General features: G+C 71.9%; 50 protein-coding genes and 1 pseudogene (1 of these 51 cut by a window edge). 27 read left to right on the top strand and 24 right to left on the bottom strand.

Going from position 1 to position 57113, the window contains the following annotated elements; translation table 11 throughout:
• Positions 1–803, top strand: the 3' portion of a protein-coding gene (locus tag ACPT94_RS36455) for an NCS1 family nucleobase:cation symporter-1 (RefSeq protein WP_360342012.1). 676 nt of this gene lie to the left of the window's left edge; only the last 803 of its 1479 coding nucleotides appear in the window; the start codon falls outside the window, past its left edge; the stop codon is at positions 801–803.
• A 5-nt stretch (positions 804–808) separates the two neighbouring features.
• Complete coding sequence (locus ACPT94_RS36450; protein ID WP_360342009.1) at positions 809–1528, top strand: aspartate/glutamate racemase family protein; 720 nt, start codon at positions 809–811, stop codon at positions 1526–1528.
• An 18-nt stretch (positions 1529–1546) separates the two neighbouring features.
• On the opposite strand, the gene ACPT94_RS36445 is transcribed toward ACPT94_RS36450, so the two are convergent.
• Together ACPT94_RS36445 and ACPT94_RS36440 are read right to left on the bottom strand one after the other, a co-directional pair.
• Positions 1547–2476, bottom strand: coding sequence for a GNAT family N-acetyltransferase (locus ACPT94_RS36445; RefSeq protein ID WP_360342006.1), 930 nt, complete (start codon positions 2474–2476; stop codon positions 1547–1549).
• A 66-nt stretch (positions 2477–2542) separates the two neighbouring features.
• A complete protein-coding gene (locus tag ACPT94_RS36440; RefSeq protein WP_360342003.1) occupies positions 2543–3118 on the bottom strand; it encodes a hypothetical protein in 576 nt (191 codons plus the stop codon).
• 411 nt (positions 3119–3529) lie between these two features.
• On the opposite strand from ACPT94_RS36440, the gene ACPT94_RS36435 reads away from it, so the two are divergent.
• The 4 genes from ACPT94_RS36435 to ACPT94_RS36420 all read left to right on the top strand — a co-directional run bounded on the left by ACPT94_RS36435 (position 3530) and on the right by ACPT94_RS36420 (position 8484).
• The gene (locus ACPT94_RS36435; protein WP_360342000.1) at positions 3530–4309 is read left to right on the top strand and encodes a nucleotidyltransferase domain-containing protein; all 780 of its coding nucleotides are present in this window, start codon (positions 3530–3532) and stop codon (positions 4307–4309) included.
• Between the two features lie 224 nt (positions 4310–4533).
• Positions 4534–6441: an FUSC family protein gene (locus tag ACPT94_RS36430; RefSeq protein ID WP_360341997.1), complete on the top strand. Its 1908-nt coding sequence runs from the start codon at positions 4534–4536 to the stop codon at positions 6439–6441.
• Positions 6442–6712: 271 nt separating this feature from the next.
• Positions 6713–8113 (top strand): amidohydrolase, encoded by a 1401-nt coding sequence (locus tag ACPT94_RS36425; RefSeq protein WP_360341994.1) that lies wholly within the window; start codon positions 6713–6715, stop codon positions 8111–8113.
• Between the two features lie 197 nt (positions 8114–8310).
• A complete protein-coding gene (locus tag ACPT94_RS36420) occupies positions 8311–8484 on the top strand; it encodes a DUF8839 family protein (RefSeq protein ID WP_360341991.1) in 174 nt (57 codons plus the stop codon).
• 4 nt (positions 8485–8488) lie between these two features.
• Here the strand turns inward: ACPT94_RS36420 and ACPT94_RS36415 are convergent, their stop codons facing one another.
• From ACPT94_RS36415 to ACPT94_RS36405, 3 genes and pseudogenes are all read right to left on the bottom strand, one after another.
• Entirely contained in the window at positions 8489–10390 is a 1902-nt protein-coding gene (locus tag ACPT94_RS36415) for an ABC transporter ATP-binding protein (protein ID WP_360342079.1), read from the bottom strand.
• 440 nt (positions 10391–10830) lie between these two features.
• Complete coding sequence (locus tag ACPT94_RS36410) at positions 10831–11268, bottom strand: hypothetical protein (protein WP_360341988.1); 438 nt, start codon at positions 11266–11268, stop codon at positions 10831–10833.
• A 254-nt stretch (positions 11269–11522) separates the two neighbouring features.
• A pseudogene (locus ACPT94_RS36405) lies at positions 11523–12161 on the bottom strand (ATP-binding protein); the annotation flags it as partial.
• A 268-nt stretch (positions 12162–12429) separates the two neighbouring features.
• Here ACPT94_RS36405 and ACPT94_RS36400 point away from each other — a divergent pair.
• From ACPT94_RS36400 to ACPT94_RS36390, 3 genes are all read left to right on the top strand, one after another.
• Positions 12430–13290 (top strand): Sco1979 family transcriptional regulator, encoded by an 861-nt coding sequence (locus tag ACPT94_RS36400; protein WP_360341985.1) that lies wholly within the window; start codon positions 12430–12432, stop codon positions 13288–13290.
• Positions 13291–13545, top strand: coding sequence for a DUF397 domain-containing protein (locus tag ACPT94_RS36395; protein WP_057580268.1), 255 nt, complete (start codon positions 13291–13293; stop codon positions 13543–13545). It begins immediately after the preceding gene.
• A gap of 78 nt (positions 13546–13623) precedes the next feature.
• On the top strand, positions 13624–14436 hold the full coding sequence (locus tag ACPT94_RS36390; protein WP_425247812.1) for an SAM-dependent methyltransferase: 813 nt from the start codon (positions 13624–13626) through the stop codon (positions 14434–14436).
• 229 nt (positions 14437–14665) lie between these two features.
• On the opposite strand, the gene ACPT94_RS36385 is transcribed toward ACPT94_RS36390, so the two are convergent.
• The 3 genes from ACPT94_RS36385 to ACPT94_RS36375 form a co-directional block, all read right to left on the bottom strand.
• The gene (locus ACPT94_RS36385) at positions 14666–16153 is read right to left on the bottom strand and encodes a glutamate synthase subunit beta (RefSeq protein ID WP_425247811.1); all 1488 of its coding nucleotides are present in this window, start codon (positions 16151–16153) and stop codon (positions 14666–14668) included.
• 135 nt (positions 16154–16288) lie between these two features.
• Positions 16289–16768: an anthrone oxygenase family protein gene (locus ACPT94_RS36380; protein ID WP_360341975.1), complete on the bottom strand. Its 480-nt coding sequence runs from the start codon at positions 16766–16768 to the stop codon at positions 16289–16291.
• Between the two features lie 136 nt (positions 16769–16904).
• Positions 16905–17609, bottom strand: coding sequence for a DUF2293 domain-containing protein (locus tag ACPT94_RS36375; RefSeq protein WP_360341972.1), 705 nt, complete (start codon positions 17607–17609; stop codon positions 16905–16907).
• A gap of 276 nt (positions 17610–17885) precedes the next feature.
• Between ACPT94_RS36375 and ACPT94_RS36370 the strand changes: the two genes are divergently transcribed.
• The 3 genes from ACPT94_RS36370 (at position 17886) to ACPT94_RS36360 (ending at position 19827) form a co-directional block, all read left to right on the top strand.
• The gene (locus ACPT94_RS36370; protein ID WP_425247810.1) at positions 17886–18527 is read left to right on the top strand and encodes a nucleoside/nucleotide kinase family protein; all 642 of its coding nucleotides are present in this window, start codon (positions 17886–17888) and stop codon (positions 18525–18527) included.
• Positions 18528–18829: 302 nt separating this feature from the next.
• On the top strand, positions 18830–19243 hold the full coding sequence (locus tag ACPT94_RS36365; RefSeq protein WP_360341966.1) for a PPOX class F420-dependent oxidoreductase: 414 nt from the start codon (positions 18830–18832) through the stop codon (positions 19241–19243).
• Between the two features lie 149 nt (positions 19244–19392).
• Positions 19393–19827, top strand: a complete 435-nt coding sequence (locus ACPT94_RS36360; RefSeq protein WP_360341963.1) for a CBS domain-containing protein — start codon at positions 19393–19395, stop codon at positions 19825–19827.
• 31 nt (positions 19828–19858) lie between these two features.
• Here ACPT94_RS36360 and ACPT94_RS36355 read toward each other — a convergent pair whose 3' ends face one another.
• A complete protein-coding gene (locus tag ACPT94_RS36355; RefSeq protein WP_425247809.1) occupies positions 19859–20986 on the bottom strand; it encodes a magnesium and cobalt transport protein CorA in 1128 nt (375 codons plus the stop codon).
• A 291-nt stretch (positions 20987–21277) separates the two neighbouring features.
• Between ACPT94_RS36355 and ACPT94_RS36350 the strand changes: the two genes are divergently transcribed.
• Positions 21278–22072 carry a methyltransferase gene (locus ACPT94_RS36350; protein WP_360341960.1) on the top strand — a complete coding sequence of 265 codons (795 nt, stop codon included), beginning with the start codon at positions 21278–21280 and terminating at the stop codon, positions 22070–22072.
• 481 nt (positions 22073–22553) lie between these two features.
• On the opposite strand, the gene ACPT94_RS36345 is transcribed toward ACPT94_RS36350, so the two are convergent.
• Together ACPT94_RS36345 and ACPT94_RS36340 are read right to left on the bottom strand one after the other, a co-directional pair.
• Positions 22554–23561, bottom strand: coding sequence for a carbohydrate kinase family protein (locus ACPT94_RS36345; protein ID WP_360342076.1), 1008 nt, complete (start codon positions 23559–23561; stop codon positions 22554–22556).
• An 86-nt stretch (positions 23562–23647) separates the two neighbouring features.
• Complete coding sequence (locus ACPT94_RS36340) at positions 23648–24553, bottom strand: pseudouridine-5'-phosphate glycosidase (RefSeq protein WP_425247819.1); 906 nt, start codon at positions 24551–24553, stop codon at positions 23648–23650.
• A 101-nt stretch (positions 24554–24654) separates the two neighbouring features.
• Between ACPT94_RS36340 and ACPT94_RS36335 the strand changes: the two genes are divergently transcribed.
• The gene (locus ACPT94_RS36335) at positions 24655–25083 is read left to right on the top strand and encodes a VOC family protein (protein WP_360341957.1); all 429 of its coding nucleotides are present in this window, start codon (positions 24655–24657) and stop codon (positions 25081–25083) included.
• 37 nt (positions 25084–25120) lie between these two features.
• Here ACPT94_RS36335 and ACPT94_RS36330 read toward each other — a convergent pair whose 3' ends face one another.
• From ACPT94_RS36330 to ACPT94_RS36320, 3 genes are all read right to left on the bottom strand, one after another.
• Positions 25121–26407 carry an MFS transporter gene (locus tag ACPT94_RS36330; RefSeq protein WP_360341954.1) on the bottom strand — a complete coding sequence of 429 codons (1287 nt, stop codon included), beginning with the start codon at positions 26405–26407 and terminating at the stop codon, positions 25121–25123.
• A gap of 159 nt (positions 26408–26566) precedes the next feature.
• The gene (locus ACPT94_RS36325) at positions 26567–27121 is read right to left on the bottom strand and encodes a methylated-DNA--[protein]-cysteine S-methyltransferase (protein WP_360341951.1); all 555 of its coding nucleotides are present in this window, start codon (positions 27119–27121) and stop codon (positions 26567–26569) included.
• Between the two features lie 72 nt (positions 27122–27193).
• On the bottom strand, positions 27194–28066 hold the full coding sequence (locus ACPT94_RS36320; protein WP_360341948.1) for a glycerophosphodiester phosphodiesterase: 873 nt from the start codon (positions 28064–28066) through the stop codon (positions 27194–27196).
• Between the two features lie 273 nt (positions 28067–28339).
• On the opposite strand from ACPT94_RS36320, the gene ACPT94_RS36315 reads away from it, so the two are divergent.
• The 6 genes from ACPT94_RS36315 (at position 28340) to ACPT94_RS36290 (ending at position 36749) form a co-directional block, all read left to right on the top strand.
• The gene (locus ACPT94_RS36315) at positions 28340–29203 is read left to right on the top strand and encodes an MHYT domain-containing protein (protein ID WP_360341945.1); all 864 of its coding nucleotides are present in this window, start codon (positions 28340–28342) and stop codon (positions 29201–29203) included.
• Between the two features lie 40 nt (positions 29204–29243).
• A complete protein-coding gene (uvrB, locus tag ACPT94_RS36310) occupies positions 29244–31400 on the top strand; it encodes an excinuclease ABC subunit UvrB (protein ID WP_360341942.1) in 2157 nt (718 codons plus the stop codon).
• A gap of 153 nt (positions 31401–31553) precedes the next feature.
• Positions 31554–32132, top strand: coding sequence for a TerD family protein (locus tag ACPT94_RS36305; RefSeq protein ID WP_306953298.1), 579 nt, complete (start codon positions 31554–31556; stop codon positions 32130–32132).
• Positions 32133–32194: 62 nt separating this feature from the next.
• Positions 32195–34234 (top strand): TerD family protein, encoded by a 2040-nt coding sequence (locus ACPT94_RS36300; RefSeq protein WP_360341938.1) that lies wholly within the window; start codon positions 32195–32197, stop codon positions 34232–34234.
• A 289-nt stretch (positions 34235–34523) separates the two neighbouring features.
• On the top strand, positions 34524–35525 hold the full coding sequence (locus tag ACPT94_RS36295; RefSeq protein ID WP_425247808.1) for a TerC family protein: 1002 nt from the start codon (positions 34524–34526) through the stop codon (positions 35523–35525).
• Between the two features lie 123 nt (positions 35526–35648).
• Positions 35649–36749, top strand: a complete 1101-nt coding sequence (locus ACPT94_RS36290) for a calcium:cation antiporter (RefSeq protein ID WP_360341932.1) — start codon at positions 35649–35651, stop codon at positions 36747–36749.
• A gap of 38 nt (positions 36750–36787) precedes the next feature.
• On the opposite strand, the gene ACPT94_RS36285 is transcribed toward ACPT94_RS36290, so the two are convergent.
• A complete protein-coding gene (locus ACPT94_RS36285) occupies positions 36788–38092 on the bottom strand; it encodes an MFS transporter (protein WP_360341929.1) in 1305 nt (434 codons plus the stop codon).
• A 60-nt stretch (positions 38093–38152) separates the two neighbouring features.
• The gene (locus ACPT94_RS36280; protein ID WP_425247807.1) at positions 38153–39199 is read right to left on the bottom strand and encodes a S66 family peptidase; all 1047 of its coding nucleotides are present in this window, start codon (positions 39197–39199) and stop codon (positions 38153–38155) included.
• A gap of 104 nt (positions 39200–39303) precedes the next feature.
• On the opposite strand from ACPT94_RS36280, the gene aroQ reads away from it, so the two are divergent.
• Entirely contained in the window at positions 39304–39777 is a 474-nt protein-coding gene (aroQ, locus tag ACPT94_RS36275; RefSeq protein WP_360341923.1) for a type II 3-dehydroquinate dehydratase, read from the top strand.
• Positions 39778–39837: 60 nt separating this feature from the next.
• Here the strand turns inward: aroQ and ACPT94_RS36270 are convergent, their stop codons facing one another.
• The 5 genes from ACPT94_RS36270 to ACPT94_RS36250 form a co-directional block, all read right to left on the bottom strand.
• The gene (locus ACPT94_RS36270) at positions 39838–40590 is read right to left on the bottom strand and encodes an amino acid ABC transporter ATP-binding protein (RefSeq protein ID WP_360341920.1); all 753 of its coding nucleotides are present in this window, start codon (positions 40588–40590) and stop codon (positions 39838–39840) included.
• Positions 40587–41519 (bottom strand): amino acid ABC transporter permease, encoded by a 933-nt coding sequence (locus ACPT94_RS36265; protein ID WP_360341917.1) that lies wholly within the window; start codon positions 41517–41519, stop codon positions 40587–40589. Before ACPT94_RS36265 ends, ACPT94_RS36270 begins: the two co-directional genes overlap by 4 nt.
• A complete protein-coding gene (locus tag ACPT94_RS36260; protein ID WP_360341914.1) occupies positions 41516–42400 on the bottom strand; it encodes an ABC transporter substrate-binding protein in 885 nt (294 codons plus the stop codon). The genes ACPT94_RS36265 and ACPT94_RS36260 overlap by 4 nt, the downstream gene beginning before the upstream one ends.
• A gap of 336 nt (positions 42401–42736) precedes the next feature.
• On the bottom strand, positions 42737–43393 hold the full coding sequence (locus ACPT94_RS36255; RefSeq protein ID WP_360341911.1) for an MBL fold metallo-hydrolase: 657 nt from the start codon (positions 43391–43393) through the stop codon (positions 42737–42739).
• A 10-nt stretch (positions 43394–43403) separates the two neighbouring features.
• Positions 43404–44090 carry a maleylpyruvate isomerase family mycothiol-dependent enzyme gene (locus ACPT94_RS36250; RefSeq protein WP_425247806.1) on the bottom strand — a complete coding sequence of 229 codons (687 nt, stop codon included), beginning with the start codon at positions 44088–44090 and terminating at the stop codon, positions 43404–43406.
• 223 nt (positions 44091–44313) lie between these two features.
• Between ACPT94_RS36250 and uvrA the strand changes: the two genes are divergently transcribed.
• On the top strand, positions 44314–47343 hold the full coding sequence (gene uvrA / locus ACPT94_RS36245) for an excinuclease ABC subunit UvrA (protein WP_425247805.1): 3030 nt from the start codon (positions 44314–44316) through the stop codon (positions 47341–47343).
• 94 nt (positions 47344–47437) lie between these two features.
• Here the strand turns inward: uvrA and ACPT94_RS36240 are convergent, their stop codons facing one another.
• From ACPT94_RS36240 to ACPT94_RS36230, 3 genes are all read right to left on the bottom strand, one after another.
• Positions 47438–48349, bottom strand: coding sequence for a carbohydrate kinase family protein (locus tag ACPT94_RS36240; RefSeq protein ID WP_360341902.1), 912 nt, complete (start codon positions 48347–48349; stop codon positions 47438–47440).
• Positions 48346–49455, bottom strand: a complete 1110-nt coding sequence (locus ACPT94_RS36235; RefSeq protein ID WP_425247804.1) for a LacI family DNA-binding transcriptional regulator — start codon at positions 49453–49455, stop codon at positions 48346–48348. Before ACPT94_RS36235 ends, ACPT94_RS36240 begins: the two co-directional genes overlap by 4 nt.
• A gap of 351 nt (positions 49456–49806) precedes the next feature.
• Positions 49807–50766: a hypothetical protein gene (locus ACPT94_RS36230; protein ID WP_360341896.1), complete on the bottom strand. Its 960-nt coding sequence runs from the start codon at positions 50764–50766 to the stop codon at positions 49807–49809.
• A gap of 268 nt (positions 50767–51034) precedes the next feature.
• Between ACPT94_RS36230 and ACPT94_RS36225 the strand changes: the two genes are divergently transcribed.
• From ACPT94_RS36225 to whiA, 5 genes are all read left to right on the top strand, one after another.
• Complete coding sequence (locus ACPT94_RS36225; protein ID WP_425247803.1) at positions 51035–51409, top strand: hypothetical protein; 375 nt, start codon at positions 51035–51037, stop codon at positions 51407–51409.
• A 375-nt stretch (positions 51410–51784) separates the two neighbouring features.
• Entirely contained in the window at positions 51785–53905 is a 2121-nt protein-coding gene (gene uvrC / locus ACPT94_RS36220; RefSeq protein WP_425247802.1) for an excinuclease ABC subunit UvrC, read from the top strand.
• Positions 53902–54984 (top strand): RNase adapter RapZ, encoded by a 1083-nt coding sequence (gene rapZ, locus ACPT94_RS36215; RefSeq protein WP_360341887.1) that lies wholly within the window; start codon positions 53902–53904, stop codon positions 54982–54984. The genes uvrC and rapZ overlap by 4 nt, the downstream gene beginning before the upstream one ends.
• Entirely contained in the window at positions 54981–56048 is a 1068-nt protein-coding gene (locus ACPT94_RS36210) for a gluconeogenesis factor YvcK family protein (RefSeq protein ID WP_360341884.1), read from the top strand. Before rapZ ends, ACPT94_RS36210 begins: the two co-directional genes overlap by 4 nt.
• The gene (gene whiA / locus ACPT94_RS36205; protein ID WP_360341881.1) at positions 56039–57028 is read left to right on the top strand and encodes a DNA-binding protein WhiA; all 990 of its coding nucleotides are present in this window, start codon (positions 56039–56041) and stop codon (positions 57026–57028) included. The genes ACPT94_RS36210 and whiA overlap by 10 nt, the downstream gene beginning before the upstream one ends.
• Positions 57029–57113: the final 85 nt, after the last annotated feature.

Raw genomic sequence — 57113 nt, 5'->3', positions numbered from 1 at the left:
TGGGCGAGCAGTGGCGGCAGTGGTTCGGCGCGATCGGCCTGATCCTCGCCACCTACGGCACGCTGATGCTGAACTTCTGCGACTTCTCCCGCTTCGCGCCGGACTACCGGACGGTCCGGCGCGGCAACTTCTGGGGTCTGCCCATCAACTCGACCGCCTTCGTGGTCGTCTCGGTCATCGTCACGGCCGGCTCGCTGGAGGTGTTCGGCGAGGCCATCACCGACCCGGCGGAGCTCGTCGCCAAGGTCGGCAACACCTGGGTGCTCGTCCTGGCCGCGCTGACCTTCGCCATCGCCACCATGGGCGTCAACATCGTCGCCAACTTCGTCTCCCCGGCGTACGACCTCGCCAACGTCTGGCCGCAGAAGATCACCTTCAAGGTCGGCGGCCTGATCAGCACGGTGGCGGCGCTGGTCGTCACCCCCTGGAACCTCTTCTCCAACCCCACCGTCGTCAACTACTTCCTCGGCGGCCTCGGCGCCTTCCTCGGCCCGCTGTTCGGCGTGATCATGGTCGACTACTACTGGGTCAAGCGCGGCCGCGTCGACGTCGACGAGCTGTTCGACGCCCGCCCCGGCACCCGCTACTACTACCGCAAGGGCGTCAACCCCAAGGCGCTGTGGGCGTTCCTCCCCTCGGCGGCGGTCGCGGCGGTGCTCGCGCTGGTGAAGACCTTCAGCGATGTCGCCCCGTACTCCTGGTTCATCGGCACGGCGCTGGCAGCCGGTCTGTACCTACTTCTGTGCCGCAGCGAGCGGGCCGCCGGGTCCGCCGTGGTCCCCGAGAAGACCGTGGAGGTCTGAGAAGCGTGCGCATCGTCGTCACCAACTGCAACACCACGCAGGAGATGACCGCGGAGATCGTACGAGGTGCCCGGGCCGCCGCAGGCCCGGGCACCACCGTGACCGGGCTGACCCCCGCGTGGGGCCCCGAGTCCGCCGAGGGCTGGCTCGACAGCTACCTCTCGGCGGCCGCCGTCCTCGACACCCTGCGCACGTACGACGGACCGCCCTACGACGCCGTCGTCATGGCCGGCTTCGGCGAGCACGGGCGCGAGGGCGTACGGGAACTGGTCGACGTGCCCGTCGTCGACATCACGGAGGCGGCCGCACACCTGGCCTGTCTGCTGGGGCGGCGGTACGGGGTCGTGACGACGCTCGAACGGTCGTGCGGCCAGATCGAGGACAGCCTGGAACTCGCAGGCGTGGGCCGCAACTGCGCCGCCGTCGTCGGCACCGGTCTGGGCGTCCTCGACCTCGGCGACCCCCACCGCACGCAGGCGGCCTTCCTCGCCGCGGCGGAACGCGCCCGGGAGGCGGGCGCCGAGGTCCTCGTCCTGGGCTGCGCCGGGATGACCGGGCTGCAGCGGACGGTGAGCGAGAAGCTGGGCGTTCCGGTGGTCGACGGCGTGGGAGCGGCGGTGAAGCTCGCGGAGGCACTGGTGGGGATGGGGCTGCGGACGAGCCGGGCGGGGAGTTTCGCCAAGCCGGTGCCGAAGCGGCGGGACTGGCGGCCACCGGCGCGGTGATCCCGACCAGGTCCGCGATCACCCGCTCGACCGGACGTGCCGGACGTACGGAGTGTCCACCCTCCAGCCGTTCTTCTGAGCCACCTCCTCGAAAACGCCGATCTTGTAGGCGAGCCCCTCCGGCTCGCCGATGTCGCACCATCTGCCGGCCTCGGCCCACTCTTCCTCCCCTCGTACCAACGGCCGCCCCCGCAGAGCGAGATGGAGCGCCAGTGTCGATCGCGCGTAGAGACGTACGGCGTCACGCCTGTCCGGAAGGTCGTGGTACTGCTCGGTCTCCCGCAGTCGTAGCCGTCCGTCCGCGGTGCCGGCCACGAGCAGCGGAACGGCGTCCCCTCGGGGACCGGTCACCATGAACGTCAACTCGTCCTCGTCTCCCCGCACTTCGTAGCGCGGCAGGTACGACAGCCGGGCCAGTCCCAGAGAGTGCTTCCAGGACGTGACCCACATGCCGCGCCGGAGGTAGTAGCGGACGGTCTCCTGCCAGGTCCAGTACGTGTCCAGGCGGAACCCGTGCAGCCCTTCGGCGCGGCAGGCCTCGTACACCGTGTCCAGCACGGTCGAGGCGAGGCCCTGCCGCCGGGCCACGGGATGGACGTAGAGCGAGGAGACGTGCAGCGCGCCCGCTCCCCTGGGCCAGGTGTCGAGGGCGATGGTCCCCAAGGGCCCGCGCTGCCCGCACCGGTCTTCCGGCGCACAGATCCAGTACCTCCTGCGGAACTCGTCGTCGTGCCGGTGCTCCCGCCCTGCCGCACCCAGTCCGAGACGCCAGCGCTTCTCGCTCGACACCGTGAGCGAGTCGGGGTCGAGGCACTCGCCGAGGGCGCCCTCGGCGAGTGAGGCGAGATCCCAGAGCCCGAAGCGGCGGCCCTCGCCGAAGACGACGGGACGCAACTCGGGGCGGGCCGCGAGGCGTTCGTGCACGCGGGTGGCTTGATCGTCGTTCATGCGCCCGGAGCGTAGGGACGCCGCCTGCCCGCCGGCCCGGCGTCCTCGCAGCTCCACCCGGCCATGTCATCCCGGCGGTGGACCGCACTCCCGTTCACTCAGCCGGCGTTCGCACTCCTGTGCAAGTTCGGGGTACGCCTCGGCGATGGCCGCGTAGACCCTGCGCCGCAGCAACTCCTCGGCCGCCGCGCGCCCGGTGCCGGCGTGCAGACCGTCCAACAGCTCGTCGTAGCGGGTCAGCCGATGACGCAGATAGGTCACTTTCCAGCGGACGAGCGCGTCGGAGTCGGCACTCTCGACCGTGGCGGGCGGACCGGGCACCTGGCTCCATCGCTCGCCCACCCGTTCCCCGTCCCGGCGGTTGCGGTGCTCGACCGCGGCCGCCGCCAGCCGGTCCGCAGCCAGCCGCGGCACCTCCAGAGGTTCCGCCGCGATCCGCGCCAGCACTTCTCGCCGCCTGCGGAGGGCGGCGGCCCGCGCCGCGGCGGACCGCCGTGCGGCAGCGGCCGCCACGGCCCGGAACTCGTCGCTCCACTCGGCCGCCTCGACCCGCTCCACGAGGTAGAGGCGGGTCTGCGGAGCCGTGGGGAACAGCGGGTTGGCCCGCAACAAATCCGGCTCACCGAGCAGTTGGCGCACCATGCCCGACGTCCACCCACGCGCCCGCAGCCCGGCCGCCGACAGATGAGTGCGCGCCGACGGCGCGTCCGGACCGCTTTCTGGCCGCGGACTGCCTTCCGGCGGCGGACTGCCTTGCGGCGGCGGACTGCCTTGCGGCGGCGGACTGCCTTGCGGCGGCGGACTGCCTTCCGGCTTCCGGTCACCTTCCGGCCTCGGGTCACCTTCCGGCTCGCGCCCGTTTCCCTCCGGCTGCTTGCGATTCCTTCCGCGCGTCATCATCATCTCCCCCGTCGTTACGCTGAGTGACGACTTCATTGATAACGCGTACCACTGACAATCACCCTCGCGGCCGCAGTCGCCGCAGGCCGACCCGTGTCCAACCGCCGGAGAAATCGCGTGGAGACACACCCCACGGCTCCGTACGCTGCGCTCATGGCCACTCTCGACGACTCCGCCTTCCTCGACGCCACCGCCGACCGCCTGGCCTCCCTCCCCACCGTCCGGGCCGTCGCCCTCGGCGGCTCCCGCGCCCAGGGCACCCCCACCCCCGACAGCGACTGGGACCTGGCGATCTACTACCGCGGCCCCTTCGACCCAGCCGATCTGCGCGCCCTCGGCTGGGAGGGCGAGGTCTGCGAGGTCGGCGGCTGGGGTGGCGGGGTGTTCAACGGGGGTGCCTGGCTGACGGTCGACGGGCGGCGCGTCGACGTCCACTACCGCGACCTCGACGTGGTGGAGCACGAGTCGGCGGAGGCGGAGGAGGGGCGGTTCCGGGTGGAGCCGTTGATGTTCCATCTCGCGGGGATTCCGAGCTACCTGGTCGTCGCGGAGCTGGCGATCAACCGGGTGCTGCGCGGTGAACTCCCGCGGCCGGCCGCGTATCCGCAGAAGCTGCGCCGGACGGCGTGCGAACGCTGGTACGGCACCGCGCGCGCCACCCTCGCCTACGCCGCGGCCGCCCACGCCCCCCACGGCCGACGGACGGAGACAGCCGGTGCGCTGGCCGTGGCCGCCACGCAGACCGGGCACGCCGTGCTGGCCGCGCGCGGGGAGTGGGTGACGAACGAGAAGCGGTTGCTGGAGCGGGCCGGGCTCAGGGAGGTCGACGACCTCGTGGCCGAGGTGGGCCGAGGGAGCGTCCCGGAGGCGCTCGAACGGGCCGGGGTGCTCTTCGCGGAGAGGGTGGAGGCGGCGACGGCGTCGCGCGCGTGAGGAGCCGCCTGTTCGACGCCCCCAAGGGGTTGCGTTCATAAAGAACGCGGGATCCGGGCGAAGTGTCACCTCGGCGAAACGTAACCGTGCGACCTCCACCAAGATCGCGCCGTACCGTGGAGACACAGCCCGCACACCGCCGCACACGCACCACAGCGCACACTCCACAGCCCCGGCCGCCGTCGCCCGAAGGCACACCCCGCCCTCGTCCCGACAGGAGCTTCGTGTCCCCGCGTTCCGCCGTTGCCGTTCGCACACTCGGCGCTCTGCCGCCCTGGCTCGCCCACGCCCTGCGCGCTCAGCGCGGCCCTGTGCCCTGGAGCGCGGTCGTGCGCGCCGCGCTGGCCGCAGGGCCGCTGCTCCTCGTCGCTGTGCTCGCCGGCCGTACGTCACTCGGGGTCGTCGCCGCGATCGCCGCCATGCTCGCCGGGATCAACGACCGGCCCGGCAGCCGACGCGTCTCGGTGAAGCGGCTCGGCGCGCCCGCGCTGGCGGGAGCCGCGGGACTCCTCTTGGGGACGTACGCCGGGGAGCGCGCCGGGCCCGTGGTGCTGACCGTGCTGCTCACTCTCGTCGGGCTGGTCGCCGGGAGTGTCAGCGCCGTGGGGCCTGTCGCCTCCGGTGCCGGGACCCAGTTGCTCGTCGCCTCCGCCATCGGGGCGGGGATGCCGTTGCCCGAGTCCGGGTGGCAGCGGGCGCTCGCCTTCCTCGTGGGGGCCGGGTGGCTCATCGCGCTGCGGCTGGTCCTCCCGACCCCCGGCGCCCTCGCCGGAGACTTCCGGTTCGACGGGGAGCGGGAGGCCGTCGCGGCCGTCTACGACGCCGTGGCGGAGCTTCTCGATGCCACGGGCTCGCCGGAGGCCACCGCCCGGCGCGCCGCACTCACCGCCGCCCTCGATCACGCGCAGGACGCTCTCGCCGGGCCCCGGCTGCGGCGCTACGCCACTTCCGCGGCCGAGCGGCGGCTGCACGCGCAGTACGCCGCCGCGTTGCCGCTCGCCGAGGCCGCGACCGCGCTGGCCTGGGCGGGGGACCCCGTCGCCGGGCGGACGTCCGAAGGGCCCCGGCGGCTGGCCGCCGCCGTGCGCGAGAACACGCACACCGGGCCGTTGCCCGCCCCCAGCCGTTCGGCGCCCGGGCTGCGTGCACTCGACGACGCCCTGCTGCGGGCCGCCGAAGCCTTCGACCGGGGCAAGGGGAGCGACCTGCACACCCGTCGGCGCGGTGTCGGCGAACTGCTCCGGGCCGCTTTCGGGGCCGGTGGACGGGAGTACGGGCTGCGGGTCGCCCTCTGCTTCGGGGCCGGCGTTGCCGTCGCCCAGGTTCTGCATCACGCCCGCTGGTACGGGCAGCACGAACACTGGTACTGGCTGCCCGCCACCACCGTCTTCCTGGTCAAGCCCGACCTCGGTCCGCTCGCCTCACGTGTGCTGTGCCGTGCGGCCGGGACCGTCCTCGGGGCCCTCGTCTTCGCCGGGTTCGCCGCCGTGCTGCCCCGGCCGGAGGGGCTGATCGCGCTCGTCGCCCTCAGCGGAGCGCTCATTCCCGTCGCCACGCGGCACTTCGCCGCGCAGACCGCCGTCGTCACCGTCCTCGTCCTCGCCCTGGTGATGGTCGGCGGCGAGCCGCAGGCCTCCGCCGGCCGGATCGGTGAAACGCTGCTGGCCTGCGCGATCGTGCTGATCGTGGGACATCTGCCGATGCCGGGACAGCGGGCCGGCGGGGTGCGTGCGCGGCTCGCCGCGGCCGTGAGCGCCGCGCACGCCTACCTCGCCCATGTGCTGCGCGAGTCCGACGCCCCCGCACTGCGCGCGGACACCGGCCCCGACCGCCGCGCCGTCCGCTGGACCCTGCGCCGCGAGGCCTACCGCACCCTCGCCGAGGCCCGCGGCGCCATCTCCCGTGCCGCCGCCGAACTCCCCGCGCTCGCCCGGCACTCCGAAGGCGCGGAAGAGATCGCCGACACCCTCGAACGGCTCGTCGACACCACCACCGCCTGCGCCGTACACCTCGACGACACGGGGCGCCTCACCCCCGAGCACGCCGCCCACCTGGCCGAACTCCTGGACGAACTGGCAGAGGAACGCGAGCGGGCCGGACTCCGGATACCGGCTCTGCCCGTCGCGGTGTAGCGCCGGCGCGGCGGCATACCGCTGGGGCCGGGCAGGCCACTGTCCGTGCGCCGCTGTGGGGCTGGGACCGGGCGGTCCACTGCCCGTGGCCCGTGTGGAGCCGCGGCGGCCACTGTCCGTGCCCCGCGTGGGGCCAGGGCGGGCCGAGCACCCGTACGACCCCAAGGGTGTTCCCCAAGTCACCCGCGCCGCCCCCGGCCCGGCGGCAGGTTCGGGACACAGTGCGCGCCACGGCTCACGCGACCCGCCGACGGCGTCGTACGTTGACGCAATGACGTCATCTCGCGCCGCCGACCTCGTCATCGCCCACTGCGCCGTCCTCGTGCACGAGGGGCAGGAAGGGCCCGGCGTGCCCGGTGGAGACGCGGTTCGCGGCGAGGAGGAGCGTGTCACGTTCCTCGAGGATGCCGCCGTCGTCGTACGGGACGGCCTCGTCGTCGCCGTCGTCACCGCCGCCGAAGCGGCCGAAGTCCCCGCCGTCGAGCGGCTCGACGCCCGGGGCCAGGTCGCGATGCCCGGGCTGGTCAACTGCCATACGCACGCGCCGATGGTCGCCCTGCGCGGTCTCGCCGAGGACCTGCCCACGCAGGAGTGGTTCAACGACGTCGTCTGGCCGGTCGAGTCCAACCTCACCGAGCAGGACGTCGAACTGGGCGCGCGGCTCGCCTGCGCCGAGATGATCCGCGGCGGTGTCACCTGCTTCGCCGACCACTACTTCGCCATGGACGCGGTCGCGGCCGTCGTGGCGGAGTGCGGGATCCGGGCCCACCTGGGCCAGGCGTACTTCTCCTCGCAGGGCGAGCGAGGCCGGGAGGAGTCCCTGGAGTTCGCGCTCCGTCACCGCGGCGGCGCCGACGGCCGGATCACCACCGCCCTCGCCCCGCACGCCCCCTACACCGTGACCGACGCCGACCTCTCCGCCACCGCCGAACTCGCCCGCGCCCACGGCCTCCCCGTCCACTTGCACGCCTCCGAGAACCGCGACCAGGCCGACACCAGTCTCGCCCGGCACGGCCTCACCCCCGTCGAGGTCCTGGAACGCACCGGCATCCTCGACACCGACGTCCTCATCGCCCACGGCACCGGCATCCTCGAACGCGACCTGCCCGTCCTCGCACGCGCGCGTGGCCGTACGGCCGTGGCGACCGCGCCGCGCGGCTACCTCAAGTTCGCCTGGCCCACGACCACCCCGATCCGGGCCCTGCGCGAGATCGGTGTCCCCGTCGGACTCGCCACGGACGGCGCCGCCTCCAACAACTCCCTGGACGTCTGGGAGTCGATGGCGCTCACCTCACTGATCCAGAAGTCGACCGAGGGCGACCCCCGCTGGCTGACCTCCCGCCAGGCGCTGCACCACGCCACGCTGCAGAGCGCGCGAGCCGTCGGACTGGGGGACCGGATCGGCAGCATCGCCCCCGGGCGGCGCGCCGACCTCGTCCTCGTCGACCTCACCGGCCCGCACACCCAGCCCGTGCACGACCTCGCCGCGACCCTCGTCCACAGCGCCCGCTCCTCCGACGTACGCACCACGATCGTCGACGGCCGGATCCTCATGCGCGACCGCGAGCTGCTCACTCTCGACGTCCCGGCGGTCGTACGCGAGCTGGGGGAGCGCATGCCCGCGCTCCTGGACCGCAGCCACGGCAGACGGATCCAGGAGTACGACACCTGAGAGAGCCTCGGGCGGTGCCGTCACGACCGGTGCGACTTCTGACGCGCAGTGTGATGGTTGTGTTCCGCGGGTGACCGGATTTTCACACTCCGCGCTGAACTCGTGTCAACTACGTCTCAGTACCGTCACCGGGCGAGGCGTTCCGCACCCCGGGAGCGTTAACTCCTACAAGTACAACGCTTGTCTGGAGGTGCGAGATGGTGAACGGGCGAACAGTGCTCGAACGCTTTCCCGCAGGCGGGCCGCGCGGGTCGTGGCCGGCGGAGGAGTTCGCGCACGCGCGACGTATGGAGGGACTGGCCGCCGAGGTGGTCATGGACCTCGCGACGGACACGTTCCTGGTGATCGTCCGGGGCGAGGCCGCGGACTGACGGTTCAGCCCGCCTTCGAGGAGGCGGGCACCTGTGGGGATGCCTCCGCGGACAGCTGCGGGGGCACCTGGGTGGCGAACTGCTCCGCCTGGAGCGCGTACAGCTCCGCGTAGACGCCGCCTTTCGCCAGCAGTTCGTCCGGGGTGCCGGACTCCACGAGCCGGCCCTGGTCCAGGACGTGCACCAGGTCCGCGTGGCGGACCGACGCCAGCCGGTGTGTGATCAGGACGACCGTCTGGCCGCCGTCGGCCAGCGCGCGGATCTTCTCGAAGACCTCCAGCTCGGCCCGGGCGTCCAGGGCCGCCGTCGGCTCGTCCACGATCAGGATGCGGCCGCGCCGGTACGCCGCCCGCGCGATGCCCAGCCGCTGCCACTGTCCGCCGGACAACTCGTGCCCGCCGCTGAAGTTACGGGCCAGCAAGGTGTCCAGTCCCCGTGGCAGGTCCGCGACCACGTCCTCGGCGCCCGCCTCGCCGATCGCGGTGGACAGCCGGTCCTCGGTGAGGGGCGCGGAGGACCGGCCGACGGCGACGTTGACCCGGGCCGTGAACGGCCAGCGCTTGAAGTCCTGCGCCACCATCGCGATGCGTTCGGCCAGTTGGTGCCGGTCCGCCTCCGCCGCGTCCACGTCGTCCCACAGGATCCGGCCCTGGTCCGGCTTGTACAGCCCCGCCAGCAGCTTCACCAGGGTCGTCTTGCCCGAGCCGTTCTCGCCGACGAGCGCGATGATCCGGCCGAGGGGGAGGGTGAGGGTGACGTCGTCGAGGGCGGGACGGGCCGACTCGCCCGGATAGCCGAAGCTGACGTTCTCGAAGCGGATCTCCCGCGGATCCTCCGGCAGGGCCGTGCCGCCCACCGGGATCGCCCGCTCGGCCGCCTCCCCGTACAGGCGTTGCAGATCGCCCACGAACAGGGCTTCCTCGTGGAGCTGGTTGATCTCCAGGACGAGGGTGTTCAGGCTCGCGGAGCCGCTGCGGATCGCGATCACGGCCGTTCCCGCCACCGCCAGCGCCATCGTCCCGGTGATCAGCAGCCCGCCGAGCGTGGCGTACGTCGCCGCCGTCGCCAGGCCCGTCCAGGCCGCCGCGAACAGGCCGGTGCGGGCCGCGAGCCGGGCCAGCCGGGCCTGCTCCGCCTCCGCCGTCTCCGACATCGAGCGGAAGTGGCGCAGCAGGAAGGGGCCGACCCCGTGGACGCGGATCTCCGGCGCGGCCGCCGGTTCGGTGAGCAGGCTCGCGAGGAGATGCCCCGCGCGCGCGTGCTGCACCCAGGTGTGGAAGGACTCGTACCGGCGCCGGGCGTTCGTCAGGGCGCTCCAGGCGCTGGGCAGTGTCATCGTCACCAGCAGCGGCAGCAGAAGCGGATGCAGGACGGTCAGGACGCCGGCCGCCGCGGCCAGCGAGATGATCGCGTTGATCACCCGCGTGCCGTACATGATCATCCGGCCCGCCGACCGGGCGCCGTACTGGGCGGTGTCCAGCAGCTTGTGGAAGGCGTGGTCCTCGATCGCGGCCAGCTCCACGGCGGCCGCCCGTTCCAGGTACAGCTCGGTCGCAACCCGCTCCACCTTGGGCTCCAGCCGCCCGGTGGCGTACGTCGACGCCGCCCGCAGCACCGCCCCGACGAGCAGGGCCGCGGCCATCGCCGCCAGCGCGGGAGCGGCGCCGCGCAGCCGGTCCTCGATCGAGCCCTCGCCGACCAGCCGGCCCAGGATGGTGTTCATGGCCAGGAGGCTCACCGCCTGTACCGCGCCTCGGCCCGCCTCCGCGGCCAGTACGACCCATGCGGCCCGTGGGTCGGCCTGCCGGGCCAGGCGGAGGCTGGCGGCGAGCAGGGCGGGCAGCCGGGCCAGCATGGCGCGGAAGTTCAGCTCCAGGAAGGCGTCCCGGTGCTGGTTCCAGCCCATGTCGTAACGGAGCGGACCCCCGAAGAGCAGCCGCTCCGACTCGGACACCTCGCGCTCGTCGGGTCGCTGCCGTTTCCGGCTCTTCGGACGCTTCAGTTTCGGCACCTTCCGCACCGTTGGCCTCCCCCGATCGTGGACAAGTGGCCACTATCGCGGGCGCGACCGCGGGAGGGCAGGGCGCAGGACGGGGGCAGGCGATGCGCGCGGGCGTGCGCCCGGCCCCGCGCGCGAGGTGGGGGGCGTCGTCGGGGGTGATCGGTGCGGAACGGGTGGCGCGGTGCGCCGGTGCGGCGCTGTACGCGCCGAGCGGACCTTGTGCGGACCTTGTACGGAGGGCTTACGCGCGGTAAGAAGCGCGTACGTGGTGCAGGGAGGGGCGTACGCGCAGGAGGCAGGGGCGTACCCGGATCACGGCGGGGACGGCTTCCCGCGGAGGCGGCCTACGCGCTGATCGGCCGCGACCAGGTGGGTGGTGTGTCCGTGAGGCGGCACAGGGTCAGGTAGAGGGGGATCGGCGGTGTGTACGGAAGCGTGCCGTCCGGTCGGTGGATGAGGGCGGGATCCTGCGGGGAGTCCGGAACGATCGCGCCTATGGCGTAGTGCGCGGGGGCGGGCCATTCCAGGGCCTGGTCGGAGTCCGAGGGGACGAGCCACCACCAGTTCGCCTCGTCGGCGTACACGCAGCCCACGCGTTGCAGCCGGGTCATGACCAGGTACCCGAGGCGGGCCGGTACGGCGACGGCGTCGCAGCCCAGCGGGGCCGTCATGCCGTCGGGCACGATCAGGCGGCGGGGGGCCGCCGGGGCGCCCAGGCGACGCCGGAGTCGTACGAGGGTGTCCAGGCTGAGCGCCGGGGCCCGGCCGGGCGCGGCACTCACGCGGGGTCCCGGTCGCGGTCCCGCTCGGTCCCGGGGTGGGGGCGCCAGGAGGGCGCCTCGCCGTGGGTGTCGAGGGCGTGGTCGGCCGGCCGTACGGAACCGGCCGTGGGGCCGCCGGCCGCCGGGCCGTGCTGCCGCTGCCGCGCCACGCGCGCGAGGGGGCCGTCGGCCAGGAAGGCGCGGTGCGCCCGCCCGAAGCCGGGGCCGGATGTCCGGTCCTCCGCGTCGAGGCCGCGGTGCCCCTGCTCGCCGTGGCCGGCGGTGTCGTCCTCGCCGCCGGAGCCGTCGGCCGGCCCCGGCTTCGGGCGGGCGCCCCAGCCGAGGTCGCCCCGGGGAGCGGGGAGGTCGTCGCAGGAGACGGGCTCGGTGACGTCGTCACGCTGTCCGGCGTGATCGTGGGAGCCCTCGCCGCCGCGGGGCAGGTCGGCCCAGACCAACAGGCCCGGTCCGTCCTCCTGGGCGCCCCACGCGTGACAGAGGGCGTCGACGAGGAACAGTCCCCTCCCGTGCTCCTCCTCGGGGCGTTGCGGGGACGGGTGCGGTTCGCCCGGTGCGCAGCCCTCGTCGCGCACGGCTATGCGCACGAGGTCGTCGCCGTCGTGCAGTTCGCAGACGACGGTGCCGCTCGCGGTGTGCACGATGGCGTTGGTGACGAGTTCGGATATGACCAGAGCAGCCGTGTCACAGGTGTCCTCGCACACCGACCAGCCGGTCAGCCGGGCCCGGGCCAGGCGTCTTGCCTGCGCGGGCGAGCCCGGATGGGCGGCCAGTTCGAATCGGAACCGGCGCTCGGCAGCGGCCTGGTCGGGGCCTGCTCCCGCGGCACCGAGACCCTGGGGGTGGCCTGCGGCGGCGTCTGTTCCTAAGGGCGCGAACGGAATCACGCTTGCCACTATCGCCGCGCCGTGAACACTTGGCAAGTGTCACTCTGAAAAATGCAGAGTGCTGTGTGACGCGGTGGAGCGCCGTGGCACACTGCTCGCAACAGCACGTCGAGCGGCGCCAGTTGGGATCACCGGAGATCCGTACTCACTCGTACAGGTCTTCGAATCGGTTTCGAATGGCGCCGCAGGGCTGTCGGGATTCTTTTTCGTGACCGGCCGGTCGGGGCCCAGCGTGGCTCAACTGACCGTCCGGGCGGGCTCTTCGTGGAGGTGGAGCGTGAGCGAACCGCGGTCCGCGCCGACGGTGGGACAGGTCGTCCTCGGCCGGCGCCTGCTGGACCTGCGGGAGCGCGCCGGCCTCAAGCGCGAGGAAGCCGCCCGTATTCTGCGCGTCGCGCCCGCCACGGTCCGCCGCATGGAGATGGCCGAGGTCGCCCTCAAGATTCCGTACCTCCAACTGCTGCTGAAGGCGTACGGCGTGAGCGACGAGGAGGCCGAGGGCTTCGTCCGGTTGGCCGAGGAGGCCAACAAGCCCGGTTGGTGGCAGCGTTTCCACGACGTCCTGCCCGGCTGGTTCTCGATGCATGTCAGCCTGGAGGGCGCGGCCACCCTGATCCGCCAGTACGAGCCGCACTTCGTCCCCGGCCTGCTGCAGACCGAGGACTACGCGCGTGGCGTCCTGAGGTCCGGCGCCATCGGCCAGACCCGGCCGGAGGACATCGAGAGCCTCGTCGACCTGCGCATGCAACGCCAGGAACTGCTCACCCGTCAGGACGCGCCCCACTTGTGGGTCGTCATGGACGAGACGGTGCTGCGCCGCCCGGTCGGCGGCCCGGAGGTGATGCGCGCGCAGATCGACAAACTGCTCGAGGCCGCGAAGCTGCCCAACGTGACGCTGCAGGTCGCCCCGTTCTCCTCGGGGCCGCATCCCGGCACGTACGGGCCCTTCGTGCTCTTCCGATTCGCCATGCCGGAGCTTCCGGACATGGTCTACAGCGAGTACCTGACCGGCGCCGTCTACCTCGACGCGCGCACCGAGGTGGCGACCCACCTCGAGGTCATGGACCGCATGGCGGCGCAGGCCGCTACGGCACATCGCACGAAGGAGATCCTCCGGGATCTCCGCAAGGAGCTGTGAATGGATCGCATCAAGCCGCGCAAACGGGTCTACAACGGCATGCCCGCGCGGGACTTGGGCAGCGAAGGCTGGCACAAGCCGTGGAGCGGCGGCAACGGCGGGAACTGCCTGGAGGCGATGAAGCTCGCCGACGGCCGGATCGCCGTCCGTCAGTCCACCGACCCGGACGGTCCGGCCCTGATCTACACCACCGACGAGATGACGGCCTTCATCGAGGGGGCGAAGGCGGGGGAGGCGGACTTCCTGCTGTCCTGACGTGATTGTCTTTCTCTGAGTTCAACTTCCTTGTAATGGTAATGACTTGATTACTCATTGTGTCTTACGGAGTGCCTCATGACCGGGCAGGACCCCACCACTCCCCTCGAGATCGACACCAGCAGGCCGCATCCGGCACGGATGTACGACTGGTACCTCGGCGGGAAGGACAACTACCCCGTCGACGAGGAGATGGGCCGGCAGATGCTGGCCCTCGACCCGCGGGTCCCGGTCATGGCGAGGGTCAACCGCGCCTTCATGCACCGGGCCACCCGCTGGCTCGCCGGGAACGGCGTCCGCCAGTTCCTCGACATCGGCACGGGCATCCCGACCGAGCCGAACCTCCACCAGGTCGCCCAGCAGATCGCGCCCGACGCACGCGTGGTCTACTGCGACAACGACCCGATCGTGCTGGCCCACGCGGCCGCCCTGCTGCGCAGTACGCCCGAGGGCGTCACGGAGTACCTGCAGGCGGACGTCCGCGACCCGGCCGCCATCGTCGAAGAGGCCGGGAAGATCCTGGACTTCGACCGGCCGGTCGCCCTGTCGCTGGTCGCGCTGCTGCACTTCGTCTCCGACGAGGACGGGGCGCACGAACTGGTCGACCGACTGCTCGCCGAACTCCCCTCCGGCAGCTACCTGATGATGACCCACGCCACCGCCGACTTCACCCCGGAGGAGTCCGCGGCGGCCACGGAGAAGCTGAAGGCGGCCGGCGTCACCCTGGCCCTGCGCTCCCGCGAGGAGTTCGCCCGCTTCTTCGACACCCTCGACCTGGTCGAACCCGGCGTCGCGGTGGTATCCGAGTGGCACCCCGAACTCGGCGACCCCGTGCCGGGCCAGGACGACGGCGTGATACCGGGCTACGGGGCGGTGGGGCGCAAGCGCTGACACACGGCCGCGGAAGCCGGTGGCCGGCAGCACTGACCTCCGGGGGCTGCGGGCGCCGGCGGCCGCAGGTGCGCGCGCCCGGGCTGCGGCTCCGAGGCCCTGGCCGCGGACGGCGGTGGGCGGGACGTCCCGTCGACCCGGTGGCCGTGGGCGGCCCTGGCGACGGGCAGGGTGGCGGGGACGGACGGGCGCCGCTGCCCCGACGGGCGGGCGCGGTCACACCGTCGGCTCAGACGCGCATGGGCCGGTCGTACGGCCCGATCGGCGCCGGCAGCCGCGAACTTCCCGTCAGATGGCGGTCGACGGCCGCCGCCACCGCCCGCCCCTCCGCGATCGCCCACACGATCAGCGACTGGCCGCGTGCCGCGTCCCCGGCGGCGAACACGCCGGGGACGTTCGTCGCGAAGTCCGCGTCCCGGGCGATCGTGCCGCGCGGCTCCAGCGCGAGCCCCAGCTGCTCGACGAGCCCGTCCTCCCGGTCGGGCCCCGAGAAGCCCAGCGCGAGCAGCACCAGGTCGGTCGGAAGCGCCCGCCCGGTGCCCTCCACCGGCCGCCGTTCCGCGTCGACCTCGACGAGGTGCAGCGAGCGGACATGCCCGTTCTCGTCGCCGGTGAAGCGGAGCGTGGACGCCGCGAACAGCCGCGCGTCCGCGTCCGCCGCCGGCGCCGACTGCAGATCGCGCGCCTCCTCGTGCGCCGCCGACAGCCGGTAGATCTTCGGGTACGTCGGCCAGGGATCGGTGTCCTCGTCGCGCTCCACCCCCGGCTGGGCGTAGATGTCCAGCTGGGTCACGGACGCCGCACCCTCCCGCACGGCCGTCCCCAGACAGTCCGCGCCGGTGTCGCCGCCGCCCACGATCACGACGTGCTTGCCCGCGGCGGACATCGGCGAGGCCTCCAGATCGCCCTCGCACACCCGGTTGGCCAGCGGCAGGTACTCCATCGCCTGATGGATGCCGGTCAGCTCCCGCCCCGGAACGTGCAGTTCCCGCCACGCGGTCGCCCCGGTGGCGATCACCACGGCGTCGTAGCGGGCCCGCAGATCGGCGGCCATGACGTCCCGTCCGACCTGCGTCGACGTCCGGAACTTGGTCCCCTCGGCCCGCATCTGCTCGATGCGCCGGTCCAGATGGTGCTTCTCCATCTTGAACGCGGGGATGCCGTACCGCATCAGACCGCCGATCCGGTCGTCCTTCTCGTACACGGCGACCGTGTGCCCGGCCCGGGTCAGCTGCTGCGCCGCGGCCAGACCGGTGGGTCCGGAACCGATCACCGCGACCGTCCGCCCGGACAGCCGGTCCGGCGGCCGCGGCGGCGTGAAACCCTCCTCCCAGGCCCGGTCGGCGATGGCGACCTCGACGTTCTTGATGGTGACGGCCGGCTGGTTGATGGCGAGCACACAGCCGGCCTCACAGGGCGCCGGACACAACCGCCCCGTGAACTCGGGGAAGTTGTTGGTCGCGTGCAGCCGGTCGCTCGCCGCCCGCCAGTCCTCCCGCGACACCAGGTCGTTCCACTCGGGGATCAGGTTGCCGAGCGGGCAGGCGTCGTGGCAGAAGGGGATACCGCAGTCCATGCAGCGGTCGGCCTGCTTGCTGATGATGGGGAGCAGGGCTCCGGGGACGTACACCTCGTCCCAGTCCCGGACCCGCTCCTCGACCGGCCGACGGGGCCAGTCCTGGCGGGGCGTGGTCATGAATCCCTTGGGATCGCCCATGGCCGTGTTCCTTGCGTACGCGTGCGGCGGGCCGTGCGTCATCGGGCGGCACTCTTGCGGCCACGATACGTCCCATCGGTACCCCGCGCAGAGGGTCGGACAGCGCTTTCTCGCGGGCGGGGACCGGGCCTGCCGTCAGGTGAGAGCCAGGACGTACGCCAGGGCGGCTCCGGCCGAGGCGACCGTACGGACGTGGTTCCACGCCGTCCACTCGCGCACATACGTCGGCCAGTACGAGGCCGCCTCCGCGGTGCCCGGCGCCAGCTTCAGCAGGGCGTCGTTGCGAGGCACGTTCGCGATCATGGTCACCCCGAACGAGCCGAACAGATACAGCGCGCTGCCCAGCAGCAACTCCACCCTCCCGTCGCCGGGCCACAGCACGAACGTCACCACCGCGAGCACCGCGCACACCCCCGCCGAGCCGACGAACACGATCATGAACGCCGGCATCACCGCGGTCACGTTGATCGCCTTCATCGCGGCGACGCCCTGTGCGGGCGGCAGCGAGGCGAGGCCCTTCATCACGAACGTCGAGAACCCGTAGAAGACCCCTGCCACCAGCCCCGTCCCCAGCACCCCGAGCACCGTCAGCACGAAATACGGTCCATCGATCATGTCAACGTCAACTCCCACGTCGAGCCGGGAACACGCCCGGTACCGTCCGTCACCCCCAAGTCAATTCCCGCAGGTGAACGGTGACCATCGCCGAGAGCCTCGAAAACATACGGGAGCGTCCAGAGCACCCGGCGCCTCACGGCGCGGCGGAGCCGAGCCCCGCTCTCCACCCCCACTCCCGCAGCACCGTCTCCACCCCCGCCGCGATCCGCAGGCGTGCCTCGTGCCGTGGCACCCCGCCCATCAGCAAACGGTCGTACGGCGTGTCCAGATGCCGTACGGACGCCACGACCGCGGAGACGACCGCCCCCTCGGACAACGCCCGTCCGGCGGCGCTGCGCCCCACCCGGCCGCTGCCCCGCACCGACGCGTGCCCGGCGATCGCGCGGGCCCGGTCCGGCGGGCAGCCGGGAAGCAGCCGCAGGATCTCCGCCGCGAAGGCCTCCGTGAACCGTGCGTCCTCCGCCGCCCGGCGCCGCGCGTCCCTCACCCGGCGCCGCCGCCTCGCCTCGGCGTCCGCCAGGCACCGTGCCTCGGCCCGGGCCAGCCCGGCCTCCTCGACGAGGACGCCCTGCCGCTCGTAGCGCCCCTTGCGCCGGTTGAACCGGACGACCACCACCGACAGCCCGCTCTCCTCCCGTGACCTGCGGGTCAGCGCCGTGTCGCCGCGCGGCAGGAACACCAGGTGGCCGAGGTCGGCACAGTCGAGGCAGCGCGGCGCACCGTCCTCCAGGACCACCATCGGCTGCGGTCCACGCCGGCACTCGGCGCAGTGGCGCCGCCGCAGCGGCTGCACGACGACAGGCCCGGTGCGGGGCGGGGGAGTTGCGAGGGCCGGCATACGGGCTTCATTCCCGCTGATGAGCCCGGCACCACATGATCGTCCTGCGGTCCGAGGGGCCTCCACGGGATGGCACGCGACGGTCTCCTGTCGCGCACCGCGCACGACGACACCCCCCGCTTCGAAAGACGCTCTCACTCCCCTCGGCCGCGCCCTGATCCCCGCCCCGACGCCGCTCGTGCCTGCCCCTGCCTGGAGCGAGACGCACCTCCGGCATCTGCTCGCCGCCAGCCGAGCGCACGAGCGCGACGCATCCCGCCCGGAACCTGACGCATCATGGGCCCTGTGCGACTCGAAGCGATCACCTGGGAACGGCTCGGCGACCTCCTCGCGGACCGGCTGCTCGACCTGAAGCCCGACGACGGCAGCCCCTGGCCGCGCATCGCCTTCGACGGCGCCCCGGCGGCCCACCCCGGCGACCTCGCCGAACGCGTCACCGAAGCGCTGCGCACCCGCGGTCGCCCCTCCCGCGTCGTCGGCACCCACGGTTTCCTGCGCCCCGCCTCCCTCCGCCTGGAGCACGGCCACCACGACGTGGACGCCTACTACGACGGCTGGTTCGACACCAGCGCGCTGTGGCGCGAGGTGTTCAACCCCCTCGAACCCGGCGGCGACGGCCGGATCCTGCCCGACCTCCGGGATCCCGTCACCGACCGCGCCACCCGCAGCTCCTACGTCCAACTCCCGCCCGGTGGTTTCCTGTTGCTGCACGGCCCCCTCCTGTTGCGCCACTGGTTCCCCTTCGACCTCACCGTCCACGTCTCCCTCTCCCCGGCCGCCCTGCGCCGCCGCACCCCGGAAGCCGACCACTGGACGCTGCCCGCCTTCGAGCGCTACGCCGAGGAGACGGATCCGGCGGCCACGGCCGACGTCCTCGTCCGCGCGGACGACCCACGGCATCCGGCGTGGAACGGCTGAGCGGTGAACGCCCGGGTCGGTGACCCTGAGCGCCTGAGCCGGTGAACGCCTGGCCTGGAGAACGCCTGGGCCAGTGGACACCTCAGCCGCCCGAGCCGGTGAACGCCTGGGCTGGTGGACACCTCAGCCGCCTGAGCCGGTGAACGCCTGGGCTGGTGGGCACCTCAGCCGCCTGAGCCGGTGAACGCCCGGGGCGGTGAGCGGCCGGCCGGCGACCGGTTGAGCCGGTGCAGGGTGAGTCCGTGTGCGGGTGATTCGGTAAACCGCTTTTCAATGCACGTGCATGTAATTATGCTGCTGTCATGACGATCTCCTCGAACACCTCCTTCTCCTTCGACGCCCCCGTCCGTGCCCTTCTCGACGGCAGGAACTTCGCCTCGGTCGCCACCCTCGGCCCCGACGGCGCCCCGCAGAACTCCGTGGTGTGGATCAAACGCGAGGGCGACACCGTCCTCTTCTCCTCCATCGACCGACGGCAGAAGGTGCGCAACCTCCGCCGTGACCCCCGCATCAGCCTGACGGTCTTCGACCTCGCCAACCCCTACACCTCGGTCGAGATCCGCGGTACCGCCGAGATCCTCCCGGACGAGGACAAGCGGCTTCCGCACGAGCTCGCGCACAAGTACCTCGGCATCGACCCGCCCGAGGAGAAGGAGGACGAGGTGCGCGTGATCATCCGGGTCGTGCCGCGGAAGGTGGTGGGGTTCTCGGCGTGAAAGCGCGGCTCCCGCGAAGACCCGGCCGCTGAAGGTGCACCCGCCGATCCGCCCGGCGAAAATGAAGGGTCGGTACACGTCGAACTCTGGGCGCCGGGACAGTGGCGCGTTCCGCGTCGCGCCGGCCGCCCGGCACCGGGAGGTACACCATGACCACCGCCGGACAGATCATGCACCGGGGCGCCCAGTGGATCCCCGCTCACGAGACCCTCGACCGCGCCGCCCAGCTGATGCGCGAACTCAATGTCGGAGCGCTGCCCATCAGCGACGAGAACGAGCGGCTCTGCGGCATCCTCACCGACCGGGACATCGTCGTGGGCTGCGTGGCCATGGGCCACGACCCCTCCAGGGTCACCGCCGGTGACCTGGCCCAGGGCACACCGCGCTGGATCGACGCCGGAGCCGACGTCAGCGAGGTGATCCAGGAGATGCAGGAGCACCAGATCCGCCGGCTGCCGGTGATCGAGAACAAGCGCCTGGTGGGCATGATCAGCGAGGCCGATCTCGCCCAGAACCTTTCCGAGGACCAGATGGCGCACTGGGCGGAGAGCGTCTACGCCAGGACCGGCCCCACCCGGCACTGACGCCGGCGCCCGGCGCCGGCGACATCGGCGATCAGAGCCAGCCGTTGCGCCGGAAGCCCCGGTAGACCACCAGGCAGGCGACGGATATCACCGCGATGACCAGGCCGTAGCCGTACCGCCAGTGCAGCTCCGGCATGTGGTCGAAGTTCATGCCGTACACCCCGCAGACCATCGTCGGCACGGCGATGATCGCGGCCCAGGCGGTGATCTTCCGCATGTCCTCGTTCTGCGCGACCGTGACCTGCGCGAGGTGCGCCTGCAGGATCGAGTTGAGCAGTTCGTCGAACGCGGCGATCTGCTCCGTGGCCCGCATCAGATGGTCGGAGACGTCCCGGAAGTACGCCTGTATCTCCAGGTCGACCACCCGCATCGGCCGGTCGGCGAGCTCCAGCAGAGGCCGGCTGAGCGGCACCACCGCCCGCTTCAGCTCCAGGAGCTCCCGCTTGAGCTGGTAGATGCGCCCGGGGTCGGCCCGCGCGCCGGTCTGGGCGAAGACATCCATCTCGACCTGGTCGATGTCCGCCTGGACGGCGTCGATGACGTTGAGGTAGTCGTCGACCACGTGGTCCGCGATCGCGTGCAGCACAGCGGACGGCCCCTTGGCGAGCTGGTGGGGGTCGGACTCCAGCTCCTCGCGCAGAGGGCCCAGCGAGCCGTGCCGTCCGTGCCGCACCGAGATGACGAAGTCCTGGCCGACGAACACCATGATCTCGCCGGTGTTGACCACCTCGCTCGTCGCCGTCAACTGCTCGTGCTCGACGTAGCAGACCGTCTTGAACACCGCGAACAGCGTCTCGCCGTACCGCTCCACCTTCGGGCGCTGATGGGCCTCGACCGCGTCCTCGACCGCCAGCGGATGCAGGTCGAACAGTTCGGCGATGCCCGCGAACTCGTCGTTCGTCGGCTCGTGGAGCCCGAGCCAGACGAAGCCGTGACCGCTCTTGCGCACCCGCTCCACCGTGTCGACGAGATCTCCGCCGACCGGCGCACGGGCGCCGTCCTGGTACGTCACGCAGTTCACCACCGAGGAGCCCAGCGGGGAGCGGGCAGGGTGGCTCAGATCGACCCGGGCGCGCCGCCGGGCCAGCCGAGCCATCTTCCTCAGACCACCGACCGTCCCCAGGCCGGTGACCTTCCGCAGATTCCCTGCCATGGTCATCTGGATCTCCTCGTGGATCTCCCCGTGGCGCGTTCCTGCGCCCTGGCGCGCCAGTCTGCCAGGCTCGCGTAGGCCGTGGGTAAGCCTGTGGAAAGGGGTCGTTCCGCTTTGTTCCCGCCTGTGGACGGCCTGAGGAGGGTCTGCCCGCGACACGGACTCCCATCCCTGCCCCACCCCTTCCCGTCCTTGCCCCACCCCTTCCCTTTCCGCCTCCGCGCCGACCGCTCCGGCCAGGGCACACCGGCCGCGTCGACCGCCTCGCGCAACCGGGGCAACTGGGATGATCGCCGCATGACGCGAACCGACGGGTACCTCCTCGACAATCGAAGGACCGAGGCGGGAGAACGCTTTGACGCTCTCGCCACCCTCTTCGACCCCACGACGTTCCGGCACCTCGAACGCCTCGGCGTCGGACCCGGCTGGCGCTGCTGGGAGGTCGGGGCGGGCGGCACCTCCGTGGTGTCCTGGCTGGCGAAGAAGGTCGGGCCGACCGGCAAGGTCGTCGCGACCGACATCGACACCTCGCGGCTGACCCCGGCCGCCCGCCCACCGGTCGAGGTACGCGTCCACGATGTCGGCGCCGAGGCGCCGCCGGCGGACGGCTTCGACCTGGTGCACGCCCGGCTCGTCCTGGTCCATGTGCCGGACCGGGAGCGGGCGTTGCAGTCGATGATCAAGTCCCTGCGCGCCGGCGGCCGCCTCCTCGTCGAGGACGCGGACCCCGCCCTGCAGCCCCTGCTCTGCCCCGACGAGCACGGCCCCGAACAGCAACTGGCGAACCGGCTGCGGCACGGCTTCCGCAAACTCCTCGCCGACCGGGGCGCCGACCTCTCCTACGGCCGAACCCTCCCGCGCCTGCTCCGCGAAGCGGGCCTGCACCAAGTCGAGGCCGACGCCTACTTCCCCGTCACCTCGCCCGCCTGCGCCGCCCTGGAGGCCGCCACGGTCCGCCAGATCCGCGCCGACCTCGTCACCGCCGACCTGGCCACCGACGAGGACATCGACCGTCACCTCGCCAACATCGCCTCGGGCAGCATGGACCTGGCGACGGCGCCGATGATCTCGGCGTGGGGACGGAAGGGGTAGGGCCGGTTGCCTCAAGGGGTGGGGAACGGCTGCCTCAAGGATGGGAACGGCTGTCACAAGGGGTGGGGAACGGCTGCCTCAAGGATGGGAACGGCTGTCTCAAGGGGTGGGGAACGGCTGCCTCGAGGCTGGGGACGGATGTCTCCTCAACCACCGTGTGACGGGGGCTGGGACGTGGCGCGCGGTTCGCTCCTCGCATCCGTATGGCACCGGCATCTGCGTCAGCGGTATCGCGGAGGAGGCGTGACGCTTCCCAACGGACGGGTGCGCGCCCACAGTCGGTGCGGTGCCGTCGCCCGGCCCGGGCGTGTCGCCGCTGGCTGTACGGGCTACGGACCGTCGGCGTGCTGTCTTCGGTGGGCGTTGCCGATTGCCGGTGCGGTGCGGTGCGGTGTGGTGCGGTCGCCCGGTGCCGGGACGTGTCGCCGCCGTGGCGATGTGTCCTGGTCGCGCCGGCTGTGGGACCACCAGCGGCACAACCTCAGTCGGCGGGGGCTCTGTCCACCGCCGATGTCGTGCCGTCACACGTCACCGGCCCTGTCACCGGCGCCGTGACGCCTTCGGCCGGCGCGGACGGGGCCACGGCCGACGCCGTGCCGTCCCCGGGCGTGGGCGGCCTCCCGCCCACCCGTTCCACCGCCCGCGCGCCCGCCCTGCACCCCTCGGTCGCCGCGTCCCCGGGCTCGGCGCCCGCCAGGAGGGCGGCGAGGAACGCGCCCGTGAAGGCGTCGCCGGCGCCGGTGGTGTCCCGGGGTGTCGCGCGGACGGCGGGGGCCCGGGCGATCACGGCGCCGTCCCGGGCCACCAGCGCACCGTCCGCCCCCTGTTTGGCCACCACCAGCGGGACACGGCGGCTCAGTTCGGCCGCCGCGTCCGCCCCGTCGGGCAACCCGGTCAACAGGCACGCCTCGTCACGACTGGGCAGCAGCACGTCCAGACCTTGCACGAGCGTCAGAAAGCGGTCCACACCCAACTTCACCAGGAATCCCGCCGACGCCGGGTCGAGGCTCACCGGCACCCCACGCGCGCGTGCCGACGTCAACGCCGTCCGTACCAGCGCGCGTCCGGACGCGGAGAACAACAGGTAACCCGACAGGTGCAGCCGGTCCACCCCGTCGAGCAGGGCATCCGACCAGTCGCCGGGACCGAGCCGCAGCGAGGCACCGCTGTCCGTGAGGAACGTCCGCTCGGCCGCCGCCCCGGTGTCGACCAGGCAGATCACCGTCCCGGTCGCCGCCTCGGGATCGACGACGAGCCGGGGCCGCACCCCGCTGCCGATCAGCTCCCGTTCGTGCCAGGCCGCGGCGTCCGCACCCACCCGACCGAGCAGCCGTACGTCCGCACACCCCCAGTGCGCCGCCCAGCACGCCACGTTGGCGCCCGCCCCGCCCGGCAGGGTCCGGATCACGGCAGCCGTGTCCGTCCCCGAGGCCAGCGGCCCCCGATGCCGCGCGACGACGTCCGTCACGACATCCCCGACGACCAGCAAGGACCCGCCGCGCGGACGCCCGGCCGCGGGCTCACCGGCTCCCCGTTCCGGCCCGCCCGCCCCGCCGGCCCCGTCCACCGCCCCGGTCACACCCCGGCCCACGCCGCGGCGATCCGTCCCGCAAGGCGTACGTTGCCGCGCACGGCCGCCAGATTGGCGCTCAGGGACGCGCCGTCGGTGTGCCGGACCAGGTAGTCGAGCAGGAACGGTGTCACGGCCTGGCCGGTCACGCCCTCCGTCTCGCACGCGTGCAGCGCGTCGGTGAGCACACGCGCGTGCAGCTCCGGATCCAGCTGCTCGGCCTCCGGCACCGGATTGGCGACGATCAGCGCGGACTCCGGTGCGCCCAGCCTGTCCTGAGCCCGCATCACCTCCGCGACCTGCTGCGGGCTGTCCAGTGTCCAGTCGACCGGATGCCCGGAGTCGGACAGGTAGAAGCCCGGGAAGCGGTCCGTGCCGTACCCGGCCACGGCGACACCCAGCGTCTCCAGCCGCTGCAGGGTCGCCGGCACGTCCAGGATCGACTTCACCCCGGCGCACACCACGGTGATCCGCGTGCGCGCCAGCAGCCCCAGATCGGCCGACTCGTCCTGGGTCACCGTCCACTCCCGGTGCACCCCGCCGAGCCCGCCCGTCGCGAACACGCGTACCCCCGCCAGCGCCGCCAGCAGCGCCGTCGCCGACACCGTGGTCGCCCCGCTCGCCCCCGAGGCCACCGCGAGCGGCAGATCACGGTGGCCCAGCTTGCGGATCCCGTCCTCGTTGGCGACCCGCTCCAGCTGCTCCTTGTCGAGGCCGACGTGGGGCCGCCCGTCCAGCACGGCGATCGTCGCCGGTACGGCGCCCTCCGCGCGCACGACCTGCTCCAGCTCCAGCGCCACCTGCACGTTGCGCGGGCGCGGCAGCCCATGGGCGATGATCGTGGACTCCAGGGCCACCACGGGGCGACGCGCGTCGACCGCCTCCCGCACCTCTTCCGACACCACCAGCACCACGGCCTGCCTCCCGTCCTTCGGTCTTCCCTCATCTCTGGCGGGCGGCGCCTCCGGTCAAACCCTTGCGGCCTGTGGGGGACGACACCAGCCTGGAATGCATGACGGACAACGCCACACGTCTCGACCACGTCGTCCTGTGGGTCCGCGACCCGCTTGCCGCGGCCGACTTCTACGAGAGGACCGTCGGCCTGGAGCCCGTCCGGGTCGACGAGTTCGCCGCGGGCGAGGCGCCGTTCCCCTCCGTACGCGTCAACGACGAAGCGCTCCTCGACCTGATGCCGCTGACCACGGCGGAACGCATGACGATGCTCCCCGGGGCCGCCGACAGCGCGGGACATCCGGTGAACCACATCTGTCTCTCCCTGCCCCGGGAGGCCTTCGACGCACTCGGTACGCGCCTGGCGGACCACGCCGTCCCCGTGTCGGAGGTCTCCCACGGATCCTTCGGCGCCCGCGGCAAGGCAACCCGCAGCTTCTACTTCCGCGACCCGGACGGCAACGTCATCGAGGTACGGCACTACGACTGACGCGCGGGTGACCCGGCCGGCCCCGCCCACCCCTGTCTCAGCCGCCGCCCGGTGCGCCTCCCGCCGCGCTGCCCCGCGTGAACAGCGCCAGCCCCGCCATGGGGACGAGCAGGCACGCCGCGGCCAGGTTCAGCCACGCGTAGCTCGCCTGTGCCACCATCAGTCCGGCGATCGCTCCGCCGACGCCGGCCGAGGTGTTCATGGCGAGGTCCGACAGGCCCTGGGCGGCGGCCCGCGCGGACTGCGGCACCGCGTCCGTGAGCAGCGCGGAGCCGGACACCAGACCGGCCGACCATCCGAGACCCAGCACGAAGAGCCCGACGGCGGTCTGCCCGTGCCGGTCACCCGCCGTCCCGGCCAGGAACAGCGCACAGGCCAGCAGTCCTGCCGCGAGCCCTGTCACCGACAGCCGTCCCACCCGGTCCGCCAGCCGCCCCATCAGCGGCGAGAACGCGTACATGCCCGCGATGTGCCCGCTGATGACCAGCCCGATCAGATCGATGCCCGCCCCGTGGTGGGCGAGGTCGACCGGGGTCATCGACATGACCGAGACCATCGCCGTGTGCGACACGGCCACCGTCACGAGCGCGAGCCGGGCACGGGGCGAGGCGAGGACGGCGTCCAGCCCGGCGCGCAGGGAACGGGCCCCGGGGGAGCGTTCGTCCTCCGGGGCGAGCGCGCGGGCCGTCAGCAGAGGGTCGGGACGCAGCAGCACGGCCACCACGACCGCCGCTGTGAGGAAGATCCCCGCCGCCCACAGGAACGGCCCCGCCGCCTCGGGTGTCCCGAGGCCGGAGACGCTGCGGCCGGCGGGCGCGGCGATATTCGGCCCCAGGACCGCGCCGAGGGTGGTCGCCCACACGACGTGCGAGATCGCCCGGGCCCGCCGCTGCGGCTCGGCCAGGTCGGCGGCCGCGAACCGCGCCTGCAGGTTCGCCGACGACGCAGCGCCGAACGCGGCCATGCCGCACAGCAGCAGCGGAAAGCTCCCCACCCCCGCCGCCAGCACGACCACACCGGCGCCAAGGGCGCCCACGAGGTAGCCCAGCACCAGCCCCGGCCGGCGCCCGCGCGCGGTCATCAGCGCGGCCATCGGCATCGACAGCACGGCCGTACCGGCGACGGTCGCGGTGGGCGCGAGCCCGGACAGCGCCTCGGTACCGCTGACCTGCTGGGCCAGTACGGTGCCCAGCGCGAGGCCCGTGGTGACGCCGAGCCCGCCGAGGATCTGGCTCGAGACCAGCACCGCGGTCGTACGGCGCCGCAGGGCGGGCAGACGGTCGGCGGAAACGGGCGGGCCGGCGGCACGCTCGACGGCGGTCACGCCGTACACCAGGACGGGCCGCAGCCGCCGTACAGCGGCGGTTCACCGTCGTACCGGTGTGTGAGACGGGTGGTCATCGGCGCAGTCTCCCCCTTGCTGTCTTTCCTGCCCAGACCCCGGACCCCGACTCCGAACAGCGGCTCGGACGAGCGGCGCGGCTCAGAACAGCGGCTCGGGCAGTACCCCTTCCAGAGCGAGCAGCCGGCGCTTGGTCTCCAGACCGCCCCCGAAGCCGCCGATCCCCCCGTCGCTCTCCACGACCCGATGGCAGGGCACGACCACCGGCAGGGGATTGGCGCCCATCGCCGTCCCCACCGCCTGCGCGGCCCCCGGCTGTCCCACCCGCCTGGCCAGATCGCCGTAACCGACGACCGCCCCGTACGGGACGCCGGAGGCGAGCTCGCGCAGGACCTGCCGGTTGAAGCCGGAGATCAGCGACCAGTCCAGGGGCAGCTCGAAGTCCCGTCGCTCACCGGCGAAGTACGCCTCGACCTGGCGTATCGCCTCGGCCAGCAGCGGGGAGCCGGGCGCCTCCACCGGCTCGGCGCCCAGGCGCTCCGCGAGGCGGCCGAGCACCTTGTCGCGCACCGCGTCGGTGGCGTGGAACACGACGTTGACCAGGCCCTCTCGGGTCGCGGCCAGCAGCAGCGGACCGATGTCGGTGCCGACGACGGTCCACACGACCTGCTGCTCGTACTGCCCATGGCTGTCCATGCGCCCACCGTACGGCCTGCCACTGACAACGCCCCGGACAGCGGTGGTCACGGGCCCGGAGGCGGTCGTACCTCAGGGCTGGAACAAGGCCCGCCGCACCACGTCCGGCCGGTTGGTGATGACGCCGTCGACGCCGTACCCGGCCACGGTGCGGGCGACGGAGGCGTGGTCGACGGTCCAGACGAAGACCTCCAGCGGCCTTCCGTGCGGCCCCGTCACCGCGTGCACCGCTGACACGTACTCCCGGGAAAGGGACGTGTACGAGGGGTTGATCAGGTCGGCGAAGCGCGCGTACCCCGGCAGGTCCGTCACGGGCGGCTTGCCCAGCAGCCCGGTCGTGACCGCCGGCTTCAGATCGTGGACGGTCCGCAGACTGTCGGCGCTGAAGGTCTGGACGATCAGCCGGCCGGAGAGATGCTGCCGGTCGAGCCAGCCCTCGTTGCCGAGGGCCTTGAGGGTCTGCTGCTCGATCCCCGGATACAGCTGCGGATTCTTGATCTCCAGAAGCAGCTTCTGATGGTGGTGATCGACACGGCGGACGTACTCCTTCAGCGTCGGCACGCGCGCGCCCGCGTACGCGGAGCCGAACCAGCTCCCCGCGTCGAGCCGCGCGATCTCGGCCGCGGTGAAGTCCTTCACCTTCCACGGAGCACGCCCGGGGAAGACCTTCTCGACATCGGTCGTACGGCTGAGGCTGTCGTCGTGGATCACCACCAGTTCGCCGTCCTTGGTGCGCTGGACGTCGTTCTCCACCCAGCGGGCCCCCAGATCGGCCGCAGCGTCGACGGCCGCCAGGGTGTTCTCGGGGGCCTGCGCGGAAGCGCCCCGGTGGGCGATCACCTCGGGCCGGGCCCCGATGCCGGCGCGGGCGTCGTGGACGGGGGACACAAGGGCGACTGCGCCCAGGAGCGCGGTGGCCGTGACGGCGACTGCACGCGCGTGCATGCGTACTCCTCGCGAAGAGCGATCACGTAGAGCTCCACTGTGACAGCAGACGGTCAACAGCGGGGAAGTGCGGGATGGCCACAGAACGAAAGGAGACGCCTGGGCGCGCACACCGGTGCCGCACATGTGGGGTAAGGGCGTGTTTCTTTGCCGGAAAATCGTTCGACCATTCCGGTGGGGGTCATACTCTCTGCGTCACCCCTGGCCGCTCGCGCCGTCCTGGGAGGGGGCGCGTTTCAGGGATTCAGCAACAGGGCGGAAGGGCAACCGCGCATGCACGGCACGGTCGACGGATTCAGCTACGGACTCGTCACACCGCTGGTGGCCTACCTCATGGCCTGCCTCGGTGGCGCCCTCGGCCTGCGCTGCACCACCAGAGCCCTCCTCGTCGCTCACTCCTGGCGCCCCGGATGGCTCGCCCTCGGCTCGGCGGCGATCGGCTCCGGCATCTGGACCATGCACTTCGTCGCCATGATGGGCTTCACGGTCGCGGGCGCCCCGATCCACTACGACAAACCGACCACCTACGCCAGCCTGGGCGTCGCCATCGTCATGGTGGGCGTCGGGATCTTCATAGTCGGTTACAAGGGCGCCACGGGCACCGCGCTGTTCACCGGGGGCACCATCACCGGCCTGGGCATCGCCTCCATGCACTACCTGGGCATGGCCGGGATGCGCTTCAGCGGCAAACTGCAGTACAACACGCTCACCGTGGCCGTCTCCGTCGCCATAGCCATGGCCGCCGCCACCGCCGCCCTGTGGGCCGCCGGACAGGTCAGGGGCTTCCTGTGGAGCGTGGGCGCCAGCCTCGTCATGGGGCTGGCCGTCTCCGGCATGCACTACACGGGCATGGCCGCCGTGAGCGTCCACCTCCACGCCACCGGCACGCCGTCCTCGGGCGACTCTCCCGCCGGTCTGCTCGCGCCGATGCTGATCGGCCCCCTCGCCTTCCTCTGTCTCGCGGGTGTCGTGGTCCTCTTCGACCCGCTGATGGTCATGGGCAGGCCCGGGACCCCCGTCGAGCACAAGCCCGGCGTCCCCGCCCACCGTCACGCCCCGCACCCCGTCCGCCGGGCACCGCTGCGCACCCGCCGCAACGTGGCCCACCACGAGTCCAGGACCCCGCAGAACCGCTGATCGGACCCGGTTGTCAGTGGCGGGTCGTACGGTGGATGACATGCGGCCCGTTTCCCACATCGAACGCACGGTGGCGCCCTTCGAGGTCGTCAGCCCCTACCAGCCCAGCGGCGACCAGCCGACGGCCATCGCCGAGCTGGCCCAGCGCATCGAGGCCGGTGAGAAGGACGTCGTCCTCCTCGGCGCGACCGGCACCGGCAAGTCCGCCACCACCGCGTGGATGATCGAGAAGCTCCAGCGCCCCACGCTCGTGATGGCGCCGAACAAGACACTGGCCGCCCAGCTGGCGAACGAGTTCCGCGAGCTGCTGCCCAACAACGCGGTCGAGTACTTCGTCTCGTACTACGACTACTACCAGCCCGAGGCGTACGTCCCGCAGTCGGACACCTACATCGAGAAGGACTCCTCGATCAACGAGGAGGTCGAGCGGCTGCGGCACTCGGCGACCAACTCGCTGCTCACCCGTCGCGATGTGGTCGTGGTCGCCTCGGTCTCCTGCATCTACGGCCTCGGCACTCCACAGGAGTACGTGGACCGCATGGTCCCCCTCAAGGTCGGCGACGAGCTCGACCGGGACGAGCTGCTGCGCCGCTTCGTGGACATCCAGTACACGCGCAACGACATGGCGTTCACCCGCGGCACCTTCCGGGTGCGCGGCGACACCATCGAGATCTTCCCGGTCTACGAGGAGCTCGCCGTCCGCATCGAGATGTTCGGCGACGAGATCGAGGCCCTCTCCACCCTCCACCCGCTCACCGGCGAGATCATCAGCGACGACCAGCAGCTCTACGTCTTCCCGGCCTCCCACTACGTCGCCGGCCCCGAGCGTCTGGAGCGGGCCGTCAACGACATCGAGAAGGAACTCGGCGAGCGCCTCGCCGAGCTGGAGAAGCAGGGCAAGCTCCTGGAGGCCCAGCGTCTGCGGATGCGCACGACGTACGACATCGAGATGCTCCGTCAGATCGGATCCTGCTCCGGCGTGGAGAACTACTCGATGCACTTCGACGGCCGCTCGCCCGGCTCTCCGCCGAACACCCTGCTCGACTACTTCCCGGACGACTTCCTGCTCGTGATCGACGAGTCCCACGTCACCGTCCCGCAGATCGGCGCCATGTACGAGGGGGACGCCTCCCGCAAGCGCACCCTCGTCGACCACGGCTTCCGGCTGCCCTCCGCCCTCGACAACCGCCCCCTGAAGTGGGAGGAGTTCCAGGAGCGCATCGGGCAGACCGTCTATCTGTCGGCGACACCCGGCAAGTACGAGCTCTCGCGCGGTGACGGCGTCGTCGAGCAGATCATCCGCCCCACCGGCCTCGTCGACCCCGAGGTCGTCGTCAAGCCCACCGAGGGCCAGATCGACGACCTGGTGCACGAGATCCGCACACGCGTCGAGAAGGACGAACGCGTCCTGGTCACCACACTCACCAAGAAGATGGCCGAGGACCTCACCGACTACTTCCTGGAACTCGGCATCCAGGTGCGCTACCTCCACAGCGACGTCGACACCCTGCGCCGCATCGAGCTGCTGCGTGAGCTGCGCGCCGGCGAGTTCGACGTCCTGGTCGGCATCAACCTCCTGCGGGAGGGCCTCGACCTGCCCGAGGTGTCCCTGGTGGCGATCCTCGACGCCGACAAGGAGGGTTTCCTGCGCTCCGGCACCTCGCTCATCCAGACCATCGGCCGCGCGGCGCGCAATGTCTCCGGTCAGGTCCACATGTACGCCGACAAGATCACCCCGGGTATGGAGCGGGCCATCGAGGAGACCAACCGCCGCCGGGAGAAGCAGATCGCCTACAACAAGGAGCACGGCATCGACCCGCAGCCGCTCCGCAAGAAGATCAACGACATCGTCGCGCAGATCGCTCGCGAGGAGGTCGACACCGAACAGCTGCTGGGCTCGGGCTACCGCGCCAAGAAGGACGGCCGGGGCACCAAGGCCCCGGTGCCCTCCCTCGGCGACAAGGCGGCCAAGGGCGCGAAGCCCGCCAAGACGGCCAAGTCCGCCAGGGCGAAGGCGAAGGAGACGGTCCCGACCGACCGCCCCGCGGCCCAACTCGCCGAGCAGATCGAGGAGATGACGGAGCGCATGCGGGCCGCCGCGGCGGACCTCCAGTTCGAGGTCGCGGCCCGACTCCGCGACGAGGTCGCCGAGATGAAGAAGGAACTGCGCCAGATGAAGGAGGCCGGTCTGGCCTGACGGCCCGGCCGGGCCCGGCCGCCGTACGCACTGTGTTGCAAGAACGACACAAAGTGCGGACCTGGGTACGGCAGTGTCAGTGCCCTTGCGTAGGGTTTTCGTCAACCGCGGGGTCCGCGGCAACAGGGGACAGCTCGAGAGGGGAATCAGCGCGTGACCGTCAACATGACCAAGGGTCAGGCCATCAGTCTGCAGAAGAACGACGGGGGCAGCCTGACCGCGGTGCGCATGGGTCTCGGCTGGCAGGCGGCCCCCCGGCGCGGCCTGTTCGGCTCCCGCACCCGGGAGATCGACCTCGACGCCTCCGCCGTTCTGTTCGCGGACAAGCAGCCGGTCGACGTCGTCTTCTTCCGCCACCTGGTGAGCGACGACGGCTCCGTCCGCCACACCGGTGACAACCTCGTCGGCGGTGTCGGCCAGGGCGGCGACGACGAGGCGATCCTCGTCGACCTGGCCCGCGTCCCGGTCCACATCGACCAGATCGTCTTCACCGTGAACTCCTTCACGGGCCAGACGTTCCAGGAGGTGCAGAACGCGTTCTGCCGCCTGGTCGACGAGACCAACGGCCAGGAGCTCGCGCGTTACACGCTCGCGGGCGGCGGCGCCTACACGGCGCAGATCATGGCCAAGGTGCACCGCGTGGGCGCGGGCTGGAACATGACGGCCCTCGGTACCCCGGCCAACGGCCGCACCTTCCAGGACCTGATGCCCGCGATCCTGCCGGCTCTGTAGGTCCGGCCGGGGGGCGAGCGGCACACGACAACACCACACGCGACACAGGGGGACGACAGGCGATGACGGCCGAGCTGGTGCGGGGGCAGAACCACCCGCTCTCCCAGGCCCGCCTCGAGATCAGGGTCTCGGCCGGCACGCCGATCGTGGCCGGGGCCACGCTCAGCGACGAGAGCGGCAGGATCCCCGGCGCGGAGTGGGTGGCCCACCCGGGCGCACCCACCCTGCCCGGTCTCGAAGTGTCCCGGCAGGCGGCCGCCGACCACCGCCTCGCGGTGGACCTGGACGCCGTCGCGGAGGGCGTGCACCGCGTCAGCATCCTCCTCGCCCTGCCCCCGGGCGTCGGGAGACCGGTCAGCTTCGCCTCGCTCGCCGCCCCCTTCGTCGCGGTCACCGGCCTCGACGGCACCGAGGTCGCCAGCTACACCGTCACCGGCCTGGACGCCGAGTCGGCCGTCATCGCCCTGGAGCTGTACCGGCGCCAGGGCGCCTGGAAGGTCCGTGCGGTCGGCCAGGGCTACGCGGGCGGCCTCTCCGCACTCCTCAGCGACCAGGGCCTGCCGCAGGCACAGCAGCTCGCGGCGGGCATCGACGAGGCCGTGGCCCAGGGACTGGCCCGCGCGGTACCGGCCCCGCCGCCCCGTACGACCGACGGCGACCGCTCACGGCAGGCGGCCGCGTCCACCCTCGGCCCTGACCAGAGCGGCTCCCCCTACGGCGGGCAGGGCCCTCAGAGCACCGGCAGTCCGTACGCGGGCGCCCAGGGCCACAGCGCCCAAACGCCTCAGGGCACCACGGACGCCGGGACGGGGTACCCCGCGGGACCCGCTCCGGCGGACCCCTCGACCACCCAGCCGACCGCACCGACGCCCACCACCGGCGGCCCGATCAACTACAGCCACCCGCGCCGGCGGAACACGCCCCCGCCGCCTCCGCCCACCGCACCCCCGGCCCAGCCGGGGCAGCCCACCCGGCCCGTCGCCGGCGACGCGACCGGCTGGTCCATGGAGGAGCGGCTCTACAACCAGGTCTGGGGCATGTTCGAGGACCTGGCCCGCACCACGGCCGCGTACCGCAGCGCCGTCGACTTCGCCGACACCCGCATGGAGAACGAGCTCGACGAGGTCCTGTCCGACCCGCGCAGCCGGATCGGCGGCCAGGGCGACGCGGCCCGTGAGAGAGCCCGCGCCAAGCACACACAGCTCGTCGACCAGGCCCGGCAGGTCCTGGACCGGGACCTCGCCCAGCTCGCCGCCGAGGCCGACGTCGTCGAGCCGGCACTGCCGCCCGCGTACGCCCGTTGGGACAACCCCGTGTGGCACGCCTACCGCGTCCCCATGGAGATGCCCATGGCCCTGCGGCTGGGCGACCTCCACCTGCCCGAGAGCGACCGGCTGCGCATACCGATGCTGGTCCGCCTCCCGCTCGAGCGCGGCCTGTGGATCGACAGCGGGCGGTCGGGCTCGTCCGACGGCTCGTTCGCCGACTCGCACGACCTGCGGCGCCTCGCCCTGGAGTCGGCGGTGGCGCACATGGCCCGGCTGCTGGCGGTCCATCCGGCGGGCGACTTCACGGTGCACGTCATCGACCCGGCCGGTTCGGGTGCGCAGGCACTGGCGCCGCTGGTGCAGACCGGCGTGCTCGCCGGCCCGCCCGCCGCCGGCGCGGCCGGCGTGGCGGACGTCCTGGGCCGGCTCACCCAGCGCGTGGACCTGGTGCAGATGGCGGTGCGCGGTGGCGCGGCCGACTCGCTCCCGCCCGGCTTCGACACCTCCCAGCAGCTCCTGGTCGTCAACGACTTTCCGCACGGCTTCGACGACCGCGCCGTGACCCAGCTCCGCTACCTCGCGGACGAGGGTCCCGCCGTCGGCGTCCACCTGATGATGGTCGCCGACCGCGAGGACGCCGCCGGTTACGGTCCGTTGCTGGATCCGCTGTGGCGTGGGCTGATGCGCCTGACGCCGGTCCCCGACGACCACCTCGCCGACCCCTGGGTCGGACATGCCTGGACGTACGAACCGGCGCTCGTGCCGCCCGGCAGCCAGGTGCTCCAGCATGTCCTCGCCCAGGTCGCCACGGCCCGCCGTTCCTGGCGTCCGTGACGCGCGACCACGGCTTCACCAAGCAGATGTAAAGCGTCTTTGACCAGCGCTTTTGATCTTTCTTTTGCCAAGCGCTTTACCAATCCTTGGTGATTGGGGTACTGTCTTTCGTACGGAGGGGAGTACTCCCTGTCTGTGCGGCGTACCCGTCAATACGGATCAGGCCAGATCCCGGGGCGTCGGCCCGTGTGGTTCCGCGCGTGCACTGCGCATCGGGACCCGGGGTGGAAGAGACCTCCGGCAGCGCGACGACGCTGATTACCTGCCGTTACGTACTGCCGGAGGCGCAGTGGATGTTTCGATGACCCTGTGGGTCCTGACCATCGTGGGCCTGAGTGCCCTCATCGCGGTCGACTTCTTCATCGGCCGCAAGCCGCACGACGTGTCGATCAAGGAAGCCGGCATCTGGACCGTCGTCTGGATCGCCTTGGCCGGACTCTTCGGACTGGGCCTGCTGCTCTTCGGCGGCGGACAGCCCGCCGGCGAGTTCTTCGCGGGCTTCATCACCGAGAAGTCGCTCAGTGTCGACAACCTCTTCGTCTTCGTCCTGATCATGACGAAGTTCGCGGTCCCGTCGCAGTACCAGCAGCGGGTCCTGCTCATCGGTGTCCTCATAGCCCTGGTCCTGCGGGCGGTCTTCATCGCCGCGGGCGCCGCCGTCCTCGCCAGCTTCTCGTGGGTGTTCTACCTCTTCGGAGCCTTCCTGATCTGGACCGCCTGGAAGCTCATCCAGGAGGCCCGGGCCGACGAGGAGGACGAGGAGTACGAGGAGAACAAGCTGCTCAAGGCCGCCGAGCGCAAGTTCGGTGTCGCCGACCGCTACCACGGCACAAAGCTGTGGATCGAGCAGAACGGCAAGCGGGTCATGACCCCGATGCTGGTCGTGATGCTGGCGATCGGTACCACCGACGTCCTCTTCGCCGTCGACTCGATCCCCGCCATCTTCGGCCTGACGCAGGACCCGTACATCGTCTTCACGGCCAACGCGTTCGCGCTGATGGGCCTCAGGCAGCTGTACTTCCTCATCGGTGGCCTGCTGAAGAAGCTGGTGCACCTGAGCTACGGCCTGTCGATCATCCTCGGCTTCATCGGAGTGAAGCTGCTGCTGCACGCGCTCCACGAGTCCGGGGTCCACGTCCCCGAGATCAGCATCCCGGTCTCGCTCGGCGTCATCTGCTCGGTCCTTGTCATCACCACGATCACCAGCCTGCGCGCCTCCCGGAAGCAGGCGGCGGCCGAGGAGACGCGGACGGAGAGCGAAGGCGCTTCGAAGGACAGCATCGACGTCTGACCACGGGCGACGTGGGAACAACCATCACCGGGAGCGGTGCTCGGCCATGCCGACCACCGCTCCCGGTGGCTCGTCGGGACCGGCCGGAATGCGAAGCGTGTGCCACTCTGGGAGGATCGCTGCATGATCGCTCGGCTCAGGTCGCTCACCAACCGGTGGACGTCCCTGGTACCGGCGCTCGCGGTCGTCCTGCTGGCCCTGACCTGGGGCCGTGATCTGCCCGGAGTGGTCGTCGCAGTGGTGACCGTGGTCCTCGCCGGAGCCGTCCTGGCCGCGGTCCACCATGCGGAGGTCGTCGCGCACCGGGTCGGTGAACCCTTCGGCTCCCTGGTGCTCGCGGTCGCCGTGACGATCATCGAGGTCGCCCTGATCGTCACGCTGATGGTGGACGGCGGCGCCAAGAGCTCGACACTCGCCAGGGACACCGTCTTCGCCGCCGTGATGATCACCTGCAACGGCGTCGTCGGCCTGTGCCTCCTCGTCGCCTCGCTGCGCCACGGCACGGCGATCTTCAACCCGGAGGGCACCGGCGCGGCCCTGGCGACCGTCGCGACCCTGGCCACGCTCAGCCTCGTCCTGCCGACCTTCACCACCAGCAAGCCGGGGCCGGAGTTCTCCAGTTTCCAGCTCACCTTCGCCGCACTGTCCTCGCTGATCCTCTACGGCCTGTTCGTGGCGACCCAGACCGTCCGGCACCGCGACTACTTCCTGCCGATCACCCGGCAGGGCGAAGTGATCACCGCTGACGACCATGCCCACGCGCCGTCCTCCCGGACGGCGCTGCTCAGCCTCGGGCTGCTCGCCCTGGCCCTGATCGGCGTGGTGGGCCTCGCCAAGGGCGTCTCACCCACGATCGAGTCCGGAGTGGAGGCCGCCGGCCTGCACCACGCCGTCGTCGGTGTCGTCATCGCGCTGCTCGTGCTGCTGCCCGAGACCATCGCGGCGCTCCGCTCCGCCCGCCGCGACCGGGTGCAGACCAGCCTCAACCTCGCGCTGGGCTCAGCGATGGCCAGCATCGGCCTGACCATTCCCGCCGTCGCGCTGGCCTCCGTCTGGCTCTCCGGCCCGCTCGTCCTCGGCCTGGGCGCCACCCACATGGTGCTGCTCGCGCTGACCGTCGTGGTGAGTTCCCTGACGGTGGTGCCGGGAAGGGCCACGCCCCTCCAGGGCGGGGTGCACCTGGTGGTGTTCGCGGCATACCTGGAGCTGGCGATCAACCCGTAGCGATCGCGCGACCGCTCCCGCGAGCGTGTACGCCGGTCTCAGCCCGCAGCCGCTTCCGGCGCGACCACCGGTGCCGGACGTGTCTCCGGCAGCAGGGCGAAACACCCGAGGCTGAGCAGCGCGATGCCGGTCAGGTAAGCACCCACGCCCCACGGCACACGCCCTCCGTGCTCCGCGAGGGCGGTCGCCGCGATGGGCGTGAGCGCGCCCCCGAGGACACCGCCGAGGTTGTAACCCACCGCCGCGCCCGTGCAGCGCACGCGCGGCTCGTACAGCTCCGGCAAGTACGCCGCGATCACGGCGAACATCGTGATGAACGCGATCATCGCCCCCAGGAATCCCAGGAACATCGGCAGCGGCTCGCCGGTGGCCAGGAGCGCGACCATCGGGAACATCCACAAGGCGGCGGCCGCGCACCCGGCGAGGCACATCGGCCGCCGGCCGAAACGGTCACCGAGCGCGGCCGCCAAGGGCGTCAGAGCCCCCTTCACCACCACCGCGGCCATGATGCAGGCCAGCATCACGGTACGGCTCACCCCGAGCCGCTCCGTCGCGTACGCGAGGGACCATGTCGTCACGGCGTAGAAGATCGCGTACCCGACGGCGAGCCCGCCGGCGGTCAGCAGGACGAGCCGCCAGTGGGAGCGCACGACCTCGGCGAGCGGCACGCGCGCGTGGTCGTCGATCTCCAGGAACCGCGGGCTCTCCGGGAGCGAGGACCTGAGCCACAGCCCGAGCACGGCCAGCACGCCGGCCGCCCAGAACGGCACCCGCCATCCCCACTGCGTGAACTGCGCCTCGGTCAGCGTCACCGACAGCGCCAGCACCACCCCGTTGGCGAGCACGAACCCCACCGCGGGCCCGACCTGCGGGAAGCTCGACCACAGCCCACGTCGCTCGGCGGGCGCGTGCTCCGCGGTCAGCAGGACGGCGCCGCCCCACTCCCCGCCCAGCCCCAGCCCCTGCAGGAAACGCAGGACGAGCAGCAGCAGGGGAGCGGTCACCCCGATCGAGTCGTACGCGGGCACGCATCCCACCGCGACCGTCGCGCCGCCGGTGAGCAGCAGGGAGACGACGAGGACCGGCCGGCGTCCGTGCCGGTCCCCGATGTGCCCGAAGAGCACCGACCCGAGGGGCCGCGCCACGAAGCCCACGCCGAAGGTCGCGAAGGCGGCGAGCGTCCCCGCCAGCGGCGAGAACGTCGGGAAGAACAGCGGGCCCAGGATCAGCGCGGCCGCGGTCCCGTAGACGAAGAAGTCGTAGAACTCGATGGCCGTCCCGGCGAGCGAGGCGGCCGCGAGCCGCGGCATGGAGGGTGTCCTCACGGTGTGTACGTCGTGCATGCCGCGTCAACCACCCACGGTGACCGCGGGTTACGGGGCGCGTGGGGGCGGTCGGCCCCGTCAGTACGTGACGGTGATGCGCCGGGCGGGCCCGTCGACGCGCACGACGCTGCCGTAAGGGATCACCAGTTGTGGATCGGTGTGCCCGAAGTCCACGTCGAAGACGATCGTCGTGTCGGGAGCGTAGGTCCGCATGGCGCGCAGGACGGCCTCGCGCTGCTCGGTGGCGTAACGAGCAGCTTCCTCCGGGCCGTTGGGACGCTCGAAGGACCACGTCTTCGCCCGGCCCATCAGCAGCGCCGAGAAGCGCCGGAGCAGCCCGCGCTCGCCCATGTTGCGCAGGGTGCGGAAGACCTCCGTGCCGCTCGGCAGCTCCTCCGACGTCTCCAGGATCAGCACCCCGCCGTCGAATGCCGAGAGGTCGCGCGGGATCTCCCGGTCGGCCATCAGCAGCCAGCCGAGGATCTCCAGACAGCCGCCCCAACTCCGGCCCTCCACCACCCGGTCGGGGTTCACCCAGGTCCACCCGGTGCCGGGCCGCGTCTCCGGCTCAGCGTCGAAGGTCGCCGGGTCCGCCCAGTCGCGGTCGACGTCGTTCCAGCGGTCGGCGGGCCTCAGCTCGTACTCGCCCGGGGTGAACAGCGCCGCCCGCAGCGACTCCGCCGTCAGCTCGTTCATCGCGACGGGGCGGCCCAACGCGGTCATCACGGTCGCGCCGTGGTAGCCGACGATCCCGGTGTTGTGCAGGAACATGAGCAGGTTCGTGTTGTCGCTCATCCCGAAGAACGGCTTCGGGTTCGCCCGGATCAACTCCCGGTCCAGCAGCGGCAGCACGGTGATCTGGTCGTCGCCGCCGATCGACGCGATGACCGCCTTGATGTCGGGGTCGGCGAAGGCCGCGTGGATGTCGTCGGCCCGCTCCTGCGGCGTCGAGCCCATCTTGCGAGTCGTCGGATACTCGACCGGTTCGAGCTCGTAGTCCTCGCGCAGCCGCTTCAGGCCCAGTTCGAAGGGGCGCGGGAAGAGCCCGGGCAGGCCCGCTCCGGGCGAGATGACGGCGACACGGTCGCCGGGGGAGGGCTTGGGAGGGTACGAGATCTTGGTCATGCCGGGAGGGTAGGGCGCGGGGCGTGACCCGTGCACCGTGATAAACCGGGGTCCGAGCAGCGGTCGTCGACGGACCGCCCGACCCCGAACGGACCGGAGGAACCGTGCCCCGCACCCTCGCCAACGCCCCGATCATGATTCTCAACGGCCCCAATCTGAACCTCCTGGGGCAGCGCCAGCCGGAGATCTACGGGGCCGACACCCTCGCCGACGTCGAGGAGATGTGCGTCAAGGCGGCGGCCGCGCACGGCGGCACGGTGGACTTCCGGCAGTCCAACCACGAGGGTGTCCTGGTCGACTGGATCCACGAGGCGCGCCTGAACCACTGCGGGATCGTCATCAACCCCGGCGCCTACTCGCACACCTCGATCGCGATTCTGGACGCGCTCAACACCTGCGACGGACTGCCGGTGCTGGAGGTCCACATCTCCAACATCCACCGGCGCGAGTCGTTCCGGCACCACTCGTACGTCTCCCTGCGCGCCGACGGCGTCATCGCGGGCTGCGGCGTGCAGGGATACGTCTTCGGCGTGGAGCGGGTCGCCGCGCTGGTGGGGGCGGCGCAGGCCGACGCGTGAGCGCCCCCGCCGGCGCCGGCGAACCCCCTGGGTAAGCCCCGATCTCCAGGCGACCGCCCCTTACAGGCGGCCGGCCTCCACGATCCGCCGCAGGAAGCGCCGCGTGCGCTCCTGCTGCGGGTCGCCGAAGACCCGCTCGGCGGTGCCGCGCTCCAGCACCACGCCTCCGTCCAGAAAACAGACCTGGTCGGCGACCTCACGCGCGAAACCCATCTCGTGCGTGGCCAGCACCATGGTCATACCGTCGTCCTTCAGGTCGCGCACGACGTTCAGGACCTCACCCACCAGCTCCGGGTCGAGGGCGGCGGTGATCTCGTCGAGCAGCAGCAGCCGGGGGCGTACGGCGAGGGCGCGCACGATCGCCACACGCTGCTGCTGGCCGCCGCTGAGCCGGTCGGGGTACTCGCCCGCCCTGCCGCCCAGGCCGAGCCGCTCCAGGAGCTCCCTGGCCCGTTCCTCGGCCTCCGCGCGCGGGACGCCGTGGACCCGGCGCGGGGCGAGCGTGATGTTCTCCAGGACGGTCATGTGCGGGAACAGGTTGTACGCCTGGAAGACCACGCCGATACGGCGCCGTACCGCGTCCTGGTCGACGCGTGGGTCGGTGATCTCCTCGCCGTCCAGCCAGATCGCGCCGTCGTCGATGTCCTCCAGCAGGTTGGCGCAGCGCAGCAGCGTGGACTTGCCGGAGCCGGACGCGCCGATCAGCGCGGTCACCGTGTGCGGGGCGACCTCCAGATCGACGTCCCGCAGGACGACGGAGCCGCCGAAGGTCTTGCGGACGGACTCCATCCGCAGCACCGGAGCGTCACTCATGTCGTTCCTCCCTGGGCCCGCCGACGGTCCATCCGGGCCGTCACCCAGTCCGTGAACCGGGTCATCGGGATGGTCAGCGCCACGAAGACCAGGCCCGCGACGATGTACGGCGTGTAGTTGAGGCTGCGGCCCACGATGATGTCGGCGGCGCGGACGGCGTCGATCGCGCCGCCGATCGACACCAGACCGGTGTCCTTCTGCAGGGACACCAGGTCGTTCAGCAGCGGCGGCACCTGGCGGCGCACGGCCTGGGGGAGCACCACGTACCGCAGGGCCTGCCGGTTGCTGAGGCCCAGCGAGCGGGCCGCGGCGCGCTGGGAGGGATGGACGGACTCGATGCCGGCGCGGAACACCTCGGCGACGTACGCCGAGTACGTCAGCGTCAGGGCCGTACCGCCGAGCAGCACCGGGTCGACGGTGACGCCCTGCAGGCGCAGCGCCGGCACGCCCAGCACCACGATCATCAGGTTGATGATCAGCGGCAGCCCGCGGAAGAAGTCCGTGTACGCCGCCGCCAGCACCCTCAGCGGGAAGAAGACGGGGCCGCGCAGCGTGCGGGCCACGGCGATGAGCATGCCGAGGACCAGTACGGCGGCGCCGCAGACGAGCAGCAGGCGGACGTTCAGCCAGAGTCCTTCCAGCACCTTCGGAAGGGCCTCGCGCGCGTACTGCCCGTTGAAGAACGTCTCCTTGGTGCGCGGCCAGCCGGGCGCGCTGACGACGATCAGGTAGAGGGCGACGGCGGTGACCAGCGTCGAGAGCGCCGCGATCGCCGTGGCGCGGCGGGCACGCGTGCGCCGGTGGCGCTCGCGCTCCAGCCGCCGCTGCGAGGGCACGTACCCGTCGCCCGGACCGTCCTCGCCGTTCCCGGACAGATCACCCTTGTCGTCCGCGTCCTCCGGACCGGACTCCTGCTTCGCGAGCGTCACTTGAGCACCGGGGCGTCGACGGCGTCGGACAGCCACTGCTGCTCGATCCTCGCCAGAGCGCCGTTCGCGCGGAGGGCGTCCACCGCGGCCGTCACGCAGGGGGTGAGGGCGCTGCCCTTGTCGAGCACCAGCCCGAACTGCTCCGGGGTACCGCCCTGGTTCTCGAACTGCCCCACGATCGTGCCGTCCGTGACCTCGGCCGCGGTGATGTAGAAGGCGGTCGGCAGGTCGGTGACGATGGCGTCGACCTGGCCGTTCTTCAGCGCGGACTTGGCCTGGTCGTTCTTGGCGAAGACGGCCGCGGCCCGCGTCGGCTTCACCACGTCGTCGATGTAGTCCAGGCTCGTGGTGCCGACCTGGGCGCCGAGCTTGAGGCCCTTGAGGCCGGCGATGCCGGTCACCTTGGCGGCCTTGGAGCCCTTCAGGGCGATGACCGCCTGGCGGACGTCGTAGTAGCCCGACGAGAAGTCCACGGCCTTCTTGCGTTCGTCGCTGATCGACACCTGGTTGATGTCGAAGTCGAAGCTCTTCTCACCCGGCGCGAAGGCCTTGTTGAACGGCACGCTCTGCCAGACGACGGCGCTCTTGTCGTAGCCGAGTCGCTCCGCCACGGCGTACGCCACCGCCGACTCGAAGCCCTCGCCGTTGGCGGGCTTGTCGTCCTTGAACCACGGCTCGTACGCGGGCGTGTCGGTGGCGATCGTCAGCTTGCCGGAGGTCTTGGTGGCCAACTTGCCCTGGGCGCAGGCGTTCCCGGCCGAACCGGACGGCGTGGCGGCCGCCTTCTCCTCCGGCTGCGGAGCACAGCCGACGGCGGTGGCGAGGAGGGCTACGGTGAGGCCGGCGACGGCACGGCGCAGGACACGAGGGGCGAGGTGCATGGCGGGAGAGTGGCAGCGAAAGCCATGCTTGTCGAGGTCACACCATCGATTGTCCGCATGATGGGAACGGGTGTTGCAGTTTCGTGAACACCACCCGGAAGGATTCGCCTGGGCCGCCGGTCGAGGGCGGGGAACGAGGACCGGCGGCCCAATCCGTGCGGGAGCCGTCATCCCGCGCGGGGCTACCACCAGTTGACCGCGCAACCATGTGCGAGGGGAGCGCGCGCGGGGCGCCGGCGCGTGCACGCCATTCACACGGGGCGCGCGTTCGGCAACGCACGCCCCCCATGTACGCCCCCTGTGGTCGAACCGCGCCGGCGCCGGCGCACGGGACACTCACCACCCGCGCGCGTGCCACTCCGGCAGGTGCGGACGCTCGGCGCCCAGGGTGGTGTCGTTGCCATGTCCCGGATAGACCCAGGTCTCGTCCGGGAGCACGTCGAAGATCTTCGTCTCGACGTCGTGGATCAGGCTGGCGAACGCCTCCGGGTCCTTGCGCGTGTTGCCCACGCCGCCCGGGAAGAGGCAGTCGCCGGTGAACACGTGGGGATGCCCGTGCGGGTCGTCGTAGACGAGGGCGATCGAGCCGGGCGTGTGCCCGACCAGGTGGCGCGCGGTGAGCTCCACGTTCCCCACCCGGATGACGTCGCCGTCGTCGACCGGCACGTCGGTCGGCACGGGGATGCCCGGGGCGTCGTCCCGGCCGGCGTACGTACGCGCGCGCGTGGCCGCCACGACCTCGGCGAGCGCCTGCCAGTGGTCGCCGTGCTGATGGGTGGTGACGACGGACGCGATGCCGTCGTCGCCGATCATGCCGAGCAGTGCCTCCGCGTCGTTGGCCGCGTCGATCAGCAGCTGTTCGTCCGTGGCCCGGCAGCGCAGCAGATAGGCGTTGTTGTTCATCGGGCCGACCGCGATCTTGGTGATCATCAGGTCCTTGAGCTCGTGCACGTCCGCCGGGCCGCCGACCGTCACCTCTCCGCTGTACGTCATGGCCGCCAGCCTATAGCGGGGGAAGGGCCGGGAGCGGCCCGCCGTCGGCGGTCAGCCCCGAGCCGTCGCGGCGCCCGGCGAGCCAGCCCAGAAGGTCGGCGCGGGACCCGGTGACGGTCACCTCGGGGCCGTCGTCCTCCCGGCCGGTGTGCCACGCGCGCGTGCCGTCCGTCACACGGGTCGGCGGCACGTCGGGGCGCCCGGTGAACCGCTCGGTGAGGAAGTCGATCTCCCGCTCGGTGAACTCCGCCGGCAGGTCCTCCAGCTCGTAGCCGATGCCGAGGTCCACGTGGTGCAGCTCGACCTCCGCCCAGCGCCGGAAGGGCACCCGGGACGCGGAGTCGGTGACCCCGTTGCGCAGTTCCACCGTGCGTGACCAGTCCGCCGGCGCGGCGCCGGCCTCCTGGAAGCGGGCCGCGCTCTCGCGCACGTCCGCGAGCTGCACGTCCAGCGGGCGCGGGGCGTCCCGCTCGATGTCGGCGTCCCGGGCGGCGGCGTCGGCGTACATGGGCCGGCCCGCGAGGACGTTCACCAGAGCGTCCGCGTTGCGGGCGAGGTGGGCCAGGACGTGGCCCCGGCTCCAGCCGGGCAGCCGTGACGGCTCCGTCACTGCCGCGTCCGTGAGTTTCGCGACTGCTGTGAGTAGTCGATCGGTCGCTTCTCGTACAGACGCCAGGTCATGAGCGTGATCAGTCATGGTCCTGACCCTAGCTCCGCCACTCCTTCGGGTGAAGGCGACGGCCCCGGCCCGCAAATCGAATGCACGTGCTATATGGTCGGTGGCGGCGTCGGGCATGCTGGAAGGCCGGGGATTGTTGTGAACCGGTGAATCCGGACCGGCGTTGTCAGTGGCTCCCCCTAGTCTGAGAAGGACGGGGGCCCCGCCCCTGTCACTTCTCTCAAGAAAGGTGCGGACCGGCGTGGCCGACCGTCTCATCGTCCGTGGCGCGCGCGAGCACAACCTCAAGAACGTCTCGCTCGACCTGCCACGCGACTCGCTCATCGTCTTCACGGGCCTGTCGGGGTCGGGCAAGTCCTCGCTGGCCTTCGACACGATCTTCGCCGAGGGGCAGCGGCGCTACGTGGAGTCCCTCTCCTCGTACGCCCGCCAGTTCCTCGGCCAGATGGACAAGCCGGACGTCGACTTCATCGAGGGCCTGTCCCCGGCGGTCTCGATCGACCAGAAGTCGACCTCGCGCAACCCGCGCTCCACGGTCGGCACCATCACCGAGGTCTACGACTACCTGCGTCTGCTCTTCGCGCGCATTGGCAAGCCGCACTGCCCCGAGTGCGGCCGCCCGATCTCGCGCCAGTCGCCGCAGGCCATCGTCGACCGGGTCCTGGAGCTGCCGGAGGGGAGCCGCTTCCAGGTGCTGTCGCCGCTGGTGCGCGAGCGCAAGGGCGAGTTCGTCGACCTCTTCGCCGATCTGCAGACCAAGGGCTACTCCCGCGCGCGCGTGGACGGCGAGACGATCCAGCTCTCGCAGCCGCCCACGCTGAAGAAGCAGGAGAAGCACACCATCGAGGTGGTCGTCGACCGCCTCACGGTGAAGGAGTCCGCCAAGCGCCGGCTCACCGACTCCGTCGAGACCGCCCTCGGACTGTCCGGCGGCATGGTCGTGCTCGACTTCGTCGACCTCCCCGAGGACGACCCCGAGCGCGAGCGCATGTACTCCGAGCACCTGTACTGCCCGTACGACGACCTGTCGTTCGAGGAACTGGAGCCGCGCTCCTTCTCCTTCAACTCGCCCTTCGGCGCCTGCCCCGAGTGCACCGGCATCGGCACGCGCATGGAGGTCGACCCCGAGCTGATCGTCCCCGACGAGGACAAGTCCCTCGACGAGGGCGCCATCCACCCCTGGTCGCACGGCCACACCAAGGACTACTTCGGCCGGCTGATCGGCGCTCTCGCGGACGCACTCGGATTCCGGACGGACATCCCCTTCGCAGGCCTGCCGCAGCGCGCCAAGAAGGCGCTCCTGTACGGCCACAAGACGCAGATCGAGGTCCGCTACCGCAACCGGTACGGCCGCGAGCGGGTGTACACGACGCCCTTCGAAGGCGCGGTTCCCTTCGTCAAGCGCCGGCACAGCGAGGCCGAGAGCGACGCCAGCCGCGAGCGCTTCGAGGGCTACATGCGCGAGGTGCCCTGCCCCACCTGTGAGGGCACGCGTCTGAAGCCGATCGTCCTCGCGGTCACGATCATGGAGAAGTCCATCGCCGAGGTCTCCGCGATGTCCATCAGCGACTGCGCGGACTTCCTGGGCGAGCTGAAGCTCAACGCCCGCGACAAGAAGATCGCCGAGCGCGTGCTCAAGGAGGTCAACGAGCGGCTGCGGTTCCTGGTCGACGTCGGCCTGGACTACCTCTCGCTCAACCGCGCGGCCGGCACGCTCTCCGGCGGCGAGGCCCAGCGCATCCGCCTGGCCACCCAGATCGGCTCCGGCCTCGTCGGCGTCCTGTACGTCCTCGACGAGCCGTCCATCGGCCTGCACCAGCGCGACAACCACCGGCTCATCGAGACCCTCGTCCGGCTGCGCGACATGGGCAACACGCTCATCGTCGTCGAGCACGACGAGGACACCATCAAGGTCGCCGACTGGGTCGTCGACATCGGCCCCGGCGCCGGTGAGCACGGCGGCAAGGTCGTGCACAGCGGCTCCCTGAAGGAGCTGCTCGCCAACGCCGAGTCGCAGACCGGGCAGTACCTCGCCGGCAAGAAGTCCATCCCGGTACCCGACATCAGGCGCCCCCGTGACCCCTCCCGGCAGCTCACGGTCCACGGCGCCCGCGAGAACAACCTCCAGGACATCGACGTCTCCTTCCCGCTGGGTGTGTTCACGGCGGTCACCGGTGTGTCCGGCTCCGGCAAGTCGACCCTGGTCAACGACATCCTGTACACGCACCTGGCCCGCGAACTGAACGGCGCGAGGAACGTGCCGGGGCGGCACACGCGTGTGGACGGCGACGACCTCGTCGACAAGGTCGTGCACGTCGACCAGTCGCCCATCGGCCGCACCCCCCGGTCCAACCCGGCCACGTACACCGGCGTCTTCGACCACATCCGCAAGCTGTTCGCCGAGACGACCGAGGCGAAGGTCCGCGGCTACCAGCCCGGCCGCTTCTCCTTCAACGTCAAGGGCGGCCGCTGCGAGAACTGCTCGGGCGACGGCACGATCAAGATCGAGATGAACTTCCTCCCGGACGTCTACGTCCCGTGCGAGGTCTGCCACGGCGCCCGCTACAACCGGGAGACCCTGGAGGTCCACTACAAGGGCAAGTCCATCGCCGACGTCCTGAACATGCCGATCGAGGAGGCGACGGACTTCTTCGAGGCCGTCCCCGCCATCGCCCGCCACCTCAACACACTCAAGGACGTCGGCCTCGGCTACGTCCGGCTCGGCCAGTCCGCGACCACTCTGTCCGGCGGTGAGGCCCAGCGCGTCAAGCTCGCCAGCGAGTTGCAGCGCCGCTCCACCGGCCGCACGGTCTACGTGCTGGACGAGCCGACCACGGGCCTGCACTTCGAGGACATCAGCAAGCTCCTGAAGGTCCTCTCCGGCCTGGTCGAGAAGGGCAACACGGTCATCGTCATCGAGCACAACCTCGACGTGATCAAGACCGCCGACTGGATCGTCGACATGGGCCCCGAGGGCGGCGCCGGCGGCGGCCTCGTCGTCGCCGAGGGCACGCCGGAGGAGGTCGCCGGGGTGCCCGCCAGCCACACCGGCAAGTTCCTGCGGGAGATCCTCGGCGCCGACCGCATCAGCGACGCGGCGCCGGTGAAGGCCCCGCGCAGGACGGCGGCGAAGAAGACGGTCGCGGCCGGGTCGACGGCGAGGAAGACGGCGAGCGCCACGACGTCCGTCAACAACACGGCGACGAAGAAGGCGGCAGCAGCCACGAAGGCGACGCCCGCGAAGAAGACGACGCGGGCCCGCAAGGCCTGACGGACTCGCAGAACGGACGGCGCCCCTCGGGAACTCCCCCGCGGGGCGCCGTCCGTTCTCCCATCGGCTGTGGAAACGGCCCGCCCGACCGCCCCTACGGTTCGCCGAGTTCGGAGGCGTACGGCGGCTCGGCGCCCGCCCGCGAGCAGGTGATCGCCGCCGCGCGGGCCGCGAACCGCAGCAGCCGCTCCCAGCCGTCGCGGCCGAGGCCCGCGAGCGCCGCGGGAGACAGGGCGCCCTGCGCCGAAAGCCCGTGCAACAGGGCCGCGTTGACGGTGTCACCGGCGCCGATGGTGTCCACGACGTCGACCTTCTCGCCGGGCACCGGGTACACGGCGCCGTCCCGGGTGAAGGCGGTCAGCCCGTCGCCGCCGTGGGTGATCACGACGGCGGAGGGGCCGGCGGACAGCCACTCGCGAGGAGTGCCGCCCAGCCAGCGGGCGTCCTCCTCGGAGAGCTTCAGCAGGGACACCGAGGGCAGCCAGCTCTTGAAGCGGGCCCGGTAGGTGTCGGCGTCGGGGATCAGCCCGGGCCGGATGTTCGGGTCGAGCGCGGTGAACAGGCCCTGTGCCGCCGCGGCCCGCATCAGCTCCTCGTAGGCGCTCGCACCCGGCTCCAGGACGAGCGAGCACGTGCCGAAGGACACCGCCCGCGTCCCGGCGGGCAGGCCCGCCGGGACGGTGAACAGCCGGTCGGCGGTGCCCTCGACATGGAAGGAGTAGGCGGCCGAGCCGTTTTCGTCGATCGTGGCGACCGCGAGGGTGGTCGGTTCCGTGCCGCGCTGCACCGCGGACACGTCCACGCCCGCGTCCCTCAACCCGTCCAGCAGCGCCTCGCCGAAGGCGTCGTAGGAGGTACGGGAGCAGAAGGCCGTGGGGGAGCCGAGGCGGCCGAGGGCCACGGCCGTGTTGTACGGGCCGCCGCCCAGGGCCGGCCGCAGGGTCGCGAGGGCGCCCGTGCCCTGCGGTACCAGGTCGATCAGGGCCTCACCGGCGACGACGATCACGGGGTGGTTCCTCTCTCGGATGACTCGGAGCGTGCACTGCTCGGGCCGTTGGCGGCCGTGGGGTTCGGGGGGCCGTGGGGCCGTTCCACGCGGTCGGCGCAGCCGCAGGACGTGCGGTGGACGAAGGCGCAGGGGAGCCGCACGGTCCGGGCGGGCCGGTCGGGTGCGGCGAGGCGGTCGAGGAGCACGCGGACGGCTTGGGCGCCGATGTCCTTGCTGGGCTGGGCGATCGCGGTGAGCCGGGGGGAGAACAGGTCCGCCCAGGCGAAGTCGTCGAAGCAGCACAGCGCGATGTCGTCGGGCACGGCCAGACCCTGCGCGCGCAGGGCGCGCAGGGCACCGAGAGTCATCGCGTTGTTGCCGGTGACCAGTGCGGTGGGCGGCAGGGCCAGCGACAGCAGAGCGGCGGTGGCGCGTTCCGCGCCGGCCGACTCGGAGTCGCCGTGGACCAGGAGGCGTTCGTCGCAGGGGAGCCCGGCGGATGCGAGGCCGTGGCGGTAGCCCGTGATCCGTTCGGCGGTGGTGCTGAGGCCGGGCAGGCCGGCGACGAGGGCGATGCGGCGGTGGCCGAGTCCGGCGAGATGGGTGACCAGCCGGGCCATGGGTCCGGTGTTCTCGGCGCACACCTGGTCGAAGCGGGGACTGCCGTCCGTCGGGGTGTCGACGATCCGGTCGAGCAGGACCGTCGGCACGCGGTGCCGGGTGAGGTAGGCGAGGAGTCCGCCCGGGTTCGCGGACGGCGCGACGATCATGCCGTCCACGCGGCGCTCGTGCAGAAGCCGGCCGACGTCGCGTTCGTGCTCGGGGTCGTCGTGCGAATCGGCGATCAGCAGGCTGTAGCCGTGCTCCAGGGCGGCGGCCTCGACGCCCTGGAGGAGCTCGGTGAAGCCAGGGTTGCTGATCGCCGACACCGCGAGACCGATGGAACGGGTGCGGGAGGTCACCAGGGAGCGGGCGAGGGTGTTGGGCGTGTAGCCGAGTTCCTCTATGGCGTCGAGGACGGCCTGGCGGGTGCGGGGCAGGACCGGGCGGGTGTCGTTCAGGACGTGCGAGACGGTCGCCACGGAGACACCGGCGTGCCGGGCGACGTCGGCCATGGTCGGCATCGGGTCTCCTCGCTGGACGGGCCGGTTTCCCTGACCTCGGCGGCCTGGTTCCTGCCCGGAAGGTATCCCATCGGGCGAGGTACGTAAACGCTTGCGCAATCGTTTACGTCATCCACAACCCCTCGCAACTGCACGCAATCAACCGCATTTCGGCCGCCGCCCCTCCGAGCGCCTCGTACCGTCCTGCGGTGAGTGGCTCTCGCACCGGCTACGGCCCTGGCCACCTGCCACGGAGTCCGTCCTGCCCGTCACTTCCGTGGAACTCGGTGGGGACGGCGAGGTCGCGAAGGGGAACGCAAGCTCGATCGGGAACGGCGCCCGTGCACTCCCACGGCGCTCACCGCGGCCCGTTCACTCCCAGTCCCACCCGATGCCCACCATGCCCGACCGCACGCGTGGCTCGACGAGGTGGACGGAACAATGCCGCTGGCTGAGGGGCAGTTCCTGACGGCCGCCGCGCGGTGCCGCCGCCGAGTGCCGGGTGAAGCGGTGGCAGCGTACGGGCAGCGCGTTCTCGTCGAACCGGATCTGGAGGGCGTACTGGCCGCCCGGGGCGCCGAAGCCGCGCACGTACTCGCGGGACGCGCCCGCGGTGCCGTCCTCCACGCCGTAGCGGAAGAGGAAGGTGTCGCCGGCCCGGAGGCGGGTGTCGAAGAGCAGCTCGGCGACGAGGATGCCGGTGGCGTGGTGGCGGCGGACGCGGCCGGGGCGGCAGTTCTCCAGGGCGTGCAGTGCCATCCGCTCCGGAGCGGAGCCGGGGTCGCCGTGGTGGACGGCCACGAAGCGGTCGACGCCGTCGCGGTGGGCGCGGACGATGTGCTGCGACTCGCGGCCCAGGAGCTCGCGGCGGGCACCGATGCGGACCCGTTCGTGGTGGCCGAGGGTGTGCAACCCGTCGTCCGCAGGGCACTCCAGTTCGACGAGCAGCTTGTCCAGGACGTCCGAGGCCTCCAGGAACGACCGGTAGGAGCGGCCCGTCGGCTGCGTGCCGGCCGTATTTTCGTCCGTCTCCGTGAGCAGCCGGATCAGGGACTCGTCCGGCAGGCGCAGGATCTCCTCCAAGGCCCGGACGGCCCGCAGCGACTCGGGGCGCTGCGGGCGCCGGGCACCCTGCTGCCAGTAACTCAGACTGGTGACGCCGACTTTGACGCCGTGCCGTGACAGATGGTGCTGGACGCGTTGCAGGGGCAGCCCCCGGGCGGCGATCGCGGCGCGCAGCGCGACATGGAAGGGACCGCCTCGCAGGACCGCGTCCAGGTCCGCGGCGGCGACGTCGGATTCGGCGTCCGCGTGGTGTGGGGCGTGCGGCATGCAGGGGCCTTTCTGTGAATGGCTCACGACGGCTGGTCAGACCGTTCGTGTCGATGGCCGGGCCTCCGGCGACGCGGGGGCGCCTCCACATCCGTAGGGCGTGCTTCACCGCCCCGAGTTCCCCCGCATTGAAGCGTGTTGACCAAGCCCCGACAACACCTGTGCCGGAACGCGGCGCAGGGTCGGCCGAGTCGGGGCCCTTGCTCTCGTCCGGGATTGCCGGTAGGCCCCCGCCGGTCCCCCCGGTCGGCTGTGGGAGGCTCACGCCGTGGAGGAGACCTGGCGTTTCAGCGACGGTTCCGGGCCCGTGACGGCCGGGAGCGCGCCCGCCCTGCTCCGGGAACGCGTGTTCGCGGGCCGCTTGGAGACCTGGCTGACCAGCTCCGCCGGCCGGTCGCTCGCCGTGGTGAGCAACACCGAGCGCGCGTTGGTGATGCTGCTCGACGGCGCGGACGACCCGGGGGAGCACGCCGTGGACCCCGGCGCCGGCGGCAGCAGCGACGGGTACGTCCTCGCGAACGGGCAGTGCGACACCTACCCCGACGCCGACACGGTCCCGCTGGCCGAGGCCCTTCGCATCGTGGGCCACCTCCTCGCCACCGGCACCCCGCCGCCCGATGCCGCCTGGTCGATCGACCGCTGAGCCGCGCCCCACCGGGCCGGGCCGGCCGCGGGGGTCCCCCGGGCGGGCCCGAGCGGTCGACCGCGCACCGAGCCGCGCGCACCACATGGGCCGAGCCCACCCCGCACCCCGAGACCGAGCGCCCCCCGAGCGGAGGTCGAGCGCATCCCCGAGCCGAGGCCGAACGCACCCCCGAGCCGAGACCGAGCCGGCCCGCCGAGTCGCCCGACCCCCTCCGAGCCGAGCCGGGCAAGGCCTCCGCGGAGCGACCGCCCGCACCTGCCAAGCCTGTGGATGTCCACAGCCCCGCCGGGCGATCGCCACCCCGCCCGCGGACACCCCGTGGTTGTCCACAGGCTCACCGGACTGTCACTCCGCGCCAGTAGGGTGTGAGACATGGCCGACCCCTCCAGCTACCGCCCCAAGCCGGGAGAGATCCCGGACTCGCCCGGGGTCTACAGGTTCCGCGACGAGCACCGCCGGGTGATCTACGTCGGAAAGGCGAAGAGCCTGCGCCAGCGCCTGGCGAACTACTTCCAGGACCTGGCGGGCCTCCACCCGCGCACACGCACGATGGTCACCACGGCCGCGTCGGTGGAATGGACGGTGGTGTCCACGGAGGTCGAGGCGCTCCAGCTGGAGTACTCCTGGATCAAGGAGTACGACCCCCGGTTCAACGTCAAGTACCGCGACGACAAGAGCTACCCGTACCTCGCGGTGACGATGAACGAGGAGTTTCCGCGGGTGCAGGTGATGCGCGGCCACAAGAAGAAGGGCGTCAGGTACTTCGGGCCGTACGCGCACGCGTGGGCGATCCGCGACACCGTCGACCTCCTCCTGCGCGTCTTCCCGGTGCGCACGTGCTCCGCCGGCGTCTTCAAGAACGCCTCCCGCACCGGCCGCCCCTGCCTGCTCGGCTACATCGGCAAGTGCTCAGCGCCCTGCGTCGGCCGGATCTCCCCCGACGACCACTGGGAACTGGCCGACGAGTTCTGCGACTTCATGACCGGCCGCACCGGCACCTATCTGCGGCGGCTGGAGCAGCAGATGATGGAGGCGGCCGAGGAGATGGAGTACGAGCGGGCCGCCCGCCTGCGCGACGACATCGAGGCCCTGAAGAAGGCCATGGAGAAGAACGCGGTCGTGCTCGCCGACGCGACCGACGCCGACCTGATCGCGATCGCCGAGGACGAGCTCGAGGCGGCCGTCCAGATCTTCCACGTCCGCGGCGGACGCGTCCGCGGCCAGCGCGGCTGGGTCACCGACAAGGTCGAGGAGATCACCACCGGCGCCCTCGTCGAACACGCCCTCCAGCAGCTCTACGGCGAGGAGACCGGGGACGCCGTCCCCAAGGAGGTCCTGGTCCCCGCCCTGCCCGACCCGGTGGAGCCCGTCCAGGAATGGCTCACCGGCCGCCGCGGCTCCAACGTGTCGCTGCGCGTCCCGCAGCGCGGCGACAAGCGGGCCCTCATGGAGACCGTCGAGCGCAACGCCCAGCAGGCCCTCGTCCTGCACAAGACCAAGCGCGCCTCCGACCTCACCACGCGCTCGCGTGCCCTGGAGGAGATCGCCGAGGCCCTCGACCTGGACAGCGCCCCGCTCAGGATCGAGTGCTACGACATCTCGCACCTCCAGGGCGACGACGTGGTCGCCTCCATGGTCGTCTTCGAGGACGGCCTGCAGCGCAAGAGCGAGTACCGCCGCTTCCAGATCAAGGGCTTCGAGGGTCAGGACGACGTCCGCTCCATGCACGAGGTGATCACCCGCCGCTTCCGGCGCTACCTCGCCGAGAAGGAGCGGACGGGCGAGTGGACCGACGGCGAGCCGGGCGCCGGCGAGGCCTCCGCCAACGGCTCCGCCGCCACCCCCTCCGACGAGTCCGCGAGTGTCACCGGGGCCCCCTTCACCGACGCCCTCAAGGACGACGACGGCCGCCCCAAGCGCTTCGCCTACCCGCCCCAGCTCGTCGTCGTCGACGGCGGACAGCCGCAGGTGGCGGCAGCCAAGCGGGCCCTGGACGAGCTCGGCATCGACGACATAGCCGTCTGCGGACTCGCCAAGCGCCTGGAAGAGGTCTGGCTGCCGGACGACGACGACCCGGTCGTCCTGCCCCGCACCAGCGAGGGCCTCTATCTGCTCCAGCGCGTCCGCGACGAGGCCCACCGCTTCGCGATCACGTACCAGCGGACCAAGCGGACCAAGCGACTGCGCTCCAGCCCCCTGGACGACGTGCCGGGCCTCGGCGAGACGCGCAAGCAGGCGCTGATCAAGCACTTCGGCTCGGTGAGGAAGCTGCGTTCCGCGACGATCGACCAGATCTGCGAGGTACCCGGCATAGGCCGCAAGACGGCCGAGACGATCGTCGCGGCCCTCGCCCAGGCGGCTCCGCCCGCACCCGCCGTCAACACGGCGACAGGAGAGATCATGGATGAGGAGGAGCCCGATACGACGGCGGGCTCCCCAGGGGAGCCCGTCACCGCGGGCCCCCCGGAAGAACGACGGGGGCAGGAGACATGACCGAGCACGACGCACAGCACACGACCGACCGAGATCAGGCGCCCACGGCGGCACCCCGGCAGGTGCCCGGGGAAACCGGCGAGGATCCCACCCGGCACGACACACGCCACGACGCCGCCGCGCCCGACGCGGGCCCCGGCAGCGCCGAGCACACCGCAGGACACGAAGACGGAGCACAGGTGAGTACGGACGTCACACCACCCGGGATCCCCGAGGCGGCCATCCCCGAGCTGGTCATCATCTCCGGCATGTCCGGGGCGGGCCGCTCGACGGCCGCCAAGTGTCTGGAGGACCTCGGCTGGTTCGTCGTCGACAACCTCCCGCCCGCGCTGATCCCCACCATGGTGGAGCTCGGCGCCCGCTCCCAGGGCAACGTGGCGCGGATCGCGGTCGTCGTCGACGTCCGCGGCCGGCGCTTCTTCGACAACCTCCGCGAGTCCCTCGCCGACCTTGAGTCGAAGAACGTCACCCGGAGGATCGTCTTCCTGGAGTCCTCCGACGACGCCCTGGTGCGCCGCTTCGAGTCCGTGCGCCGCCCGCACCCCCTCCAGGGCGACGGCCGCATCGTCGACGGCATCGCCGCCGAACGCGAGCTGCTGCGCGAGCTGCGCGGCGACGCCGACCTCGTGATCGACACCTCCAGCCTCAACGTGCACGAGCTGCGCGCCAAGATGGACGCCCAGTTCGCCGGCGAGGAGGAGCCCGAACTGCGGGCCACCGTCATGTCCTTCGGCTTCAAGTACGGCCTCCCCGTCGACGCCGACCTGGTCGTGGACATGCGCTTCCTGCCCAACCCGCACTGGGTCCCGGAGCTGCGCCCCTACACCGGCCTGAACGAGGAGGTCGCCACCTACGTCCTCAACCAGCCCGGCGCGAAGGAGTTCCTCGACCGGTACGCGGAGCTGCTGCAGCTGATCGCCGCGGGCTACCGCCGGGAGGGCAAGCGCTACGTGACCATCGCGGTCGGCTGTACGGGCGGCAAGCACCGTTCGGTCGCGATGTCGGAGAAGCTCGCCGCGCGCCTCGCGGCCGAGGGCGTGGAGACGGTGGTCGTCCACCGGGACATGGGACGGGAATGACAGGACGTACTCCGCGGCTGGGCCGGCTGCGCAGAATGGCGCCGGAGGGGCGCGTGAGCCGGCCGGTCGAGGCCCGGGGCGGCAAACCGCGCCGCCGCGGCACCCAGCCCAAGGTCGTCGCCCTCGGCGGCGGCATGGGGCTGTCCGCCTCGCTCACCGCGCTGCGCCGGATCACCGGCGACCTCACCGGCGTCGTCACCGTGGCCGACGACGGCGGTTCCAGCGGCCGCCTGCGGGACGAACTGGGCGTGCTGCCGCCCGGCGACCTGCGCAAGGCGCTGGCCGCGCTGTGCGGCGACGACGACTGGGGCCAGACCTGGGCCCGGGTCATCCAGCACCGCTTCCAGTCGCAGGGCGAGATCAACGGCCACGCCGTGGGCAACCTGCTGATCGTCGCCCTGTGGGAGCAGCTCGGCGACCATGTCCAGGCCCTGGACCTGGTCGGCAAGCTCCTGGGCGCGCAGGGCCGCGTGCTGCCCATGTCCGCCGTGCCGCTGGAGCTGCAGGCGCTGGTGAAGGGGCATGATCCGGAGCGCCCCGAGGACGTCGAGACCGTGCGCGGGCAGGCGACCGTCGCGCTGACGCCCGGCGAGGTGCAGTCCGTGCATCTCGTCCCGCACGACCCGCCGGCCGTCCCGGAGGCGGTGGAGGCCGTCCTCGACGCGGACTGGGTGGTCCTCGGGCCCGGCTCCTGGTTCTCCTCGGTCATCCCGCACCTGCTGGTGCCGGAGCTGCTGGACGCCCTCACGGAGACCAAGGCGCGCCGGGTACTCTCCCTGAACCTCGCGCCGCAGCCGGGAGAAACCGAGGGCTTCTCCCCGCAGCGTCATTTGGAGGTTTTGGGACGACACGCCCCTAAACTCGCCCTGGACGTGGTGCTGGCCGACGAGGCCGCCGTGCCCGACCGTGAATCCCTGACCGCCGCCGCCAAGCGGTTCGGGGCAGCGGTCGAGCTGGCGCCGGTGGCCCGGCCCGACGGGACTCCGCGGCATGATCCGGAGCTGCTGGCCGCCGCGTACGACCGTATTTTTCGGATGCATGGAAGGATCGGCCCATGGCGATGACGGCAGCGGTGAAGGACGAGATCTCCCGGCTCCCCGTCACCCGGACCTGCTGCAGAAAGGCGGAGGTCTCCGCCGTCCTGCGGTTCGCCGGCGGCCTCCACCTGGTGAGCGGGCGCATCGTGATCGAGGCGGAGCTGGACACCGCGATGGCGGCCCGCCGGCTCAAGCGGGACATCCTGGAGATCTTCGGTCACAGCTCGGAGCTGATCGTGATGGCGCCCGGCGGTCTGCGCCGCGGCTCCCGCTACGTCGTACGCGTGGTCGCGGGCGGCGACCAGCTGGCCCGCCAGACCGGCCTGGTCGACGGCCGCGGCCGCCCGATCCGCGGCCTGCCCCCGCAGGTGGTCTCCGGCGCCACCTGTGACGCGGAGGCGGCCTGGCGCGGCGCCTTCCTGGCGCACGGCTCGCTCACCGAGCCCGGCCGTTCGTCCTCCCTCGAGGTGACCTGCCCGGGTCCCGAGGCCGCGCTCGCCCTCGTCGGCGCCGCGCGCCGCCTGTCCATCGCGGCGAAGGCCCGCGAGGTCCGCGGGGTCGACCGGGTCGTCGTCCGCGACGGCGACGCCATCGGCGCCCTGCTCACCCGCCTCGGCGCCCATGAGTCGGTGCTGGCCTGGGAGGAGCGCCGGATGCGCCGCGAGGTGCGCGCCACGGCGAACCGTCTCGCCAACTTCGACGACGCCAACCTGCGCCGCTCCGCCCGCGCCGCCGTCGCCGCCGGCGCCCGGGTCCAGCGCGCCCTGGAGATCCTCGGTGACGAGGTCCCCGAGCACCTCGCGGCGGCCGGCCGGCTGCGCATGGAGCACAAGCAGGCCTCCCTGGAGGAGCTGGGCGCGCTCGCCGACCCGCCGCTCACCAAGGACGCGGTCGCCGGCCGTATCCGCCGGCTGCTCGCGATGGCCGACAAGCGCGCCTCCGACCTCGGCATCCCGGGTACCGAGGCCAACCTCACGGAGGAACTGGCCGACAATCTGGCGGGCTGACAGGGATCGGCCCGAGAAGGAACGGATCGTCAACACGCCGGACCACCGGCATCCTTGACCAACACGCTGGTGCCGACGCCCACTT

Source organism: Streptomyces aurantiaciflavus, assembly GCF_049808595.1.
Classification (GTDB): domain Bacteria; phylum Actinomycetota; class Actinomycetes; order Streptomycetales; family Streptomycetaceae; genus Streptomyces.
Note: the sequence above shows the minus strand (reverse complement) of the source record. Positions and strands in the feature narration are given on the sequence as shown.

Coding starts and splice junctions, on each gene's coding strand:
- uvrB (WP_360341942.1), top strand. CDS start 29,244: ATGCGGCCCGTTTCCCACATCGAACGCACGGTGGCGCCCTTCGAGGTC.
- rapZ (WP_360341887.1), top strand. CDS start 53,902: ATGACCGAGCACGACGCACAGCACACGACCGACCGAGATCAGGCGCCC.
- ACPT94_RS36415 (WP_360342079.1), bottom strand. CDS start 10,390: ATGGGCTGGAACCAGCACCGGGACGCCTTCCTGGAGCTGAACTTCCGC.
- ACPT94_RS36445 (WP_360342006.1), bottom strand. CDS start 2,476: ATGAACGACGATCAAGCCACCCGCGTGCACGAACGCCTCGCGGCCCGC.
- ACPT94_RS36235 (WP_425247804.1), bottom strand. CDS start 49,455: ATGCCGACCATGGCCGACGTCGCCCGGCACGCCGGTGTCTCCGTGGCG.
- ACPT94_RS36230 (WP_360341896.1), bottom strand. CDS start 50,766: ATGCCGCACGCCCCACACCACGCGGACGCCGAATCCGACGTCGCCGCC.
- ACPT94_RS36335 (WP_360341957.1), top strand. CDS start 24,655: ATGACGGACAACGCCACACGTCTCGACCACGTCGTCCTGTGGGTCCGC.
- ACPT94_RS36285 (WP_360341929.1), bottom strand. CDS start 38,092: ATGCACGACGTACACACCGTGAGGACACCCTCCATGCCGCGGCTCGCG.
- uvrC (WP_425247802.1), top strand. CDS start 51,785: ATGGCCGACCCCTCCAGCTACCGCCCCAAGCCGGGAGAGATCCCGGAC.
- ACPT94_RS36290 (WP_360341932.1), top strand. CDS start 35,649: ATGATCGCTCGGCTCAGGTCGCTCACCAACCGGTGGACGTCCCTGGTA.
- ACPT94_RS36355 (WP_425247809.1), bottom strand. CDS start 20,986: ATGACCATGGCAGGGAATCTGCGGAAGGTCACCGGCCTGGGGACGGTC.
- ACPT94_RS36385 (WP_425247811.1), bottom strand. CDS start 16,153: ATGGGCGATCCCAAGGGATTCATGACCACGCCCCGCCAGGACTGGCCC.
- ACPT94_RS36325 (WP_360341951.1), bottom strand. CDS start 27,121: ATGGACAGCCATGGGCAGTACGAGCAGCAGGTCGTGTGGACCGTCGTC.
- ACPT94_RS36255 (WP_360341911.1), bottom strand. CDS start 43,393: ATGACGTACAGCGGAGAGGTGACGGTCGGCGGCCCGGCGGACGTGCAC.
- ACPT94_RS36300 (WP_360341938.1), top strand. CDS start 32,195: ATGACGGCCGAGCTGGTGCGGGGGCAGAACCACCCGCTCTCCCAGGCC.
- ACPT94_RS36390 (WP_425247812.1), top strand. CDS start 13,624: ATGACCGGGCAGGACCCCACCACTCCCCTCGAGATCGACACCAGCAGG.
- ACPT94_RS36280 (WP_425247807.1), bottom strand. CDS start 39,199: ATGACCAAGATCTCGTACCCTCCCAAGCCCTCCCCCGGCGACCGTGTC.
- ACPT94_RS36380 (WP_360341975.1), bottom strand. CDS start 16,768: ATGATCGATGGACCGTATTTCGTGCTGACGGTGCTCGGGGTGCTGGGG.
- ACPT94_RS36435 (WP_360342000.1), top strand. CDS start 3,530: ATGGCCACTCTCGACGACTCCGCCTTCCTCGACGCCACCGCCGACCGC.
- whiA (WP_360341881.1), top strand. CDS start 56,039: ATGGCGATGACGGCAGCGGTGAAGGACGAGATCTCCCGGCTCCCCGTC.
- ACPT94_RS36440 (WP_360342003.1), bottom strand. CDS start 3,118: ATGGTGCGCCAACTGCTCGGTGAGCCGGATTTGTTGCGGGCCAACCCG.
- ACPT94_RS36360 (WP_360341963.1), top strand. CDS start 19,393: ATGACCACCGCCGGACAGATCATGCACCGGGGCGCCCAGTGGATCCCC.
- ACPT94_RS36370 (WP_425247810.1), top strand. CDS start 17,886: ATGGGCCCTGTGCGACTCGAAGCGATCACCTGGGAACGGCTCGGCGAC.
- ACPT94_RS36350 (WP_360341960.1), top strand. CDS start 21,278: ATGACGCGAACCGACGGGTACCTCCTCGACAATCGAAGGACCGAGGCG.
- ACPT94_RS36270 (WP_360341920.1), bottom strand. CDS start 40,590: ATGAGTGACGCTCCGGTGCTGCGGATGGAGTCCGTCCGCAAGACCTTC.
- ACPT94_RS36260 (WP_360341914.1), bottom strand. CDS start 42,400: ATGCACCTCGCCCCTCGTGTCCTGCGCCGTGCCGTCGCCGGCCTCACC.
- ACPT94_RS36425 (WP_360341994.1), top strand. CDS start 6,713: ATGACGTCATCTCGCGCCGCCGACCTCGTCATCGCCCACTGCGCCGTC.
- ACPT94_RS36375 (WP_360341972.1), bottom strand. CDS start 17,609: ATGCCGGCCCTCGCAACTCCCCCGCCCCGCACCGGGCCTGTCGTCGTG.
- ACPT94_RS36315 (WP_360341945.1), top strand. CDS start 28,340: ATGCACGGCACGGTCGACGGATTCAGCTACGGACTCGTCACACCGCTG.
- ACPT94_RS36320 (WP_360341948.1), bottom strand. CDS start 28,066: ATGCACGCGCGTGCAGTCGCCGTCACGGCCACCGCGCTCCTGGGCGCA.
- ACPT94_RS36365 (WP_360341966.1), top strand. CDS start 18,830: ATGACGATCTCCTCGAACACCTCCTTCTCCTTCGACGCCCCCGTCCGT.
- ACPT94_RS36250 (WP_425247806.1), bottom strand. CDS start 44,090: ATGACTGATCACGCTCATGACCTGGCGTCTGTACGAGAAGCGACCGAT.
- ACPT94_RS36210 (WP_360341884.1), top strand. CDS start 54,981: ATGACAGGACGTACTCCGCGGCTGGGCCGGCTGCGCAGAATGGCGCCG.
- ACPT94_RS36420 (WP_360341991.1), top strand. CDS start 8,311: ATGGTGAACGGGCGAACAGTGCTCGAACGCTTTCCCGCAGGCGGGCCG.
- ACPT94_RS36395 (WP_057580268.1), top strand. CDS start 13,291: ATGGATCGCATCAAGCCGCGCAAACGGGTCTACAACGGCATGCCCGCG.